General features: G+C 61.9%; 53 protein-coding genes, 1 tRNA gene and 1 pseudogene (1 of these 55 cut by a window edge). 31 read left to right on the top strand and 24 right to left on the bottom strand.

Annotated elements, in window-relative coordinates; translation table 11 throughout:
* Positions 1 to 719, top strand: partial view of a formimidoylglutamate deiminase gene (locus M5C71_RS12470; RefSeq protein ID WP_248767951.1) — the 3' portion only. Its footprint begins 646 nt before the window's first position; only the last 719 of its 1365 coding nucleotides appear in the window; its start codon lies off the left edge, out of view; it ends in the stop codon at positions 717 to 719.
* Between the two features lie 37 nt (positions 720 to 756).
* On the opposite strand, the gene M5C71_RS12465 is transcribed toward M5C71_RS12470, so the two are convergent.
* Both M5C71_RS12465 and M5C71_RS12460 read right to left on the bottom strand, forming a co-directional pair.
* Positions 757 to 1314: a lipocalin family protein gene (locus tag M5C71_RS12465; protein ID WP_103495494.1), complete on the bottom strand. Its 558-nt coding sequence runs from the start codon at positions 1312 to 1314 to the stop codon at positions 757 to 759.
* Positions 1315 to 1344: 30 nt separating this feature from the next.
* Positions 1345 to 1599, bottom strand: coding sequence for a hypothetical protein (locus M5C71_RS12460; RefSeq protein ID WP_103495495.1), 255 nt, complete (start codon positions 1597 to 1599; stop codon positions 1345 to 1347).
* 399 nt (positions 1600 to 1998) lie between these two features.
* Between M5C71_RS12460 and M5C71_RS12455 the strand changes: the two genes are divergently transcribed.
* A complete protein-coding gene (locus M5C71_RS12455) occupies positions 1999 to 3891 on the top strand; it encodes a methyl-accepting chemotaxis protein (RefSeq protein ID WP_248767950.1) in 1893 nt (630 codons plus the stop codon).
* Positions 3892 to 4029: 138 nt separating this feature from the next.
* On the opposite strand, the gene M5C71_RS12450 is transcribed toward M5C71_RS12455, so the two are convergent.
* The 5 genes from M5C71_RS12450 to M5C71_RS12430 all read right to left on the bottom strand — a co-directional run bounded on the left by M5C71_RS12450 (position 4030) and on the right by M5C71_RS12430 (position 13359).
* A complete protein-coding gene (locus tag M5C71_RS12450; protein ID WP_248767949.1) occupies positions 4030 to 4632 on the bottom strand; it encodes a DUF924 family protein in 603 nt (200 codons plus the stop codon).
* Positions 4633 to 4636: 4 nt separating this feature from the next.
* Complete coding sequence (locus M5C71_RS12445; protein WP_103495498.1) at positions 4637 to 5647, bottom strand: class 1 fructose-bisphosphatase; 1011 nt, start codon at positions 5645 to 5647, stop codon at positions 4637 to 4639.
* A 162-nt stretch (positions 5648 to 5809) separates the two neighbouring features.
* Complete coding sequence (locus M5C71_RS12440) at positions 5810 to 7174, bottom strand: DUF3999 domain-containing protein (RefSeq protein WP_248767948.1); 1365 nt, start codon at positions 7172 to 7174, stop codon at positions 5810 to 5812.
* The gene (locus M5C71_RS12435; protein WP_248767947.1) at positions 7171 to 10812 is read right to left on the bottom strand and encodes a DUF2339 domain-containing protein; all 3642 of its coding nucleotides are present in this window, start codon (positions 10810 to 10812) and stop codon (positions 7171 to 7173) included. The genes M5C71_RS12440 and M5C71_RS12435 overlap by 4 nt, the downstream gene beginning before the upstream one ends.
* Before the next feature lie 96 nt (positions 10813 to 10908).
* Positions 10909 to 13359, bottom strand: a complete 2451-nt coding sequence (locus M5C71_RS12430) for a glycogen/starch/alpha-glucan phosphorylase (RefSeq protein ID WP_103495501.1) — start codon at positions 13357 to 13359, stop codon at positions 10909 to 10911.
* Positions 13360 to 13624: 265 nt separating this feature from the next.
* On the opposite strand from M5C71_RS12430, the gene M5C71_RS12425 reads away from it, so the two are divergent.
* Positions 13625 to 14059, top strand: a complete 435-nt coding sequence (locus M5C71_RS12425; protein ID WP_103495502.1) for a YkgJ family cysteine cluster protein — start codon at positions 13625 to 13627, stop codon at positions 14057 to 14059.
* Positions 14060 to 14276: 217 nt separating this feature from the next.
* On the opposite strand, the gene typA is transcribed toward M5C71_RS12425, so the two are convergent.
* A complete protein-coding gene (typA, locus tag M5C71_RS12420) occupies positions 14277 to 16097 on the bottom strand; it encodes a translational GTPase TypA (protein WP_103495503.1) in 1821 nt (606 codons plus the stop codon).
* Between the two features lie 139 nt (positions 16098 to 16236).
* Positions 16237 to 17691 (bottom strand): tRNA uracil 4-sulfurtransferase ThiI, encoded by a 1455-nt coding sequence (thiI, locus tag M5C71_RS12415; RefSeq protein WP_103495504.1) that lies wholly within the window; start codon positions 17689 to 17691, stop codon positions 16237 to 16239.
* A 331-nt stretch (positions 17692 to 18022) separates the two neighbouring features.
* Here thiI and glnA point away from each other — a divergent pair, with 331 nt between their 5' ends.
* Positions 18023 to 19429, top strand: a complete 1407-nt coding sequence (glnA, locus tag M5C71_RS12410; protein WP_100940351.1) for a type I glutamate--ammonia ligase — start codon at positions 18023 to 18025, stop codon at positions 19427 to 19429.
* Positions 19430 to 19634: 205 nt separating this feature from the next.
* Entirely contained in the window at positions 19635 to 20021 is a 387-nt protein-coding gene (locus M5C71_RS12405; RefSeq protein ID WP_103495505.1) for a cupin domain-containing protein, read from the top strand.
* An 8-nt stretch (positions 20022 to 20029) separates the two neighbouring features.
* On the opposite strand, the gene M5C71_RS12400 is transcribed toward M5C71_RS12405, so the two are convergent.
* A complete protein-coding gene (locus M5C71_RS12400) occupies positions 20030 to 20230 on the bottom strand; it encodes a hypothetical protein (RefSeq protein WP_247263114.1) in 201 nt (66 codons plus the stop codon).
* Positions 20231 to 20308: 78 nt separating this feature from the next.
* Between M5C71_RS12400 and M5C71_RS12395 the strand changes: the two genes are divergently transcribed.
* The 5 genes from M5C71_RS12395 (at position 20309) to ntrC (ending at position 24914) form a co-directional block, all read left to right on the top strand.
* Positions 20309 to 20878 carry a chorismate mutase gene (locus M5C71_RS12395; RefSeq protein ID WP_103499149.1) on the top strand — a complete coding sequence of 190 codons (570 nt, stop codon included), beginning with the start codon at positions 20309 to 20311 and terminating at the stop codon, positions 20876 to 20878.
* Positions 20879 to 20961: 83 nt separating this feature from the next.
* On the top strand, positions 20962 to 21501 hold the full coding sequence (locus M5C71_RS12390) for a DUF4124 domain-containing protein (RefSeq protein WP_248767946.1): 540 nt from the start codon (positions 20962 to 20964) through the stop codon (positions 21499 to 21501).
* A 7-nt stretch (positions 21502 to 21508) separates the two neighbouring features.
* Complete coding sequence (locus tag M5C71_RS12385; protein WP_103499147.1) at positions 21509 to 22144, top strand: DUF4124 domain-containing protein; 636 nt, start codon at positions 21509 to 21511, stop codon at positions 22142 to 22144.
* 251 nt (positions 22145 to 22395) lie between these two features.
* The gene (glnL, locus tag M5C71_RS12380) at positions 22396 to 23481 is read left to right on the top strand and encodes a nitrogen regulation protein NR(II) (protein WP_040063506.1); all 1086 of its coding nucleotides are present in this window, start codon (positions 22396 to 22398) and stop codon (positions 23479 to 23481) included.
* Positions 23478 to 24914 (top strand): nitrogen regulation protein NR(I), encoded by a 1437-nt coding sequence (gene ntrC / locus M5C71_RS12375; protein WP_100940345.1) that lies wholly within the window; start codon positions 23478 to 23480, stop codon positions 24912 to 24914. Before glnL ends, ntrC begins: the two co-directional genes overlap by 4 nt.
* 820 nt (positions 24915 to 25734) lie before the next feature.
* On the opposite strand, the gene M5C71_RS12370 is transcribed toward ntrC, so the two are convergent.
* The gene (locus M5C71_RS12370) at positions 25735 to 26175 is read right to left on the bottom strand and encodes a hypothetical protein (RefSeq protein WP_152737795.1); all 441 of its coding nucleotides are present in this window, start codon (positions 26173 to 26175) and stop codon (positions 25735 to 25737) included.
* On the opposite strand from M5C71_RS12370, the gene M5C71_RS12365 reads away from it, so the two are divergent.
* Entirely contained in the window at positions 26174 to 26629 is a 456-nt protein-coding gene (locus M5C71_RS12365) for a tRNA (cytidine(34)-2'-O)-methyltransferase (RefSeq protein WP_248767945.1), read from the top strand. The genes M5C71_RS12370 and M5C71_RS12365 overlap by 2 nt on opposite strands.
* 49 nt (positions 26630 to 26678) lie before the next feature.
* On the opposite strand, the gene secB is transcribed toward M5C71_RS12365, so the two are convergent.
* Genes secB through M5C71_RS12350 form a run of 3 tightly spaced genes read right to left on the bottom strand, consistent with a single transcriptional unit; the run spans position 26679 to position 27878 of the window.
* Positions 26679 to 27161 (bottom strand): protein-export chaperone SecB, encoded by a 483-nt coding sequence (gene secB, locus M5C71_RS12360; RefSeq protein WP_103496807.1) that lies wholly within the window; start codon positions 27159 to 27161, stop codon positions 26679 to 26681.
* Positions 27162 to 27208: 47 nt separating this feature from the next.
* Entirely contained in the window at positions 27209 to 27463 is a 255-nt protein-coding gene (gene grxC, locus M5C71_RS12355; RefSeq protein ID WP_103496806.1) for a glutaredoxin 3, read from the bottom strand.
* A gap of 1 nt (position 27464) precedes the next feature.
* Entirely contained in the window at positions 27465 to 27878 is a 414-nt protein-coding gene (locus tag M5C71_RS12350) for a rhodanese-like domain-containing protein (protein ID WP_100940340.1), read from the bottom strand.
* Positions 27879 to 28026: 148 nt separating this feature from the next.
* Here M5C71_RS12350 and gpmI point away from each other — a divergent pair, with 148 nt between their 5' ends.
* From gpmI to M5C71_RS12330, 4 genes are all read left to right on the top strand, one after another.
* Positions 28027 to 29562 (top strand): 2,3-bisphosphoglycerate-independent phosphoglycerate mutase, encoded by a 1536-nt coding sequence (gene gpmI / locus M5C71_RS12345; protein ID WP_248767944.1) that lies wholly within the window; start codon positions 28027 to 28029, stop codon positions 29560 to 29562.
* Positions 29563 to 29701: 139 nt separating this feature from the next.
* A complete protein-coding gene (locus tag M5C71_RS12340; RefSeq protein WP_103496804.1) occupies positions 29702 to 30988 on the top strand; it encodes a murein hydrolase activator EnvC in 1287 nt (428 codons plus the stop codon).
* Positions 30989 to 31018: 30 nt separating this feature from the next.
* On the top strand, positions 31019 to 32341 hold the full coding sequence (locus M5C71_RS12335) for a S41 family peptidase (protein WP_103496803.1): 1323 nt from the start codon (positions 31019 to 31021) through the stop codon (positions 32339 to 32341).
* 1 nt (position 32342) lies between these two features.
* Entirely contained in the window at positions 32343 to 33119 is a 777-nt protein-coding gene (locus tag M5C71_RS12330) for a divergent polysaccharide deacetylase family protein (protein ID WP_103496802.1), read from the top strand.
* A gap of 13 nt (positions 33120 to 33132) precedes the next feature.
* Here the strand turns inward: M5C71_RS12330 and M5C71_RS12325 are convergent, their stop codons facing one another.
* From M5C71_RS12325 to M5C71_RS12295, 7 genes are all read right to left on the bottom strand, one after another.
* Entirely contained in the window at positions 33133 to 33888 is a 756-nt protein-coding gene (locus M5C71_RS12325; RefSeq protein WP_103496801.1) for an ABC transporter substrate-binding protein, read from the bottom strand.
* A 73-nt stretch (positions 33889 to 33961) separates the two neighbouring features.
* On the bottom strand, positions 33962 to 34732 hold the full coding sequence (hisF, locus tag M5C71_RS12320; RefSeq protein WP_100940334.1) for an imidazole glycerol phosphate synthase subunit HisF: 771 nt from the start codon (positions 34730 to 34732) through the stop codon (positions 33962 to 33964).
* Between the two features lie 9 nt (positions 34733 to 34741).
* Entirely contained in the window at positions 34742 to 35479 is a 738-nt protein-coding gene (gene hisA / locus M5C71_RS12315) for a 1-(5-phosphoribosyl)-5-[(5-phosphoribosylamino)methylideneamino]imidazole-4-carboxamide isomerase (RefSeq protein ID WP_248767943.1), read from the bottom strand.
* 41 nt (positions 35480 to 35520) lie between these two features.
* A complete protein-coding gene (locus M5C71_RS12310; protein ID WP_103496800.1) occupies positions 35521 to 35781 on the bottom strand; it encodes a DUF2164 domain-containing protein in 261 nt (86 codons plus the stop codon).
* Entirely contained in the window at positions 35782 to 36420 is a 639-nt protein-coding gene (gene hisH, locus M5C71_RS12305) for an imidazole glycerol phosphate synthase subunit HisH (RefSeq protein WP_103496799.1), read from the bottom strand. It lies immediately after the preceding gene.
* Positions 36420 to 37013: an imidazoleglycerol-phosphate dehydratase HisB gene (hisB, locus tag M5C71_RS12300; protein WP_100940330.1), complete on the bottom strand. Its 594-nt coding sequence runs from the start codon at positions 37011 to 37013 to the stop codon at positions 36420 to 36422. Before hisB ends, hisH begins: the two co-directional genes overlap by 1 nt.
* Before the next feature lie 191 nt (positions 37014 to 37204).
* The gene (locus tag M5C71_RS12295) at positions 37205 to 38866 is read right to left on the bottom strand and encodes an OFA family MFS transporter (RefSeq protein ID WP_103496798.1); all 1662 of its coding nucleotides are present in this window, start codon (positions 38864 to 38866) and stop codon (positions 37205 to 37207) included.
* Between the two features lie 341 nt (positions 38867 to 39207).
* Between M5C71_RS12295 and M5C71_RS12290 the strand changes: the two genes are divergently transcribed.
* From M5C71_RS12290 to M5C71_RS12250, 9 genes and pseudogenes are all read left to right on the top strand, one after another.
* A complete protein-coding gene (locus M5C71_RS12290) occupies positions 39208 to 39606 on the top strand; it encodes an acetyl-CoA sensor PanZ family protein (protein WP_103496797.1) in 399 nt (132 codons plus the stop codon).
* An 84-nt stretch (positions 39607 to 39690) separates the two neighbouring features.
* Complete coding sequence (locus M5C71_RS12285; RefSeq protein ID WP_248767942.1) at positions 39691 to 41904, top strand: AsmA family protein; 2214 nt, start codon at positions 39691 to 39693, stop codon at positions 41902 to 41904.
* A complete protein-coding gene (gene mutY, locus M5C71_RS12280) occupies positions 41901 to 42965 on the top strand; it encodes an A/G-specific adenine glycosylase (protein ID WP_248767941.1) in 1065 nt (354 codons plus the stop codon). Before M5C71_RS12285 ends, mutY begins: the two co-directional genes overlap by 4 nt.
* Entirely contained in the window at positions 42962 to 43234 is a 273-nt protein-coding gene (locus tag M5C71_RS12275; RefSeq protein ID WP_100940325.1) for an oxidative damage protection protein, read from the top strand. Before mutY ends, M5C71_RS12275 begins: the two co-directional genes overlap by 4 nt.
* Before the next feature lie 103 nt (positions 43235 to 43337).
* A tRNA-Phe gene (locus M5C71_RS12270) sits at positions 43338 to 43413 on the top strand.
* A 212-nt stretch (positions 43414 to 43625) separates the two neighbouring features.
* Positions 43626 to 44471 (top strand): annotated as a pseudogene (locus M5C71_RS12265) (AMP-binding protein); the annotation flags it as partial.
* A gap of 156 nt (positions 44472 to 44627) precedes the next feature.
* On the top strand, positions 44628 to 45527 hold the full coding sequence (locus M5C71_RS12260; protein WP_248767940.1) for a DMT family transporter: 900 nt from the start codon (positions 44628 to 44630) through the stop codon (positions 45525 to 45527).
* A 128-nt stretch (positions 45528 to 45655) separates the two neighbouring features.
* Positions 45656 to 46357: a class I SAM-dependent methyltransferase gene (locus M5C71_RS12255; RefSeq protein WP_248767939.1), complete on the top strand. Its 702-nt coding sequence runs from the start codon at positions 45656 to 45658 to the stop codon at positions 46355 to 46357.
* A 13-nt stretch (positions 46358 to 46370) separates the two neighbouring features.
* Positions 46371 to 46742, top strand: a complete 372-nt coding sequence (locus M5C71_RS12250; RefSeq protein WP_152737805.1) for a hypothetical protein — start codon at positions 46371 to 46373, stop codon at positions 46740 to 46742.
* Positions 46743 to 46759: 17 nt separating this feature from the next.
* Here M5C71_RS12250 and M5C71_RS12245 read toward each other — a convergent pair whose 3' ends face one another.
* A complete protein-coding gene (locus tag M5C71_RS12245) occupies positions 46760 to 48181 on the bottom strand; it encodes a PLP-dependent aminotransferase family protein (RefSeq protein ID WP_152737806.1) in 1422 nt (473 codons plus the stop codon).
* 157 nt (positions 48182 to 48338) lie between these two features.
* Between M5C71_RS12245 and M5C71_RS12240 the strand changes: the two genes are divergently transcribed.
* Positions 48339 to 49292: an alpha/beta fold hydrolase gene (locus M5C71_RS12240; protein ID WP_103498924.1), complete on the top strand. Its 954-nt coding sequence runs from the start codon at positions 48339 to 48341 to the stop codon at positions 49290 to 49292.
* A 36-nt stretch (positions 49293 to 49328) separates the two neighbouring features.
* Positions 49329 to 49736 (top strand): hypothetical protein, encoded by a 408-nt coding sequence (locus tag M5C71_RS12235; RefSeq protein WP_103498930.1) that lies wholly within the window; start codon positions 49329 to 49331, stop codon positions 49734 to 49736.
* Between the two features lie 249 nt (positions 49737 to 49985).
* On the opposite strand, the gene gabP is transcribed toward M5C71_RS12235, so the two are convergent.
* Positions 49986 to 51377, bottom strand: coding sequence for a GABA permease (gene gabP, locus M5C71_RS12230; protein ID WP_152737808.1), 1392 nt, complete (start codon positions 51375 to 51377; stop codon positions 49986 to 49988).
* Positions 51378 to 51904: 527 nt separating this feature from the next.
* Between gabP and M5C71_RS12225 the strand changes: the two genes are divergently transcribed.
* From M5C71_RS12225 to M5C71_RS12210, 4 genes are all read left to right on the top strand, one after another.
* Positions 51905 to 52678, top strand: a complete 774-nt coding sequence (locus tag M5C71_RS12225) for an ABC transporter ATP-binding protein (RefSeq protein WP_103498926.1) — start codon at positions 51905 to 51907, stop codon at positions 52676 to 52678.
* Between the two features lie 13 nt (positions 52679 to 52691).
* Positions 52692 to 53447: an ABC transporter substrate-binding protein gene (locus tag M5C71_RS12220; protein WP_103498927.1), complete on the top strand. Its 756-nt coding sequence runs from the start codon at positions 52692 to 52694 to the stop codon at positions 53445 to 53447.
* Between the two features lie 66 nt (positions 53448 to 53513).
* Positions 53514 to 54206 carry an ABC transporter permease subunit gene (locus M5C71_RS12215; RefSeq protein ID WP_248767938.1) on the top strand — a complete coding sequence of 231 codons (693 nt, stop codon included), beginning with the start codon at positions 53514 to 53516 and terminating at the stop codon, positions 54204 to 54206.
* A complete protein-coding gene (locus M5C71_RS12210; protein WP_103498929.1) occupies positions 54206 to 54895 on the top strand; it encodes an ABC transporter permease in 690 nt (229 codons plus the stop codon). Before M5C71_RS12215 ends, M5C71_RS12210 begins: the two co-directional genes overlap by 1 nt.
* Before the next feature lie 72 nt (positions 54896 to 54967).
* Here the strand turns inward: M5C71_RS12210 and M5C71_RS12205 are convergent, their stop codons facing one another.
* A complete protein-coding gene (locus tag M5C71_RS12205; RefSeq protein ID WP_247263115.1) occupies positions 54968 to 55381 on the bottom strand; it encodes a helix-turn-helix domain-containing protein in 414 nt (137 codons plus the stop codon).
* 86 nt (positions 55382 to 55467) lie between these two features.
* On the opposite strand from M5C71_RS12205, the gene M5C71_RS12200 reads away from it, so the two are divergent.
* Positions 55468 to 56322 (top strand): SDR family oxidoreductase, encoded by an 855-nt coding sequence (locus M5C71_RS12200; protein ID WP_248767937.1) that lies wholly within the window; start codon positions 55468 to 55470, stop codon positions 56320 to 56322.
* The last annotated feature ends 73 nt before the right edge of the window (positions 56323 to 56395 follow it).

Raw genomic sequence — 56395 nt, 5'->3', positions numbered from 1 at the left:
AGATCAATGAAGTGCTGGCCGCCAGCGACAAGCACTGCCCGGTGCATATCCATATCGCCGAGCAGCAGAAGGAAGTCGACGACTGCCTGAGCTGGAGCGGCAAGCGTCCGCTGCAATGGCTGTATGACAATGTCGAGGTGGATGAGCGCTGGTGCCTGGTGCACGCGACCCACGCCGACACCGAGGAAGTCACGCGCATGGCGAAGAGCCGGGCGATTGCCGGCCTGTGCCTGACCACCGAGGCCAACCTCGGCGACGGGATTTTCCCGGCGGTGAACTTCCTCGCCCAGGGCGGGCGGATGGGTATCGGTTCCGACAGCCATGTGTCATTGAGCGTGGTGGAAGAGCTGCGCTGGCTGGAATATGGCCAGCGCCTGCGCGACCAGCGGCGTAACCGCCTGTACCGCGCCGACCAGCCGATGGTCGGACGCACGCTGTATGACGCGGCACTGGACGGCGGTGCCCAGGCCCTGGGGCAGGCGATCGGCCAGCTGGAAGTCGGCAAGCGCGCCGACTGGCTGGTGCTCGACGGCAGCGACCCATACCTGGCCACGGCCCGGGACGACGGCATTCTCAACCGCTGGTTGTTCGCCGGCGGCGACCGCCAGGTGCGCGACGTGATGGTCAACGGCCAGTGGGCAGTGCGCGGTGGTCGGCATGCGGGCGAAGAAGAAAGCGCCCGGGCGTTCACCCAGGTGCTGCGTGATCTGCTGAACTGAACCCACGGTTCCTGAAGGGGGCGCATACGCCCCCGACTCAGTTGGGCATCTTCGAATCCGGCGTGCGCCAGATCAGCCGGGTGGTGTCGTAACCCTGCTGGCGCGCGCGGCTCAGCAGGTCCTCGCGGGTCTCCGCGCTGACCTTGGTGGTACGCGACAACAACCACAGGTAACGACGATTCGGATTGCCGACCAGCGCCGTCTTGTAGTCGTCGCTGACATACAGAATCCAGTAGTCGGCCTTGGCCACGCCCGGCAACAGCGACGTGAACCAGTTATCGAACTTCACCCACAGCTTGTCGGTCTGCCCCGGGACCTGCGGCGTCGCCGTGCCCTTGGCTTCCTCCCAGGTCCACTGCTCGGTCAGGCAACGGTTGAACACCGCGACCTTGCCGTCCGCCATCAGACTGTAGCGGGCCTCCGACTGCGCGCAATTGCGCTGGAAATACATCGGCATCCGTGCCAACTCGTACCAGGTACCCTGGTAACGGTTCAGGTCCACGTGACCTGCGGTCTTGGGCGCCAAATCGTCGCCGGACGTAGCGCAACCAGCCAGCAACAAGCCAGCCAAAAGAGTGACCACTAAACGCAACATTGTTCTTCTCCCGTGGGCGATCGCCCCGGTTTACTTCAGGCCTTGCCCGGAAAACATCAGGACTTTGTCACCGGCGTACTGCACGCTGATAAAGCTGTTCTTGTTACCCCAGGTGCAACTGGACATGCCCAGTGCGCCGGAACAGTCCGAAGGCGAGCCGAGCAATTTCTCGACATCGGCCTTGGCCATGCCCGCGGAGATTTTCGAGTAGTTTTCCTGATTGACCTTGCTGCACGCGACCAACAGCACGCAGAACGACAAAAGGGCGAGAGAGCGCAACGACATGGGGAACTCCTGGGGCTCAAAGGTGGGCACGGCTGCCTACCGCAAGCTTAGAAGAGAAAAGGGCCATCTGGTTCCCGAGCACGGGTGCTTTTCTTACAGCAACTTCCTTCAAGAATTTTCAGGGGCTTTTTCAGCGAAAAAGGTATTTCGTCGGTTTTGTCGTTCGAAAATTAATATTCGGGGCAATGGTGTCGACATATTCAGGTAATACCATTTTGCCTGTATGGAAGGCCCGCACGCCGATGTTCACGGCGCAACGCCCCAATATGGCGAGCAATGGAAAAGCAGGACAAGGACTTCCGACGCCGACGTTGATCAAGAGAAATTGCCCCACAGGTGCAGACCTGTGGCAAATTGACGCCCCCCCGGTGACCAGCCCCCCTGTGGACAGCCCATTTCATGACCAAAAATTTCAAGTTCAGCCATAAGATTCTGTTGGCGGCGGCCCTGGTGGTCGCGGTGGCGTTCGCCTGCTTCATCCTGTTCAACGACTACCGCCAACGCGAGGCCCTGCGCCACAGCACCGAGGACTCGATGCAGGCCTTGGGCAGCCTGACCACCAGCAATATCCAGACCTGGCTGGAAAGTCGCATTCAGCTTCTGCAATCGCTGTCCCAGCAGATCGCCGCGGACGGCAGCTCCGCCGACAGCCTGAAACACGCCATCGGCCTGCCTGCCTACGGCAGCAACTTCCAGCTCAGCTATTTCGGCAGCGCGGAGGGCGTGATGACCTCGGTTCCGGTGGGCAACCGCCCCGCCGACTACGACCCACGCTCACGCGGCTGGTACAAGGCGGCCACCGCCGCCCAACAGACCATCGTCACCGAACCCTACATCGCCGCCTCCTCCGGCAAGCTGGTGATCACCCTGGCCACCCCGGTACAGCATCAGGGCCAATTCATCGGCGTGGCCGGCGCCGATATAGACCTGGGCAGCATCAGCGCCATTATCAACTCGTTGAACTTCGGTGGTCACGGGCACGCGTTCATCGTCAGCGCCGAAGGCAAGATCCTGATTCACCCGGACAGCAAGCTGATCCTGAAAAACCTCTCTGACGCCTACCCCAGCGGCGCACCGAAAATCAGTGCCGGGCTCAAGGAAGTCGAGGTCGACGGCAAGCAACAGTTCATCTCCTTCACCCATGTCAGCGGCGTATCCTCGGTGGACTGGTACGTCGCCCTGGTGCTCGACCAGGAAACCGCGTTCTCCATGCTCAGCGAGTTCCGCACCTCGGCGATCATCGCCACGGTGATCGCCGTGATCATTATCATCGCCCTGCTGAGCATGCTGATCCGCGTGTTGATGCAGCCGTTGCACCTGATGGGTCGCGCCATGCACGACATCGCCGAGGGTGAAGGCGACCTGACCAAACGCCTGGTCATCCACGGCCACGATGAGTTCGGCACCCTGGGCATGTCCTTCAACCGCTTCGTCGAGCGTATCCACACCTCGATCCGCGAAGTGGCTTCGGCCACCGGCCAGGTCAACGAAGTGGCCTTGCGGGTGGTCAGCGCCTCCAATTCGTCGATGATCAATTCCGACCAGCAGGCCAGCCGTACCAGCAGCGTGGCGGCGGCAATCAACGAACTCGGCGCCGCGGCCCAGGAGATCGCGCAGAACGCCGCCCTCGCCTCGCAGCATTCCAGCGAAGCCCGCAGCCTGGCGGAAGACGGCCAGCAGGTGGTGGAAAAGACCATCACCGCGATGCAGCAACTGTCGGCCAAGATCAGCGATTCGTGCGGCAATATCGAGACCCTGAACAGCAACACGGTGAATATCGGGCAGATCCTCGAAGTGATCACCGGCATTTCCCAGCAGACCAACCTGCTGGCGCTCAACGCGGCCATCGAGGCGGCGCGGGCCGGTGAGGCCGGGCGTGGGTTTGCGGTGGTGGCCGATGAGGTGCGCAACCTGGCGCACCGCACCCAGGATTCGGCGCAGCAAGTGCAGAAGATGATCGAGGAGTTGCAGGTCGGTGCCCGGGAAGCGGTAAGTGTCATGACCGACAGCCAGCGTCAGAGCGAAAGCAGCGTCGGCATCGCCAACCAGGCGGGCGAGCGGCTGGGCAGCGTGACCCAGCGGATCGGCGAGATCGACGGCATGAACCAGTCGGTGGCGACCGCGACCGAGGAACAGACGGCGGTGGTGGAGTCGATCAACGTCGATATTACCGAGATCAATACGCTGAACCAGGAAGGCGTGGAAAACCTGCAATCGACCTTACGCGCGTGTGCGGACCTGGAACAGCAGGCGGCGCGGTTGAAGCAGTTGGTGGGGAGTTTCCGGATCTGAGATCTGCGGGGGGGCTTTTGGCCTCTTCGCGGGCAAGCCCTGCTCCTACAGGTTTGTGTCGCGCACAAAATCTGTGATCGACGCCATACTGTAGGAGCAGGGCTTGCCCGCGAAAGGGCCATCCGCCACACAGCCGATCTAGAACCGTGAACCCGGTTCCCGCAAAAACACCACTTCCTCAGCCGTAGACTCACGCCCAAGAATGGCATTGCGATGGGGAAAACGCCCGAACCGGGCAATAACGTCACGATGCCGCTCGGCATAGTCCAGATAATCGGCAAATATCCCCCGATCCACCTCCACCTGCTCCGCCAACAACGCCGCAAAACGCGACACCGCCTCGTTCTGCACCGCCAGGTGTTCGCAATGCTCGAACACCAGGTAGACAAACACCCGCTCTATCGCCGACAACCGCCGATCAAAATCCGCAGCCATCCCTTGCGCCACCAGCGCCTGGGCGCGGGCATCACCGGAGAAAGCCTTGGGGGTGTCACGGAAGATCATCCGCGGCAGTTGATCGAGCAACAGCACCAGCGCCAGCCAGCCTTCGGGACATTGCGTCCACTCAGCCAGATCGCCAGCCAGTGCCTGCTCGACCTGGCCCCCGAAACGCTCACGCGCTTCAAGGTCCTGGCTGTCGCGCTTGCCGAACCACAACCGGCCCTTGTCGGCCACCTGCCCGGCGGTCGTCCCGGCTGAACCGAACCACCACTCAAGCAAGGGCTGCCAGGGCGCGGACATGGGTTCAGTCCTTGTGGTAGCCGGTGATCCGTGCCACTTCTTCCTTGGAGCCGAGGAACACCGCAACGCGCTGGTGCAGGCCGTCCGGCTTGATATCGAGAATACGCTGGTGACCGTCGCTGGACGCACCGCCCGCCTGCTCCACCAGGAACGACATCGGGTTGGCTTCGTACATCAGGCGCAGCTTGCCCGGCTTGGACGGCTCGCGGCTGTCGCGCGGGTACATGAACAGACCACCACGGGTCAGGATGCGGTGCACGTCCGCCACCATCGCGGCGACCCAGCGCATGTTGTAGTTCTTTTTCAGCGGGCCTTCTTCGCCGGCCAGCAGTTCGCCGACGTAACGTTGGACCGGCGCTTCCCAGTGACGCTGGTTGGACATGTTGATCGCGAACTCCTGGGTAGAGGCCGGGATCGTGATGTCTTCATGGGTCAGCACGAAGCTGCCCATTTCACGGTCAAGGGTAAAGCCTTTCACGCCATCGCCCAGGGTCAGCACCAGCATGGTCTGTGGGCCATAGATGGCATAACCAGCGGCGACCTGCTCGGTACCTGGCTGCAGAAAGGCCTTTTCGTTCAGGGCTTCGTTCTGGCTCAGGTACTCGTTCGGGCAACGCAGCACCGAGAAGATGGTCCCGACCGGGGCGTTGATATCGATGTTCGACGAACCGTCCAGCGGGTCGAATACCAGCAGGTAGGCGCCTTTCGGGTATTTGCCGGGGATCTGGTAGGCATTGTCCATTTCTTCGGACGCCATGCCGGCCAGGTGACCGCCCCATTCGTTGGCTTCGAGGAGGATTTCGTTGGAAAGCACGTCGAGTTTCTTCTGTACTTCACCCTGCACGTTTTCTGTGCCCATGCTGCCCAGAACCCCACCCAGCGCGCCTTTGGAGACGGCATGGCTGATTTCCTTGCACGCACGCGCGACCACTTCGATCAGGAAACGCAGATCGGCAGGCGTGTTATTGCTGCGGGTCTGCTCAATCAAATAGCGACTCAGGGTAACGCGGGACATGGATGGCTCCGGAGATGGGGGGCTGAAAACCCGCGCAGTTTAACGCGAGTCGACATGTATTGCCTCCTGTCAGACCGAGTTCCGACAGGGAGAGTTCATGAACCGGGTTGAGCGTAGTCCAAAAGAGCGGGAAATCCCCTGCCCCCGGTCATTGCCAGGCGTCTAGACCTGAGGCTTGCGCAACAGGCTGAAGGCCATCCCGGCCAAGGCCGCCACCCCCAGCAACAGCACCGCCCACAAACCGATCTTCTTCCAATCGGTGCCCACCGCAACCGGCACCGCTGGCGGCTGCACCGTGGTCACGGCCGCACCGGTCGCCGTGGCCTTGCCCAATCCGGCCAGACGCTGCGGGCTGTAATCGGGGATCAAGGTCGATAGCGACAGGTTCGCCGCCTTGACCGTCGGATTGCCCAGGGCCAGGGAAAACGGTGGCTCGCCACGGGCCAGGAACACCAACTGCGTGCTGCGTACCGCGAAACGCAAGGTCGGCGCCTGGGCGCCCAAACCACCGCCGCGCTCGTCGACCACCAGCTTCAATTGTGCAACCGCACGGCCGGGCAACTGCAACTGGTCCTGGACCACGTCCTGGCCATTCTGGGTCAGGCGATAGAGCAAGCCGCTGCTCAGCGTCTGCCAGGGCGCATTGCCGTCCTGACGCCCGTACAGGTTTACCGGCGCCAGGCTGTTGGCCTGCGCCAGCTCAACCCGCACCTGCTCAAGGGGCAGGCCGAGGGGCAATTGCCAGGTGTATTCCCCGGCCTTGGCGCTGCTGCCGGCCAACGGCTGCGACCACACCAGCGGCAACGGCAGGCTGCTGGTGGTGGAACTGGCCAACTGCGCCGAACTGAGCATCGGCGCCGCCTGCGGCGACTGCCACAGCAAGCGCAAGTAACGCGCCGACAACCCCGGCAAGGCGACTTCATGCTGTTCCACCCGCTCGTCGGCAAACGACAAGCGCGCCACCTGCCCGTCGCCCCAGGCCTGCCAGTGTTGCAGGTCGTCGCTGGCCTCGATGCTGAAACGCTGGAAGCCGTCGCGCTCGCTGCTCCAATCCAGAACAAGCTGCTGCAATGGCGTCTTGATCGCGCTGGCATCCAGCAGCCAGCCGCGCAGCACTTTTTCACCCGTTTGCAACTTACCCGAAGGACTCACCTCGACCAGGGTACCGTTGGCCGACGACTGGACCCGCACGCTCGGCGTGGCCTCGGGCGCATCCGCCGAGTTGTACAACGGGAACCACTTCACATCCGTCAGGCTGTTGCTCTGCGTCGCCTGCGCCTGTTCCCGCGCCAGGGCATAGGCCTGGGGTTCACCGGCGCCATTGAACACCCGCACATCGCTGAGATCGGACTGGCGTGCGCTCAGTTGCAGCGTCAGAGGCAGTTCCAGGCGATACCAGGGCCCCTCACCACTCAGGGTCAGGGGCACCTGGGTGCTGTAGTCGCTCGGTTTTTCCTGGGCGAACGCCGACAGCGCCGCACACAACCCCAGGATGCCCAGCCAGCACGGGCTCAGTTTGTGAATCAAGACGACACTCCTTCAGTTTCTTCGGTCACAGGCGTTGGCTCCGGACGCTTGGGCGGCAGCGGTGCAAAGTAACCGACCACCAGCAACAGCACGCCCACGCCGATGAACGAGACGATCCGCGCCAACCCGCCACGGTTGCTCAACTCGACGAAGAACAGCTTGGCGACCACCACGGCGATCAGCGCCGCGCCCACCAGCCAGACCTCGCGACGATGGCGCAGATGCCCACCGATCATCAGGCCCAGGGCAATCAGGGTCCAGGCAATCGACAAGCCCGCCTGCACCTGCATCGACGCCAGCAGGTCATCCAGATTGAACGGCACCCCGCCCCAATGGTGCGCGGTGCGCATCACCAGCGCGCTGACAAAGGCGAACAACGAAAGCCCGGCCACGGCCTGGGTGACCAGTTGCGCATAGTCGCGGCGCAACGCCCATTGCGCCACGGCGCTCCGGGACCAGAGGTAGATCCCCAGCAGGGCGAACATCAGGCCCAGATCCAACGGGTTGAGCAGTGGCACATAAGGCAGCGGCTCGGCCTGGCCGTCGCTGAAGGTGTTCGCCAGCCAGAACCAGGCCAGCATCAGCACGGCCAGGGGCAGCGCGGCGTAGAGGCGATATTCGCGCGGGTAAGCCGCCACCGGCCATGGCCATTGGCGTGACGCGGCCATCAGCACCAGATAGAGGCTCGGCAGGATCGCCCAGCCCAGCCAGCGCCAGGCGTTGTAATGCTCCGACAGGCTCATCAGGCCAAAGCGCAGCTCCAGCGCCAGCACGCCAAGGATCAGCCAGCAACCCAGCACATGGGCATAACTCAGCGCCTTGGCGGGCAGGATCGACGCCAGGCGGCGCAACGACAGCAGATGCACGACAAACACCGCCGCCCAGGCCAGCCAGCCGTAATCGGCCGCCGGGTGATAAGCCGGGTACCAGGCGCCGAAGAGCACCAGCACCGCCACCGGTGTCAGCAAGGTGCAGAGGCGGCCCAGGGTCGGCCAGTTCAAGCGCGACGCCAGCAGCGTCCAGAGCACCACGCTGAGCGCCGCCAACCCCAGCAACGCCTGAGGCTGCAGATGCGTCGGGACAAAGCGCAGGATTTCGCTGACCCAGGCCAACCCCCACCACAGCGCGCCCCAGACCAGCAGGACATTGGACAGGCCGCCCAGGCTCAGGGCATCGAAAGCCGCGGCCTGGGTACCCCGTTGCAAACGCCAGGCGCCGATCATGGCGGCCAGGCTCAGCACCATCGGCGTCCAGAAACCGCTGTGGGCCAATGGTCGCAAGCCTTCGGCGGACAACGCGCGGAACAGTTCCGGCTCGGCCATCAGGAATGCCGCGCCGCCGATCACCTGCAACAGCAGGCCGAAGACGAAACTCACCCGTTGCTGCAAATACAGGCTCAGCCAGATGATCAACAAACCGCTGGCGGCCCAGACCCCACTGGCGGTTTCCCACGGCAGAACGAACAGCACGGCGAGGTTGATCAGCACCAGACCTGCCAGCAACACCACCGACAAGCCACGGAGCAGACGCACATCGTTGCGCACCATCTCGTCCCGGGCCGCCAGCAGCATCCCGGCGATCAGTGACAGACCGATCAGCGAAGCGCTCATCAAACCGCTCCAGCCGGCGTTGAAGACCGCCGTCGAATCGCCCTGGGCACCTTGCAGGCGCAGCAGGAACAGCGCGCCGCCGAGCAGTTGCACGGCAAAGGCGCAGAACAGGAAACTCCGTGATTGCAGGCGCAGGCCGATAAACAAGGTCGCCAACCCGGCCAGCGCCCAGCTGATGGCCGTGCCCTGGGTGAAGAAGAACAACGGCGCCAGCAGATAGAGGAAAGTCAGGCCGCTGCAGGCCAGCACCGGCGCCAGGCTGCGCTCCCAGGACGAGAGCTGTTCAGGCAGCGCCTTGCGCACTTGCTGGAAGCTGAACAGCAAGGACCCGCCCAGCAGCAAGGCGCCCAGCGGCGCGCCATCCAGCAGACTGGTTTCACCGAGCTGCAGCTTGCCGAGAAACGCCAGCGCCGAACCGATCTGCAGCAACAGGGCAAACGCCCGGGCGAACGGCCGTTGCTGCCGCAGGCCGAGCCAGAAGATCCCGGCGCCCTCCACCGCCCAGGCCGCCGATGTCCAACGGGCATCCAGGCCCAGCGGGATCGCCAGGCTGGCGAAGATCACGCCCAGGGCCAGGCAGGTTTCCCCCAGCAGCAAGGCGCGTCCGCCGGCGAGCATCCGCGCCAGGCCCATATAGATAATGCCCAGGCCCAGGGCACTGAAGGCCGCGGCGAACTCCAGGTGCCGGACCACCGCGAATTGCAGGCCGAAGCCCACCAGCGGCGGACCGAACAGCATGGCGCCATCGACATAGTCGCCCTGGCGGGCCGACCAGCGCAGCAAGGCTTCACGGCTGTCGTCCTCGGGACCGACGGCCATCTCGCGTAATTTACGCCGGGTGAACAGCAGGCCGATCGCCAGGTACATCAGGAAGAACAGCACCAAGAAGGGTTCAGTGCTCCAGAGCAATTCCGGTTTATACGAACGCAGGCCCCAGGCGAAGCCGATGCCGAAGGTGCCGACAAAGCCGATCAGGTTGAGCAAGCGCCAGGTCTTGAACCAGGCAATGGCCAGGATGCCGGCGTTGAGCAAGGCGAAATAGCTGAACAGCGCCACATGGTTGCCGCTGCCGGTGGAGGTCAGGATCGGCGCGGCGAAGCCACCCAGGGCCGCGGCGGCAGCCAGGCCGAGGGCATCCTGGGTGATAGCGAGAATCGCCGAAAACACCGTGACCGCCACCAGCAGGCCAAGGGCGGCCGAGGGATCAAGCAGCGGATGCAGGCGCATCGCCGCAAACACCGTCAGGTACAGCACCGCGATCCCGGTGCCTTGCAGCATCAACGCGTAGTTGCTGTTGCGCAGGCGCAGCCACCAACCGAGTCCGAGCAGGCCGATGGCGCAGGCGGCGACCCCGGCATAACGCGCCTCGATCGGCACCACCATGCCTTCGGTGGCATAGCGCAGCAGGAAGGCCAGGCCGAGAAACAGCAGGAGCACACCGACGCGCAACACCGTGTTGCCGCCGAACAGCCAGTTGCGCGCGCCGGCCAGGGCACGTTCGATCAGATTGGGTTCGCGTGGGGCACGCGGCGCTTGTGGCTCGCGGGATTCGGCCATGACCGGTTCCGGCGCCCAGGCATCGACCTCGGGGTGCAGGCTTTCGGGTTGCGGGGCTGCATGCTGGGGTTGCTGGAGTTCGTCCGGCAGTTCCCAGACCAGCTCGGGAGTGGCGCGCAGGGCTTCAGGAATGGGTGCGTGGGGTTGTTCCGCTGGAGCTTGTTCGGCAACAACTTGCGGCACGTGCCCGGCAACTTCGGGCGTCGTTTCAGTGACCTGCGGGGCAACTGACGGTTCGGGCGCCCTGCCCGAGGTGATTTCGAGTTGGCGTACGCGCAGTTCGATGGTCGCCAGGGCTTTTCGCGCCTGTTCCAGTTCGACCACCTGCTCGGCGGCTCGCCGGCCCAGGCTCATCAGCCGGAAACTCTGGCCGATGCCCAGGCCCAACAAGGCACCGATCAGGGCGTCGGTGAACACCGAGTCCACCAGCCAGCCCAGTGCCAGGCCCACCAGCATCAGAATCCATTGCATGCACGATATCCCTATGCGGCGTCCGAAAAGATGCCGCGTAGTATATCGATCCGGCCCCCGGAAAGTGGGGCCGGCCGCACAACTTGTCGCAAAAAGTTAATCCAGTGCTTTCCAGATTTCCGTGGCGTATTCCCGAATGGTCCGGTCCGAGGAAAACCAGCCCATTCGCGCACTGTTAAGTACGGCAGAACGCCACCATTCCTTGGAGTCGTGCCAATGGGCTTCGACCCGGGCCTGGGCACTCCAGTAGGAGTCGAAATCGGCGCAGACCAGAAAGCGGTCGTAGTCGATCAGCGAATCCACCAGCCCGACATAACGGGACGGATCATCCGGTGAAAACACCCCGCCACGAATGGCTTGCAGCACATCGTTGAGCCGATGGGAGGCGGCCACATCGGCCGCCGCGCTGAACTCGCCGTTTTGTTTGCGCGACTCCACCTGCTGGGCACTGAGGCCGAAGATGAACATGTGCTCTTCGCCGATCCGCTCGCACATCTCGACGTTGGCGCCATCCATGGTGCCGATGGTCAGCGCGCCGTTGAGGCCGAACTTCATGTTGCTGGTGCCCGAGGCCTCGAAGCCGGCGGTGGAAATCTGCTCCGACAGGTCCGCCGCCGGAATGATGCTTTCCGCCAGGCTGACGTTGTAGTTGGGCAGGAACACCACCTTGAGCAGACCGCGTACGGTCGGGTCGTTGTTCACCGTGCGGGCGATGTCGTTGGCCAGCTTGATGATCAGCTTGGCCTGGTGATAACTGGCCGCCGCCTTGCCGGCGAAGATCTTCACCCGTGGTACCCAGTCGGTTTCCGGCTCGGCACGGATCGCCTGGTACAACGCCACGGTGTGCAGCAGGTTGAGCAACTGGCGCTTGTATTCGTGGATGCGCTTGACCTGCACGTCGAACATCGCCGCCGGGTTGATCGCGATCCCCAGGCGCTCATGGATCAAGGCCGCCAGGGCGCGCTTGCTGTGCAGGCGCTGTTCGGCGAACTGTTTGCGAAAACCGGCCTTCTCGGCAAAAGGCTCCAGGCCCAGCAGCAGTTCCTCGGGGTTGTCGAGCAGCTCCGGCCCCACGGCGTCGACCATCATCGCCGTGAGCTTCGGGTTGGCCTGGTAGAGCCAGCGGCGGAAGGTGATGCCGTTGGTCTTGTTGTTGATCCGCTCCGGATAGAGCTTGTGCAGTTCGGAGAACACCGTGCTGCGCATCAGTTGGGTGTGCAGGCCGGAAACGCCGTTGACGCTGTGGGAGCCGAGGAACGCCAGGTTGCCCATGCGCACCCGCCGACCGTTATCCTCCTCGATCAGCGAGACCGCGCGCAGCACGTCGAAATCGTGGATGCCCTTGGCCCGCAGCGAATCGATGTGCTGGGCGTTGATCAGGTAGATGATCTGCATATGCCGCGGCAGCATGCGCTCCATCAGGCCCACCGGCCAGGTTTCCAGGGCTTCGGGGAGCAAGGTGTGGTTGGTGTAGGAAAGGGTTTCCACGGTGACCTGCCAGGCCGCATCCCAGGCGATATCGTGCAGGTCGACCAGTTGGCGCATCAACTCGGCCACGGCAATCGAGGGGTGCGTGTCATTGAGCTGGATCGCCGCGTGCTCGCCGAGGCTGAGCACCGAGTCGTGCATGTTCTTGTGCCGGCGCAGCAGGTCCTGCAAGGAAGCGGAGACAAAGAAGTACTCCTGGCGCAGCCGCAGCTCCTGGCCGGCCTCGGTGCTGTCGGCCGGGTACAGGACCCGGGAAATGCTTTCGGCCCGGGCCACTTCGGCTACCGCGCCGAGGTGGTCGCCGGCGTTGAAACGTTCCAGGTGCAGCTCTTCGGTCGCCCGCGCCCGCCACAGCCGCAGGGTGTTCACACTGGCGCCGCGCCAACCCACCACCGGCGTGTCATAAGCCACCGCGCGCACGGTTTCCGATGCCGTCCAGACCTGGTGGGTCGCGCCATTTTCGTCGGTGATGGTTTGCACCTGGCCGCCGAAGCCCACGGGATAGATCACTTCGGCGCGCTCGAACTCCCAGGGGTTGCCGAAGTCCAGCCAGTTCTCGGTCTGCTCCTGCTGCCAGCCATCGACGATGGCCTGGCGGAACAGACCGTGCTCGTAGCGAATGCCATAACCATGGCCGGCGATGCCGAGGGTCGACATGCTTTCCATGAAGCAGGCCGCCAGGCGCCCCAGGCCACCGTTGCCGAGGGCCGCATCGGGCTCCAGCAGGCGAATACGCTCCAGGTCCACCCCGAGCTCCACCATCGCCTCACGAACGATCTCCAGGAGGCCGAGGTTGCTCAGGCTGTCGTACAGCAGCCGCCCGATCAGGAATTCCAGGGACAGGTAATACACCCGTTTCTGGCCCTTGCGATAGATATGCCGCGTGTGGTCCATCCAGTGCTCGACCATATGGTCGCGGGCGGCCAGGGCAATGGCTTCAAACCAGTCATGATCAAACGCGTGGTCCGGGTCCTTGCCCACCGCGTATGTAAGTTTGGCGAGGACAGCGTCGCGAAAGGCAGCGACCTCGGCTTCACGGACAAGCGGTTCCTGAGACATCGGTACAACCTCTAGCGAGATGGACGATTTGAAAGACGAGTTTTCTGAGCCTAGACGGTTCGACACAGGGTGGCGCTGCAGGTTCGGCGTTTTTTGCAGATCGCCTCGGGAAAACCCGACGAGCCGGGATTGCCCCAAAAGCATGCACTCATGTGGAAATCTCCCTGCAACGGCGCGTTTGTACGAAAAACCGTCAAAAGGTTGTTCACAAATCCACCAGCCCCGGTATCATCGCGCGCCCTGATACACCCTGGACAACAGCCGGATGAAACCTACCCTGATCGCCGCCGCGGAACTCGACCGCCTCGAAACCTGGCAGAAATACGCCAGCCATATGTGCGGGGGCTGCATGTCCAGTTGCTGCACCTTGCCGGTGGAAGTGAAGATCAAGGACCTGATCCGCATCGGCATCGTCGACGAATTCGAGCGTGGCGACCCGCCGAAGAACATCGCCAAGCGCCTGCAGAAGGAGGGGATCGTCGAGCGCTACAACCAGAAGTCCGAGATCTTCACCTTGCAGCGCATGAGCAACAACGATTGCCTGTACCTGGATCGCAAGTCACGGCTGTGCACCATCTACGAAAAACGTCCGGACACCTGCCGTAACCATCCAAAAATCGGGCCACGCCCGGGTTACTGCGCCTACAAGCCCAAGACCCCGGAACGCCCTGCGCCGGACAAGATGCTGTACAACTTCTGACACCCTCTATACCAGGGGCCCCTTGTAGGAGCCAGCTTGCTGGCGATGAGGCCCGCGAGCCTTGCATCGCTTGATCGGCCGTCATCGCCAGCAAGCCGGCTCCTACAGGTTTTGCGGCAGTCTTGAGCCAGGGGCTGCATCAGCATTTCAGCCAGACAAACAAAAACGCCCCCGACCTTGCGGTCGGGGGCGTTTTTTTGCCAGCTAACTAAATGACTTAGTTACCGGACTTCTTGGCAGCGCGGGTACGCTCGCTTTCGCCCAGGATCTTCTTGCGAAGACGGATGGACTTAGGCGTGACTTCACACAGTTCGTCTTCTTGTACGAACTCCAGAGCCTGCTCCAGGGTGAACTTGACCGGCGGAACCAGGGCGATGGTTTCGTCTTTGCCCGAAGCACGCATGTTGTCGAGCTTCTTGCCTTTGGTTGGGTTCACACCCAGGTCGTTGTCGCGGCTGTTCAAGCCAACGATTTGACCTTCGTAGATGTCCTGGCCGTGTTCAACGAACAGTTTGCCACGCGCCTGCAGGGTTTCCAGCGAGTAGGTCAGCGCCTTACCGGTAGCGACCGAAACCAGCACGCCGTTCTGACGGCCGGACATGTCGCCGGACTTCATCACGTCGTAACGGTCGAAGATCGAGGTCAGGATGCCGCCACCGGAGGTCAGGGTCAGGAACTCGTTACGGAAACCGATCAGGCCACGAGCCGGGATGTTGTACTCAAGGCGCACACGGCCCTTGCCATCCGGAACCATGTTGGTCAGGTCGCCCTTACGCAGGCCCATTTGCTCCATGATCGCGCCCTGGGATTCTTCCGGCAGGTCGATGGTCACGTTTTCGTACGGTTCGTGCTTCACGCCGTCAACCATACGGATGATCACTTCCGGACGACCTACACCCATTTCGAAGCCTTCGCGACGCATGGTTTCGATCAGTACCGAGAGGTGCAACTCACCACGGCCGGAGACCTTGAACTTGTCAGCCGAGTCGCCTTCTTCAACGCGCAGAGCAACGTTGTACAGCAGCTCTTTGTCCAGACGTTCCTTGATGTTACGGCTGGTGACGAACTTGCCTTCACGACCGCAGAACGGCGAGTCGTTGACCTGGAAGGTCATCGAAACGGTAGGTTCGTCAACGGTCAGCGGCTTCATCGCTTCGACGTTCAGTGGGTCGCACAGAGTGTCGGAGATGAACAGCTGCTCGAAGCCGCTGATGCAGACGATGTCGCCGGCAGCCGCTTCTTCAACGTCGATACGGTGCAGGCCGTGGTGACCCATCAGCTTCAGGATACGACCGGTACGCTTCTTGCCGTCGGCGTCGATAGCGACAACCGGGGTGTTCGGCTTGATGCGGCCACGAGCGATACGACCAACGCCGATAACACCCAGGAAGCTGTTGTAGTCCAGTGCCGAGATTTGCATCTGGAACGGACCGTCACGGTCGACTTTCGGCGCCGGTACGTCGTCGACGATCGACTGGTACAGCGGGGTCATGTCTTCAGCCATGGCAGTGTGGTCCAGACCGGCAATACCGTTCAGGGCCGAGGCGTAGACGACTTTGAAGTCCAGCTGTTCTTCGGTGGCACCGAGGTTGTCGAACAGGTCGAAGATCTGGTCCAGAACCCAGTCCGGACGCGCGCCTGGACGGTCGACCTTGTTGATCACCACGATTGGACGCAGGCCGGCTTCGAACGCCTTCTTGGTCACGAAACGGGTTTGCGGCATAGGGCCGTCTTGAGCGTCAACCAGCAGCAGAACGGAGTCGACCATCGACATTACACGTTCAACTTCGCCGCCGAAGTCGGCGTGGCCCGGGGTGTCCACGATGTTGATGTGGTAGCCGTTCCAGTTGATGGCGGTGTTTTTCGCCAGAATGGTAATACCGCGCTCTTTCTCCTGGTCGTTGGAGTCCATCACGCGCTCGTCGTTGAGCTCGTTGCGCTCCAGGGTGCCGGATTGACGCAAGAGTTTGTCTACCAGGGTGGTCTTACCATGGTCAACGTGAGCAATGATGGCGATGTTGCGTAGATTTTCGATCACTTGTGTATCTCGATCAGAGGATTCGGTGTGCTGACAGGTCGTGGCAGCGATTAACAGTAGAGTCAGGCCTAGCCGTTACAGCTTGACGGCAGAGTCGGGGGGCCGGTGACGCAGGCCACAGGCAAACAGCCCCGGGCTCTTAGCTCGGTCGATAAACGCGCACATTGGCATGCCCCTCACTGAGCAAATGGTGGGCATGCAGGCGACTCATCACGCCTTTGTCGCAATACAACAGGTACTGGCGAGTAGGGTCCAGTTCCTTGAAACGAGCGTTCAAAGCATAAAACGGCATCGCTTGTACCTCGATGCCAGCGATCGCCAGCGGATCATCTTCCTGAGCATCCGGGTGACGGATGTCGATCACGATATGACCGGCCAGCGCCTCGCTGACTTCTTCAATCTGCAAATCCTGGCCCAATTCGTCGATCACCCGATCGATCGGCACCAGTTTGGCCCGCTCGAGCGCCCGCTCGAGAATCGCCATGTCGAACTGTTGTTCTTCGTACTCCACGCGGTTGCGCTTGGCGTGGGTCTTGGGGTTCACCGAAATGACCCCGCAATATTCCGGCATGTGCTTGGCGAAATCCGCCGTGCCGATCTCGGTCGCCAGGTCGATGATGTCCTGCTTGTGGCTGGCGATCAGCGGGCGAATCACCAGCTTCTCGGTCACACAGTCGATCACCGACAGGTTCGGCAGCGTCTGGCTGGATACCTGGGAGATCGCCTCGCCGGTGACCAGCGCGCCGATCTCCAGGCGATCGGCCATGACGGTAGCAGCGCGCAACATCATACGCTTCAATACTACGCCCATATGACTGTTATCGACTTTGCCGAGAATTTCTCCCAGCACTTCCTCGAACGGCACGCTGACAAACAGCACCCGCTGGGAGCTGCCGTACTTCTTCCAGAGGAAGTGAGCGACTTCCATCACCCCCAGCTCGTGGGCGCGGCCACCGAGATTGAAGAAGCAGAAATGGCTCATCAGGCCGCGGCGCATCATCTGGTAGGCGGCCACGGTGGAGTCGAAACCGCCGGACATCAGCACCAGGGTCTGTTCGATGGAACCCAGCGGGTAGCCGCCCAGGCCATTGTGCTGACTATGGATAACAAACAACCGTTGGTCGCGAATTTCCATCCGCACTTCGATTTCCGGCTCTTTGAGGGAAATCCCGGCGGCATTGCACTGTCGGCGCAACTGGCTGCCGACGTATTTCTCCACATCCATGGAGCTGAAACTGTGCTTGCCGGCGCGCTTGCAACGCACCGAAAAAATCTTCCCGGGCAGGGCCTCGCCGAAGTGCTGTTTGCACTGGGCGGTGATCTCGTCGAAGTCACCCAGCGGGTATTCGTCGACCTGCAGGAAATGCGCGATGCCCGGCATGCAGCACAGGCGCTCGGTCAGTTCCTGCAGGGCCTTGGGCTCGCTCAGCGCGGTTTCCAGCTCGAGATTGTCCCACACGCCGTTCACCACCACGTTCGGGTCCAGGTCACGGAGCACGGTACGGATGTTCTTGGCCAGCTGGCGGATGAATTTCATCCGGACAGGGCGGCTTTTAATGGTGATTTCGGGGAAGACTTTTACGATAAGTTTCATGAAAACAGCGCGCGAAGGGCCGGCCGAAAAAGGGGGGCGCGGATTATAGCGGAAATTGCTCAAGGTTTAACCAGTTATTGTGCAGATGGTTTTGCGCGCACCAAAACAGGTCGCCGTCGATTATTTTAGATCTAAAATGGTGCGACAAACGCCCGAAAATTCTCCTATGCTCGCTGCAACGCGTGAGATTGGGGCAAAAAACCCATCACGGGGCACTGGCATGCAATTTGCTCTCTTGTGAGGCAGGTTGCCTTGGCCGATATTCGCGCCGGCATCACCACTCTTTCAGGGCTAACTCCACTACCCAGCCCGAAGCCACCCGGAGGACACCATGTCGAAGTCGGTTCAACTCATCAAAGATCATGACGTTAAATGGATTGATCTGCGCTTCACTGACACCAAAGGCACTCAGCACCACGTGACCATGCCGGCCCGTGATGCACTGGATGACGAATTCTTCGAAATCGGCAAAATGTTCGACGGCTCCTCCATCTCCGGGTGGAAAGGCATCGAAGCCTCCGACATGATCCTGATGCCGGACGACAGCACCGCCGTACTCGACCCGTTCACCGAAGAGCCGACCCTGATCCTGGTCTGCGACGTGATCGAGCCTTCGACCATGCAGGGCTATGACCGCGACCCACGTGCGATCGCCCGTCGCGCCGAGGAATACCTGAAGTCGACCGGTATCGGCGACACCGCTTTCTTCGGCCCCGAGCCTGAGTTCTTCATCTTCGATTCGGTCAAGTTCAAGTCCGACATCTCCGGCTCCATGTTCAAGATCTTCTCCGAACAAGGTTCGTGGATGTCCGACCAGGACGTGGAAGGCGGTAACAAAGGCCACCGTCCAGGTATCAAAGGCGGCTACTTCCCGGTTCCACCGTTCGACCACGACCACGAAATCCGTACCTCCATGTGCAACGCACTGGAAGAGATGGGCCAGACCGTCGAAGTTCACCACCACGAAGTGGCAACTGCCGGCCAGAACGAAATCGGTGTGAAGTTCAACACCCTGGTCAACAAGGCTGACGAAGTCCAGACCCTGAAGTACTGCGTACACAACGTGGCAGACGCCTACGGCCGTACCGCGACCTTCATGCCAAAACCGCTGTACGGCGATAACGGCTCGGGTATGCACGTTCACATGTCCATCTCCAAAGATGGCAAGAACACCTTCGCTGGCGAAGGTTATGCCGGCCTGTCCGACACCGCCCTGTACTTCATCGGCGGCATCATCAAGCACGGTAAGGCCCTGAACGGCTTCACCAACCCGTCGACCAACTCCTACAAGCGTCTGGTCCCAGGCTTCGAAGCGCCGGTAATGCTGGCCTACTCGGCACGCAACCGTTCCGCCTCGATCCGTATTCCTTACGTCAACAGCCCCAAGGCTCGTCGTATCGAAGCACGCTTCCCGGATCCGGCTGCCAACCCTTACCTGGCCTTCGCCGCACTGATGATGGCCGGCCTGGACGGTATCCAGAACAAGATCCACCCTGGCGACGCTGCTGACAAAAACCTGTATGACCTGCCGCCTGAAGAGGCCAAAGAGATTCCACAGGTGTGCGGTAGCCTGAAAGAAGCCCTGGAAGAGCTGGACAAAGGCCGTGCGTTCCTGACCAAAGGCGGCGTTTTCAGCGACGACTTCATCGATGCCTACATCGAGCTGAAAAGCGAAGAAGAAATCAAAGTACGCACCTTCGTACACCCACTGGAATACGAGCTGTACTACAGCTGCTGATCCGGTAGCGCTCGCGCAAGCGGCGTAACGAAAGGCCACCTTCGGGTGGCCTTTTTCATGGGCAGAAATCGAGAATTCTTGAAACGTTTCCAGACTGGCAGGACGCTGTGGAGCGGCGTTAACTAGGGGCTCCCGACCTTGTGACGGGAACCACAGGCACCGCGCGTGGCGCGCGGTACAAGGACGTTAACCTGGAAGCCAGCACATGACCCCGATCTCCACATCCAATGCACAAACCCCACCCCAACCCAGCGCCCAAGTGCTGCTGCGCAGCACCAGCTCCTGGGATGGCACGCCCTACGAACGCTATCCCGAAGGACCACCGGAACTGACCTTGTTGCAGGTCAATATTCCGGCCGATACCGAGTTGGGCTGGCACCTCCACCCGATTCCCAGCGCCGCCTACATCCTCTCGGGCGAAGTGTGGGTCGAGACCCGGGAAGGGGGCCACAACACCCACCTGAAACAGGGCGACACAATAGCCGCCCTGGTCAACATCCAGCACCGCGCCAAGACCGGCGCGGTTCCGGTGGACCTGTTGGTGTTCTACGCCGGCACCGAGGGCGTGCCGCTCTCGGTATCGGACCTCTGACATAGCTCCTACAGATTTTTGCCGAACACAAAATGTGCATTAAACACTGAACTGTAGGAGCAAGGCTTGTCGGGACGCCGCACCGCCGCGAAGGGGGCCTCAAGATCGCTAAAAGCTTCGCGGGCAAGCCCTGCTCCTACAGGTATTGTGGTGTTTTCAAGATCCCACGCCACGAATGGCATCCCGAGACACACCGACATCTTTTTCATGAAAAGAAACTGGCGCCTGGCCGCGCTTGTGACGTTTACTCAGGGCCCTGTGCCCACCCTCTGGACGAAGCCCGCTCCATGTACCTGACAAAACGCCTTGCCAGCCCGCTGCTGCTTATTCTCCTCAGCACCGGTGCCTTCGCCGAAACCCCGAAGCCCACACCCGCCCCCGCGTCCCTGGCACCCTTGCTCCAGGCCGTGAGCGAACGCCTGGAGATCGCCGATCAGGTCGCGTTGACCAAATGGGACAGCGGCAAGCCGATCCAGGACAGCCCGCGCGAGCAGCAAGTCATCGCCAATGCCGCGCAGGAAGCCGCCACCTACCAGCTCAAGCCTGAAGACGTCAGCCAGTTCCTCGCCGCCCAGATCGAAGCCAACAAGCTGGTGCAATACGCCCTGCTGGCCAAGTGGCACGCCGCGGGCAAGGCCCCGACCATCGCCCGCCCCGACCTGGTCAAGCAGATCCGCCCGGCCCTTGATCAACTGCAAGTGCGCCTTCTGCAGCATTACGCCGCCTTCGCCGCCTCCCGGCAGGACCCGCAATGCCCGACCTGGCTGGCCCAGGAGCGCCAGGTCCTGAGCACCGACGAGATCCATGACCTGGCGCTGATTCGCGCCGTGGGCGAGTTGTGCCTCAGCGGGCGCTGAAGCCGTTGAAGGTTGTGCTCTATGCTGACACCCTGAAGCACCTGGGCGGGATGTCAGCGCCAGGACCACTATCGGGAGCGCCCATGGGTCGAAGCCTTCTTTTGCTGCTAATGGCGGTCGCCTTGCCAGCCGCCGCACAGATCTACAAGTACACCGATGCCAACGGCAACACGGCCTACAGCAACCAGCCGCCCGACGGCACCGCCGCACAGGCCGTGGAGCTGCCGCCGCTCAACAGCGTGGGCCTGCAGCAGTCGTACACGCTGCCGCTGCCCACACCGGCGACACCCGCACCGGCGACTTCGGCGGCGACACCCACCAATGCCGGCGCGGCCTACAGCACCCTGGAACTGACGGACATCCCGACCCAGGAAGCCCTGCGTGCCAACAACGGCACCTTCACCGTCGGCGTGAAGATGGAGCCGCGCCTGCAACGCCAGCACCTGCTGCGCCTGGTGCTCGACGGTGCGCCCTACGGCCAGCCAAGCAATGTGCCACGCCTGCAACTGGTGAATATCGACCGCGGTGACCATACCCTCGGCGTCCAGGTGCTGGCCGGCGAACAGGTGGTGCAGCAAAGCGCCCTCGTACCCTTTACCGTCCAACGGGTACACAAGCCTTGAGCCACTTATGATCCGCGTTTTCGTCCGCCTGCTGCCGCTGCTCCTGACGCTTTGCGCCGGCTCGGCACTGGCCGAGATCTACACCTACATCGACAGCCAGGGCAACCGGGTCTTCACCGATCAACACCGGGCCGGTGCCAAGGCGGTGCCGTTGCCGCCGGTCAATCGCCTGTCGCTGACCCCGACGGCGCCCCTGCCCACGCCGGCCACCGCGCAAAAACCCAAGGTCCAGCCGATTGTCCATTACCAGATGCTACGCATCCTGGTGCCGGACCCCGATGCCACCATCCGTAGCACCGAAGGCAACCTGATCGTCAGCGTCACCAGTGAACCCGGCCTGATGCCCGGGCACACCTACCAATTGCTGCTGGACGGCAAACCCACCGCCGCGCCCGGCCCCAGCCCGGTGTTCGCCTTGAACAATATCGACCGCGGCAGCCACCAGCTCGCGGTGGAGATCCTCGACGAACAGGGGCGGATCGCCGAACGCACGGCCAACCAACCCTTCCATATGGTGCGTATCTCGCTGGCGCAGAAACGCCAGGCCAACCCCTGCCAACTGGCTGATTACGGACAACGGCCGGAATGCCCGCTGGCAGACAAGCCCGAGGAAGAAAGCAGCAGCATTTTGCCGTTTCTCTGACCCACGCCAAGCATGGCACCAGATTGGTGCACTAAACTGCACACCTACCCGAACCAAATCCCATTTTGGTTCGAAAGTACCCGTCGTTTCTGGCAGAACGCCACTCAATCGAGCCTGAAACGCCCATTTCAGGCAATTCGCGCTTCTTTTCGGAGCCTTGGTTTGGTTTTTGCATTTTCCTTGTATCGACGCCTTGTTCGCGCGCGCAAATCGGGACCGGCCCCGTTTGCCATGCTCCAAAAGAGGTCCCCATGACCATCAGTGACGCCCTGCACAGACTGTTACTCGACAACCTGACCACCGCGACCATCCTGCTCAACGCCGAATTGCGCCTGGAGTACATGAACCCGGCGGCGGAAATGCTCCTGGCCATCAGTGGCCAGCGCAGCCATGGCCAGTTCATCAGCGAACTGTTCACCGAGTCGGTCGAGGCCTTGAACTCCCTGCGCCAGGCCGTGGAACAGGCGCACCCGTTCACCAAGCGCGAAGCCATGCTCACGGCGCTGACCGGCCAGACCCTGACCGTCGACTACGCCGTGACGCCGATTCTCAGCCAGGGCGAAACCCTCCTGCTGCTGGAAGTCCATCCCCGCGACCGCCTGTTGCGGATCACCAAGGAAGAGGCCCAGCTGTCCAAGCAGGAAACCACCAAGATGCTGGTGCGCGGCCTGGCCCACGAAATCAAGAATCCCCTGGGCGGGATTCGCGGCGCCGCACAGTTGCTGGCTCGCGAGCTGCCGGAAGAAAGCCTCAAGGACTACACCAACGTCATCATCGAAGAGGCCGACCGCCTGCGCAACCTGGTGGACCGCATGCTCGGCTCGAACAAGCTGCCGTCCCTGGCGCTGACCAATGTCCATGAAGTCCTGGAACACGTCAGCAGCCTGGTGGAAGCCGAGAGCCAGGGCTGCATCAATCTGGTGCGCGACTATGACCCCAGTATTCCCGATGTACTGATCGACCGTGAACAGATGATCCAGGCCGTGCTCAATATCGTGCGCAACGCCATGCAGGCCATCAGCAGCCAGAACGAGCTGCGCCTGGGTCGCATCAGCCTGCGCACCCGGGCGATCCGCCAGTTCACCATCGGCCACGTGCGCCATCGCCTGGTGACCAAGATCGAGATCATCGACAACGGCCCGGGGATTCCCGCCGAGCTGCAGGAAACCATCTTCTATCCCATGGTCAGCGGCCGCCCGGACGGTACCGGGCTCGGCCTGGCCATTACCCAGAACATCATCAGCCAGCACCAGGGCCTGATCGAATGTGAGAGCCACCCCGGCCACACCACATTCTCGATCTTTCTGCCACTGGAACAAGGAGCCACATCGACATGAGCCGTAGTGAAACCGTGTGGATCGTCGATGACGACCGTTCTATCCGATGGGTCCTGGAAAAAGCCCTGCAACAGGAAGGGATGACCACCCAGAGCTTCGACAGTGCCGATGGCGTAATGAGCCGCCTGGTCCGTCAGCAGCCGGATGTGATCATCTCCGACATCCGCATGCCCGGCGCCAGTGGCCTGGACCTGCTCGCGCGGATTCGCGAGCAGCACCCGCGCCTGCCGGTGATCATCATGACCGCCCATTCCGACCTCGACAGCGCGGTGGCCTCCTACCAGGGCGGGGCGTTCGAATACCTGCCCAAGCCGTTTGACGTCGATGAAGCGGTGTCGCTGGTCAAGCGCGCCAACCAGCATGCCCAGGAACAACAAGGCATGGCCGTGGCGCCGACCCTGACCCGGACCCCGGAAATCATCGGCGAAGCGCCGGCGATGCAGGAAGTGTTTCGCGCCATCGGTCGCCTCAGCCACTCCAACATCACCGTATTGATCAATGGCGAGTCCGGCACCGGCAAAGAGCTGGTGGCCCACGCCCTGCACCGCCACAGCCCACGGGCGGCGCAACCGTTCATCGCCTTGAACATGGCGGCGATTCCCAAGGACCTGATGGAATCCGAGCTGTTCGGCCATGAAAAAGGTGCCTTTACCGGCGCGGCCAACCTGCGGCGCGGGCGTTTCGAACAGGCCGACGGCGGCACCCTGTTCCTCGACGAAATCGGCGACATGCCGGCCGACACCCAGACCCGTCTGCTGCGGGTACTGGCGGACGGCGAGTTCTACCGGGTCGGCGGGCATACGCCGGTCAAGGTCGACGTGCGCATCATCGCCGCGACCCACCAGAACCTGGAAACCCTGGTTCACGCGGGCAAATTCCGTGAGGACCTGTTCCATCGCCTGAACGTGATCCGCATCCATATTCCACGGATGTCGGACCGTCGCGAAGACATCCCGACCCTGGCCAAGCACTTCCTCGCCCGCGCCGCCCAGGAACTGTCGGTGGAGCCGAAGCTGCTGAAGTCGGAAACCGAGGAATACCTGAAGAACCTGCCGTGGCCGGGCAACGTGCGCCAGCTGGAGAATACCTGCCGCTGGATCACAGTGATGGCTTCCGGGCGCGAGGTGCATATCAGCGACCTGCCGCCGGAGCTGCTGAACCTGCCGCAGGATTCGGCACCGGTGACCAACTGGGAACAGGCACTGCGCCAGTGGGCCGACCAGGCGCTGGCACGCGGCCAATCGAGCCTGCTGGACAGCGCCGTGCCGAGTTTCGAGCGGATCATGATCGAGACCGCCCTCAAGCACACCGCCGGCCGCCGTCGCGACGCCGCCGTGCTGCTGGGCTGGGGCCGCAACACCTTGACCCGCAAGATCAAGGAACTGGGCATGAAGGTCGATGGCGGCGATGAGGACGACAGCGACGAGGGTTGATCCGTCGCTTCAAGCCAAACCCTCTACAGCCTGGCTGTAGAGGGTTTTTTATTGCCCTGCAAATGGGGCGGCGTGCACCACGGCAATGCGCCTTGAACCGCGATCGAGCAGAGAATCAGGCCGCGCAGGCGCCATCGCCGTTTTTACGCTCGAGCAGAAAGGCCCCGTATTCCGGGACCTTCAGACACATTTTGAAAATTATCAGGGCAATCATTGGCGTTTTTTCAAAAGCTGGCACGCGCCCTGCAACAACCCCAGTACAACCCAGTTTTGGGGACCCTGATACAGGCAGGTCAGGGACTCCCCTTCTTTACACCGGGACTCACACCGCTCACAGCGACGAGTCCCAAGACGCTTTTGGGAACCCTGGTACAGGCAGGCCGGGACTTCCCTTCTTTACACCAGGACTCATACCGCTCACAGCGACGAGTCCAGATGCTTTCGGGGACCTTGATACAGGCAGGTCAAGACTCCCCTTCTTTACACTGGGACTCACACCGCTCACAGCGACGAGTCCCAAAACGCTTTTGGGAACCCTGATACAGGCAGGTCAGGAATTCCCTTCTTTACACCGGGACTCATACCGCACACAGAGATGAGTCCAGACGTTTTCGGGGACCCTGGTACAGGCAGGCCGGGACTCCCCCTCTTTACACCGGGACTCACACCGCTCACCGCGACGAGTCCAAACGCTTTTGGGAACCCTGATACAGGCAGGTCAGGAATTCCCTCTTTAACACCCGGACTCACACCGCTCACCGCGACGAGCCCGATAGCCGTTCTGGGAGCTCCGGTACAGGCAGGCCGGAGATTCCCTCTTTTATTCCTCACGGAGATTGATCGCCAATCTCCAGCGCCCGTCCACCTTCGCCCCGGCCCATTCGCCGTGCAGCGGACGCGCCGCCAGCAACGTCAGCAACAACCCCTTGTCACTCAAGCGCACACGCCAGTTGGCGTCCTTGCCGGCCACCTGCAAGTGGCCGTTCTGCGCCTTGCCCTCGGCGTCGAACAGCAACGCCACCGTGCCGTCGACCTGCTCGCCATGCACCTTGGGCTCGGCACTGAACCAGACCACCACCCCCTCGGGCACCACCTCGACCTGTTGCAAAACCAGGGGCTCGGGCGCGGTCAGGCGACCGATCATCATCCCGACCATCAAGCCGACAATCGCCAGCGATCCCAACACCCGCGGCAATAGCTTCGATCGCGGGTCCTCTTCGGGGGTAGAATGCAGCCCATCTTCATCTTCGGAGCCGTGCATGTTTCACGTCATCCTTTTTCAACCAGAAATTCCGCCGAACACCGGCAACATTATCAGGCTGTGCGCCAACAGCGGCTGCCACCTGCATTTGATCGAGCCCATCGGTTTTGAAATGGACGACAAGCGCTTGCGCCGCGCCGGCCTCGACTATCACGAGTACGCCACGCTCAAGACCCACGCCGACCTCGCCAGTTGCCTGGAAAGCCTCGGCCACCCGCGCCTGTTCGCTTTTACCACCAAGGGTTCGCGAGTGTTCCACGAGGCGCGCTTCGCCGAGGGTGATGCGTTTCTCTTCGGCCCGGAAAGCCGTGGCCTGCCGGCCGAGGTGCTCGACGTCCTGCCCGGCGAACAACGCCTGCGCCTGCCGATGCGCGAAGGCTGCCGCAGCCTGAACCTGTCCAACACCGTGGCGGTGGCGGTCTACGAAGGTTGGCGCCAGTTGGGCTTTGCCTGAACAAAAAAAGCGCCGGAAAAAGGCGCTTTTTTGTGGGCAGGCAATCCGTTTATTGAACGGTTTGCGCGCCGTCTTCCTGCAGACGCTGCAGCTCTTGCGCGTACAGGGCATCGAAGTTCACCGGGGCCAGCATCAACGCCGGGAACGAACCACGGGTGACCAGGCTGTCCAGGGTTTCACGGGCGTACGGGAACAGGATGTTCGGGCAGAATGCGCCCAGGGTGTGGCTCATGGAAGCCGCATCGAGGTTCTTGATCAGGAAGATACCGGCCTGCTGCACTTCAGCGATGAAAGCCACTTCTTCACCGTTCTTCACGGTCACCGACAGGGTCAGCACCACCTCGTGGAAGTCGCCTTCCAGGGCTTTCTGACGAGTGTTGAGGTCCAGGCCGACGCTCGGCTCCCACTGCTGGCGGAAGATCGCCGGGCTTTTCGGGGCTTCGAAGGACAGGTCGCGCACGTAGATACGCTGCAAGGAGAATTGCGGTTGGCTATCTTCTTCAGTGGCAGCAGTGTTCTGTTGGTCAGTCATCGCAGCAGATCCTTCTTGATCTTCAGGTCTTTAAAGGGTTGGGGGAATCAAGCTTCCAGCAACGCGTCCAGCTTACCGGCGCGCTCGAGGGCGAACAGGTCGTCGCAACCACCGATGTGCCGGTCGCCGATCCAGATTTGCGGCACGGACGTGCGCCCGGCCTTCTGGGACATCTCGGCCCGCAACTGCGGCTTGCCATCGACCTTGATCTCGTCGAAAGCAACGTTCTTGCTGCCGAGCAACGACTTGGCGCGCATGCAGTAAGGGCAGTAATCACTGGAGTAGACAACGACCTGGCTCATATCACTTCACCAGCGGCAGATTGTCGGCTTTCCAGCTGGAAATACCACCGGACAGCTTGGCGGCAGTGAAACCGGACTTGAGCAGCTCGCGGGCGTGAGTCCCGGAGTGCTGGCCCTGGGCGTCGACCAGAATCAGGGTCTTGGCCTTGTGCTTCTCCAGTTCACCGATGCGAGCCATCAGTTTGTCCTGGGGAATGTTCAGCGCGCCGACAATATGACCGGCGGCAAAGTCCTTGCTCGGGCGCAGGTCGATGACCACGCCCTGGTCCTGGTTGACCAATGCGGTCAACTGGCCAGTACTGAGGCTGGCGCCGCCGCGGCTCATTTCATGGGCAATCAGCAAGGCCAGCAGGAGCACGAAGGCGCCGGCTAACAGGTAGTGGCTAGTGGCAAATGCAATCAGGTGATCGACCATCAGGAGGTTCCAGGGCGTTAAAATGTGGGCCAGTATACACAGCCGTCAAGGTCGGCCAAACCCCGCCCGGCGGTGACTGCATTTGAACTTGGCTTTAAACTGCGACTCTTTTTTCCATGACCTTTCAATCCAGCCGCGAGTGCCGTCCATGACTACCACGCCTAAACCTTTGGTCCTGATCATCCTGGATGGCTTCGGTCACAGTGAGAGCCATGACTACAACGCCGTCTATTCGGCGAAAAAACCGGTGCTCGACCGCCTGGTCGCGACCCAGCCCAACGGCCTGATCTCCGGCTCCGGCATGGATGTCGGCCTGCCGGATGGGCAGATGGGCAACTCCGAAGTCGGCCACATGAACCTCGGCGCCGGCCGGGTGGTGTACCAGGACTTCACCCGCGTGACCAAGTCGATCCGCGACGGCGAGTTCTTCGAGAACCCGACCATCTGCGCAGCGGTGGACAAGGCCGTGGCCGCGGGCAAGGCGGTGCACATCCTCGGCCTGCTGTCCGAAGGTGGCGTGCACAGCCATCAGGACCACCTGGTGGCCATGGCCGAGCTGGCGTTCAAGCGCGGCGCCGAGAAAATCTACCTGCACGCCTTCCTCGATGGCCGCGACACCCCGCCGAAAAGCGCCCAGTCTTCCATCGAGTTGCTCGACGAAACCTTCCGTACCCTGGGCAAGGGCCGTATCGCCAGCCTGATCGGGCGCTATTTCGCCATGGACCGCGACAACCGCTGGGACCGTGTGGCCCAGGCCTACAACCTGATTGTCGACGGCCAGGCCGAGTTCCACGCCGCCAATGCCCAGGAAGGCCTGCAAGCCGCCTATGAGCGCGGCGAGAGCGACGAATTCGTCAAGGCCACCCGCATTGGCGAGAAAGTCACCGTCGAAGACGGCGATGCCGTGGTATTCATGAACTTCCGCGCCGACCGTGCCCGTGAACTGACCCGGGTGTTCGTCGAAGACGACTTCAAGGACTTCGAGCGCCCCCGCCAGCCGAAAACCGCCGGCTTCATCATGCTGACCCAGTACGCCGCCAGCATTCACACGCCGTCGGCCTTCGCCCCGGGCAGCCTGGAAAACGTGCTGGGCGACTACCTGGCGAAAAACGGCAAGACCCAGCTGCGGATAGCCGAAACCGAGAAGTACGCCCACGTCACCTTTTTCTTTTCCGGCGGTCGTGAAGAACCTTTCCCGGGTGAGGAACGTATCCTGATCCCGTCGCCGAAAGTCGCCACCTACGACTTGCAACCGGAAATGAGCGCGCCGGAAGTCACCGACCGCATCGTCGATGCCATCGAACACCAGCGTTACGACGTGATCGTGGTCAACTACGCCAACGGCGACATGGTCGGCCACAGCGGCGTGTTCGATGCGGCCGTTAAAGCAGTGGAATGTCTGGATTTGTGTGTAGGACGTATCGTCGAGGCCCTGGACAAGGTCGGCGGCGAAGCGCTGATCACCGCCGACCACGGCAACGTCGAACAAATGGAAGACGAATCCACCGGCCAGGCCCACACCGCCCACACCACCGAGCCGGTACCTTTCATCTATGTCGGCAAGCGTCCGCTGAAGGTCCGTGAAGGCGGCGTGTTGGCAGATGTCGCACCGACCATGCTCAAGCTTCTGGGCCTGGAACAGCCGAAAGAGATGACCGGTACGTCGATCCTGACTGACCTCTAAACGCCACAAATCAGGTAGGCCGCAGGCCTGCGGCCTACCTCTTTATCGGAAACGCCTGAAAGCAACCGCTTTTGGGCGTTTTTTTTGCAGCCCGCGGCGGGCATACTAGGGCGTCTCGTTCCCAGGTGTCGCCCGCCCCATGCTTCGCGCCCTTATCGCCCTAGCCCTGATCTGCCTGCTCCAACCGGCCTTTGCCGACGAGCGCGCACAAACCCAGCAGCAATTGGACGCCACGCGTCAGGATATCGCTGAGCTGAAAAAGCTCCTGGGCAAGCTGCAGGAAGAAAAATCCGGGGTGCAGAAAGAACTGCGCGGCACCGAAACCGAGATGGGCAAGCTGGAGAAGCAGGTCGATGCCCTGCAGAAAGAGCTGAAAAAGAGCGAAAGCGAACTGCAGCGGCTCGACGCAGAGAAAAAAAAACTCCAGAGCGCGCGCATTGAACAGCAGCGACTGATCGCCATCCAGGCCCGCGCCGCCTACCAGGGTGGCCGCCAGGAATACCTCAAGCTGTTGCTCAACCAGCAAAACCCGGAAAAATTCGCCCGTACCCTGACCTATTACGATTACCTGAGCCAGGCGCGCATGGAGCAGTTGAAGAACTTCAACGAAACCCTGCGCCAACTGGCCAATGTCGAAAACGACATCAATCTGCAGCAAGCCCAGTTGCTGGTGCAGAAAAGCAGCCTGGACAGCCAGCGCGACGAACTGGACAAGGTCCGCAAGGAACGCCAGGCGGCCCTGGCCAAGCTCAGTGACGACGTGAAAGCCCGCGACCAGAAGCTCGCCGCTCGCGAACAGGACCAGGCCGACCTGTCGAAAGTCCTCAAGACAATCGAAGAAACCCTGGCTCGCCAGGCCCGCGAGGCGGAAGAAGCGCGTCAGAAAGCGCTGCTCGCCCAGCAGGAAGCCGAAAAAAAGCGCCAGCGTGAGGCGGCGGTCGCCACCGACGACAGCCCACGCCCACCGCGTAAAACCACGCCTGGAGCCTTGGTATCGAGTGCAGGAGAATCCTTCGGCGGCCCTTTTGCTTCAGCACGCGGCAAACTTCCATGGCCAGTTGATGGTCGACTGCTTGCGCGCTTTGGTGAAACCCGTGGCGATGACGCCCGGACCAAGTGGGACGGGGTAATGATCAGCGCCGCCGCCGGTAGCCAGGTGCACGCCGTGCACGGTGGCCGCGTGGTGTTCGCCGATTGGTTGCGGGGCGCCGGTTTGCTGGTCATTCTGGACCACGGCAACGGTTACCTGAGCCTCTACGGGCACAACCAGACGCTGCTCAAGTCCGCAGGCGATGTGGTAAAAGCCGGTGAGTCGATCTCTACTGTAGGCAACAGTGGCGGTCAGGACGCACCCGCGTTGTATTTCGCTATACGTCAGCAGGGTCACCCGAGTGATCCGGCCCAATGGTGCCGCGCCCAAGGATAGGCCCGCATCTTAATCAGGAGTTCGTTCGACATGTTGCATTTGTCCCGCCTCACCTCGCTGGCCCTGACGATCGCCCTGGTGATCGGTGCGCCCCACGCGTTCGCTGCGCAACCTGCCCAGCCCGCGCCGGCTGCCGCTGCTCCGGCCGTCACCGCCAAGGCCCCGCTGCCGCTCGACGAGCTGCGCACCTTTGCCGAGGTCATGGACCGGATCAAGGCCGCCTATGTCGAACCGGTGGACGACAAGACCCTGCTGGAGAATGCCATCAAGGGCATGCTCAGCAACCTTGACCCGCACTCCGCCTACCTCGGGCCGGACGACTTCGCCCAGCTGCAGGAAGACACCAGCGGCGAATTCGGCGGCCTGGGCATCGAAGTCGGCATGGAAGACAACTTCGTCAAGGTGGTCTCGCCGATCGACGACACCCCGGCGTCCAAGGCCGGCGTGCAGGCCGGCGACCTGATCGTCAAGATCAACGGCCAGCCGACCCGCGGCCAGACCATGACCGAAGCCGTCGACAAGATGCGCGGCAAGGTCGGCCAGAAAATCACCCTGACCCTGGTGCGCGGCGGCGGTGCGCCGTTCGACGTGACCCTGACCCGGGCGATCATCCGCACCAAGAGCGTGCGCAGCCAGTTGCTGGAAAACGGCTACGGCTATATCCGCATCACCCAGTTCCAGGTCAAGACCGGCGAAGAGGTCTCCAAGGCCCTCGCGGCCCTGCACAAGGAAAACGGCAAGAAGCTCAACGGCATCGTCCTCGACCTGCGCAACAACCCGGGCGGCGTGCTGCAGGCGGCGGTGGAAGTGGTCGACCACTTCATCACCAAGGGCCTGATCGTCTACACCAAAGGTCGCATCGCCAACTCCGAACTGCGCTTCTCGGCCACCGGCCACGACGAAAGCGAAGCGGTGCCGATGGTGGTGCTGATCAACGGCGGCAGCGCCTCGGCTTCGGAAATCGTTGCCGGTGCCCTGCAAGACCAGAAACGCGCCGTGTTGATGGGCACCACCAGCTTCGGCAAGGGCTCGGTACAAACCGTGCTGCCGCTGAGCAATGACCGCGCGCTGAAGATCACCACCGCGTTGTACTTCACGCCTAACGGTCGCTCGATCCAGGCCCAGGGCATCATCCCCGATGTTGAAGTCCGCCAGGCCAAGGTCACCGGTGCCCAGGACGACGACACCTTCAAGGAAGCCGATCTCCAGGGTCACCTGGGCAACGGCAACGGCGGCGCGGACAAGCCAAGCGTCAAGGCGCCCAAGGCCAAGCCACGCCTGCAGGACGACGACTACCAACTGGGTCAGGCCCTGAGCCTGCTCAAAGGCCTGAGCGTGACACGCGGCAACTGAGATGCGCCGCTGGCTGCTGCTCCTTATCGGCTGCTTGATCGGCGTTGCCCAGGCGGCGCCGGTCGAGCCGCCGGCACCGACCAAGGCCTACCTCACCCTGATTATCGATGACCTGGGGCAGAACCTGCCCCGGGATCGTCGGGTGCTGGCCCTGCCCGGGCCGGTCACTCCATCGATCATGCCCGACACCCTGCACGCCGCCGAATTCGCCCGCGAGGCCCATGCCGCCGGCAAGATCGTCATGCTGCACATGCCCATGGACCCGGCCACCGGGCCTTTCGCCTGGCATCCCGACCTGTCCCTCGATGAATTGCAAACGCGCCTGGCCGCCGCCTTCAAGGCCGTGCCCTTTACCAGCGGGATCAACAACCATGAAGGCAGCCGCATGACCGCCGAACCGGTGGCCATGGCCTGGCTGATGGGCGAATTGCAGCGGCGCAACAAGTTCTTCGTCGACAGCCGCACCAGCGCCAAGACCGTCGCCGCGGCCCAAGCGCAGAAGATCGGCCTGCCCAGCGTGTCGCGGGATGTCTTCCTCGACAACGAACGCACCGAACCGGCCATCACCGCACAACTGGAAGAAGCGATCAGGCTGGCGCGCAAGCACGGCTCGGCGGTGGTGATCGGCCACCCCTACCCGCAGACCCTGGCGGTCCTCGAACGCGAACTGCCTAAACTCAAGGAGCAGGGCATCGACTGGATCGATATCAAATCGATGATCGCCCTACGCGGCAACCAGGCGACCGAGGCTCACGGCAAGCAGGGCGTCTATCACTGAGTGGACGACACCCTTACAGGTAACGCCCGAAGGCCTGATCCACCACACCTTCACGGCGTAGCTGATCGAGTGCCGACTGCAACTTGGCAACGACGGTATCGGGCACCTCTTTGTTGAGGGCCAGGTAAAGGGACGCACTGTTGAAGCGCAAGACCGTCTTGAGCCCGGCAATGCCCTCCTGCCGCGCCAGATAGCGTCCGGCGGGATCGCCCGAGGCCCACAGGTCGATCTGACCGTCGACCAGCTTGCGCGCATTATCCTGGTCGCGCAGGGCCAACACCGGGTTGAATCCGTGCTGCGCCAGGTATTGGGCGATAGCGTCGCCCTTGTAGGCGCCGATCCGGTAGCGATGGGCCTGCTCCAGGCCCGACAAGGCAATCGGGCTGTCCGTCTTGCCCAGCAGCACCCAATCGTCAGGACCGATCGGCCCGACCCATTTGAACAGTCTCTCGCGCTCCGGCAGCCTGGCCATGACAAACACCCCGTAGCCGGGGTTTTCCAGGGCGAGCTTGTAGATACGTTCCCAGGGGAAACGCAGGGTCAGGCTGTAGGAAATACCGGCGCGCTTGAAGGTTTCCCGCACGATATCGGCGGCAATGCCTTCGATATTCTCGTCCTTGGCGAAGTTCTTGCCGTTTTTCGCCATGTTGTAGGGCGGGAAATTCTCCGTCAGCAGGACAATGCCGTCATCGGTAGCGTCCGCCGCAGCCACCGTGCCCGACAACAGTCCGATCAGGCAAAACAGCGCGAGGAAAAAGCGTTTAGACATAGTAGGCAACCGGAATCCGTGGCGGACTCAAGAGTGACTTGAGGCCGCCATACTGTCCAGTGGACTGTTGCCCTCAGCGCACCACGATACCGCGCGCGGCCATATAGGCCTTGGCTTCCGGCACCGTGTACTCGCCGAAGTGGAAGATGCTCGCCGCCAGTACCGCACTGGCGTGGCCTTCCAGAATCCCGTCGGCCAGGTGCTGGAGATTGCCGACCCCGCCCGAGGCGATCACCGGAATCCCCAGGGCATCGCTGATGGCCCGGGTCACGCCGAGGTCGAAACCGCTTTTCATGCCGTCCTGGTCCATGCTGGTGAGCAGGATCTCGCCGGCACCGAGGCCTTCCATCCTCGAAGCCCACTCCACCGCATCGAGCCCGGTGGGCTTGCGCCCACCGTGGGTGAAGATTTCCCAGCGCGGGGTTTCGCCCGGCAGCGAGACCTTCTTCGCATCGATGGCGACGACAATGCACTGCGAGCCGAAATGCTGCGCCGCTTCGCCGACGAACTCGGGGTTGAACACCGCCGCCGTGTTGATCGAGACCTTGTCGGCCCCGGCATTGAGCAGGTTGCGGATGTCCTGCACGGTGCGCACGCCGCCGCCGACCGTCAGCGGGATAAACACCTGGCTGGCCATGCGCTCGACGGTATGCAGCGTGGTGTCACGGCCGTCGACGCTGGCGGTGATGTCGAGAAAGGTGATCTCATCCGCGCCCTGCTCGTCGTAACGCCGGGCGATTTCCACCGGGTCACCGGCATCACGGATGTTCTCGAACTTGACGCCCTTGACCACGCGACCGTTGTCGACGTCCAGGCAAGGGATGATGCGTTTGGCCAGCGCCATGGTGAGTCCTCAGCCTTTGTACGAATCGCAGAAGGCTTGCGCCTCGGTGACATCGAGGGTGCCTTCGTAGATCGCCCGGCCGGTAATCGCGCCGATGATGCCCGGCGCCTTGGCGTCCAGCAGGCTCTTGATATCGCCCAGGTTGTGGATGCCGCCGGAAGCGATCACCGGAATTTTCGTGGCCGCGGCCAGGGCTGCGGTGAAGGGCACGTTGCAGCCCTGCATCATGCCGTCTTTGGCGATATCGGTGTAGACGATGGCGGAGACGCCGTCGGCTTCAAACTGTTTGGCCAGGTCGATGACCTGCACGGTGCTGATTTCAGCCCAGCCGTCGGTGGCGACAAAACCGTCCTTGGCATCCAGGCCGACGATGACCTTGCCCGGGAACGCGCGGCAGGCTTCGGCAACGAACGCAGGGTCTTTCACCGCCTTGGTGCCGATGATCACGTAGCTCACGCCGGCCTTGACGTAGTGCTCGATGGTTTCCAGGGAACGGATACCGCCGCCGATCTGGATCGGCAGGTTCGGGTAACGCTTGGCGATGGCGGTGACCACCTCGCCATTGACCGGTTGGCCTTCGAAGGCGCCGTTCAGGTCGACCAGATGCAGACGGCGGCAGCCGCCCTCCACCCACTTGGCAGCCATGCTCACCGGGTCATCGGAGAACACCGTGGAATCTTCCATGCGGCCCTGGCGCAGACGAACGCAGGCACCGTCTTTGAGATCGATAGCGGGGATAATCAGCATCTGGCAAACCTTAGAGTCGTTTTTTCAGCTTCACTCGGAAATCAGTTTTTCTCGAGTGCCCACAGGTCGCTTTCGATGCTTTCGAACCTTTCTTTAAGGTGCGTCTGCACATCGAAAATCGCCCTGTTGTAATAGTGCGGAGCAATTTCACGGGTAAACAGGTCGAGGATTTCAGCCGCTTCGAACGAACCCAGGTCCAGTTCGAAGCGCTCTTCCATGAAGCGCTTGATCTTCTGATTGGCCTCGTTCTCCTGTTCCGGAGCGAGGGTCAGGATCGGCGGCTTGGTCTTCTTCGCGGCCATTTACCAGCGTCCGTCCCAGGCGGCGAAGTTCTGCAGCAATTGCAGGCCATGGGTATGGCTTTTCTCCGGGTGGAACTGCACGGCGAAACGCGAGCCCTCGGCCAGCGCCGCGGCGAAGTCGACGCCGTAGTGCCCGCGGCCCACCACCTGCCGCGGGTTACCGGCGGCGATGTAGTAGCTGTGCACGAAGTAGAAGCGCGCCAGGTCCGGGATGTTGTGCCACAGGGGGTGATCCACTACCTGCGTCACCTCGTTCCAGCCCATATGCGGCACTTTCAGATGCTCGCCGTCCTCGTGCTGGTCCTTGGCGAACAGCTTCACCTGGCCAGGAAACAGGCCGATGCAGTCGACGCCGGCGTTCTCTTCGCTATGGTCGAGCAAGGCCTGCATGCCAACACAGATGCCAAGGAACGGACGATCCTGGCTGACTTCACGCACCAGGGCGTCGAAACCCAGGCGACGGATCTCGGCCATGCAGTCGCGAATCGCGCCGACGCCGGGGAAAACCACCCGGTCGGCTTCGCGAATCACAGCCGCATCGCTGGTGATCAGCACCTTGCCGGCACCCACATGCTCGAGGGCCTTGGCCACCGAGTGCAGGTTACCCATGCCGTAATCGATAACCGCGACCGTCTGCATTACAGGACGCCCTTGGTCGAAGGCATTTGCCCGGCCATGCGGTCGTCGAGTTCGACGGCCATGCGCAGGGCGCGACCGAAGGCCTTGAACACGGTTTCGATCTGGTGGTGGGTGTTGGTGCCACGCAGGTTGTCGATGTGCAGGCTGACCAGGGCGTGGTTGACGAAGCCCTGGAAGAATTCCTGGAACAGATCGACGTCGAAGCCGCCCACGGTGGCGCGGGTGTAGGGCACGTGCATCTGCAAGCCGGGACGGCCGGAGAAGTCGATGACCACTCGCGACAGCGCTTCGTCCAGCGGCACATAGGCGTGACCGTAGCGACGGATGCCTTTTTTGTCGCCGATGGCTTTGGCAAAGGCCTGACCCAGGGTGATACCGACGTCTTCCACGGTGTGGTGGTCGTCGATATGAAGGTCGCCCTTGCACTCGATATCCAGGTCGATCAGCCCGTGACGGGCGATCTGGTCGAGCATGTGTTCAAGAAAAGGCACACCGATATCAAATCGGGCCTTTCCGGTGCCATCCAGGTTGATCGAGGCTTTGATCTGGGTTTCCAGAGTGTCGCGCTCGACGGACGCCTTACGTTCGGCCATCACCAGCTCCGCAAAATCATTGGGCGAAAAAGGCAGCCATTATAGGGGCGCGGGCGGCAAACAGAAACACGCAAGGTGAACTCCCGGACGGGCTGAATCCAGGCGTGTCGGGGATATACCTGTCAGGACAACTACGAAAGGAGGGCGTGATCACTCCCACGCGCTACGCGGGAATGATCACGATGTACAACTTAGTGGAACAGCACCGCCGTCTTCTGCAGGGTGACCCACACGCCCCACGCCAACGGAATGCCCACCACCAGCCAGGCGGCAACCGCCATCGGCTTGCTGCCCGCAGCGGCTTTCCACTCCAGCACGGTAGTGCTGTCGGCGCCCTTGTCATGACCCAGCGCCTGCTCGGCGGCCAGTTCCGCGTCGGTCATGAAGTACTTGTCGGCCACCGGACGCACCAGCAGGTTGCAGATGAACCCCAGCACCAGCAGGCCGGCGAGGATGTACAAGGTGATGTCGTAGGCCGCGGCGCGCTCGACGCCGATGCTCAACTGATACTCACGCAGGTAGTTCACCAGCACCGGCCCCAGCACCCCGGCTGCCGCCCAGGCGGTCAGCAGGCGACCGTGGATCGCACCGACCATCTGGGTGCCGAACAGGTCCGCCAGGTAAGCCGGCACCGTGGCGAAACCACCGCCGTACATCGACAGGATCACGCAGAACGCCGCCACGAACAGCGCGACGCTGCCCAGATGACCAAGGCTCGGCACCGACGCATAGAGCGCGAAACCCAGGGCGAAGAACACGAAGTAGGTCGCCTTGCGGCCGATATAGTCCGAGAACGACGCCCAGAAGAACCGGCCGCCGATATTGAACAGGCTGAGCAAACCGGTGAAGCCAGCTGCGATGGCTGCGATCAGGCCCAGTTGCGCGGCGTCCAACTGGCCGAAGGTCAGGCCGTTGCCGAGCAATTTACCGGCGAAGACTTCCTGCAACAGCGGCGAAGCCATGCCGAGGATGCCGATACCGGCGGACACGTTCAGGCACAGCACCAGCCACACCAGACGGAACTGCGGGGTCTTCCAGGCCACGTTCACATGCACGTGACGGTGGGTGATCATCGCGTTGCTGCTCTTCTTCACCGGTGCGGTCCAGCCCTCGGGCTTCCAACCGGTAGGCGGCACGCGGTACGACAATGCGCCGCCGATCATGAAGACGAAGTAGATCGCCGCCATCACCGCGAAGCTCTGCCACACGCCGACACTGGTAGGCGAAGCGAAGTGGCCCATCAAGGCCGCCGCCAACGGTGCACCGACCATCGCGCCGCCGCCGAAGCCCATGATTGCCATGCCGGTGGCCATGCCGCGCTTGTCCGGGAACCACTTGATCAGGGTCGAGACCGGCGAGATATAGCCCAGCCCCAGACCGATACCGCCAATCACCCCGGAACCGATCCACATCAGCCAGATCTGGTGGGTATAGACCCCCAACGCGGAAATCAGCAAGCCACCACACCAGCACAGTGCGGACACCACACCGGCCTTGCGCGGACCGGCACGTTCCAGCCAGCCGCCCCAGATCGCGGCCGAGCAGCCGAGGAAAATGAAGAACAGGGTGTAGATCCAGCCGAGCATGGAAATCGGCCAATCACACTGCGACGAGAACACTTGTGAGATAAAGCTCATGTCCGGCGCGCAAGCGACCGGTGCGGTGATGCCCAAGGCCTTGGACAGTGGCAACCAGAACACCGAGAAGCCGTAGGCCATGCCGATGCACAGGTGGATGGCCAGGGCGGCCGGTGGAACCAGCCAGCGGTTGAAGCCGGGCTTGGCGATAATGCGCTCTTTTGACAGGAACGCAGGTTCGGCGGCTTGAATGCGCGCCGTCATGCTGCTGCTCATTTGAAGTGTTTCCCCCAATTGAAATGATGGTTCACCGGCCACACATCACTCCCGACCTTGGTGCACGCAGGCATGGCCGTGTTATCGAGTGATGCTTGTTACGCGACAATAGGTCGCAGAAAGACTGACCAACTGCGAGAGGTTACCATTTACGCATGACAGCACAACCAGACTGATACGCTCTTTATGTAATGCAACTGCTCTGCTTTCCTGTAGGAGCAAGCTTGCTCGCGATCCGCCGCAGGCGGCCATCAGCCGCGAATGCAGATGGCGCCCGAAAGATCGCTATCGCGAGCAAGCCTGCTCCTACGAAACGCCAACCCCGGACGTTCGAGGAATCTATGCCCATCGTTGTCGAGTCCCTCACCGAAGCCTCTTACCAGGACCAGCAGGACCTGCAGAAAATCTACCTGGACGCCCCCGCCTGGCTTTTCGCACCGCAAGCCGACGGCCAGCAACTGATCGAGACCGCCCTGGCCGACGGCAGCCTGATCGCCGGGCGTTTCAATGACCGCCTGCTGGGCGCGGCGCGCTTGGAGCGGCGGGCGGATCTCTGGCTTTTATCCCAACTTTGCGTCAGAAAAGTCACCAGGCGCCGTGGGGTAGCCGAACGACTGGTGACGGAAGCCGCACGGATGGCCAGGCTGGCCGGCGCGGAACTGCGGCTCCTGGCCCCCGCCGGGCATCTCGAAGCCCAGGCGCTGGCGGCCAAGCTGCGGATTCCCCTGGATCCGCTCTAGGGATCATCCCTGCCCTGTCGCCAGCCCCGTGACGCTATACTCGCGGGCTGAATTTCAAATTCCACTGACTACAAGGACTCGCCCATGAAAGCGTTCGGCAAAATCCTGGGTCTGGGGCTTCTCGGGTTGTTGCTGATCATCGTGGCGGCAGGCTTTGCCCTGACCCACCTGTTCAATCCCAACGACTATAAAAACGAGATTCGCCAGATTGCCCGCGACAAGGCCCACATTGAGCTGACCCTCAATGGCGACATCGGTTGGAGCCTTTTCCCCTGGCTGGGCCTGGAGCTGCACGATGCCAGCGTGGCGACCCTGGTCACCCCGACCCAGCCGTTTGCCGACCTGCAGATGCTCGGCCTGTCGGTGCGCGTCCTGCCGCTGCTGCGTCGTGAAGTGCAGATGAGCGATGTCCGCGTCGAAGGCCTGAACCTGCGGCTCAATCGCGACAAGGACGGCCACGGCAACTGGCAGGACATCGGCCGCCCGGCCCCCGGCGCCAGCATCACCGCGCAGGCCGACAAGGTCGCCGAACCGGCCGGCGCCGAGGCGGAAGAAAAACCCTCGCAGCCGATCCGCCTGGATATCGACAGCCTGACCGTGAACAACGCCCGGATCGAATTCAACGATGAAAAGACCGGCCGCCAGATCACCTCGGAAAGCATCCAGCTGAGCACCGGCGCGGTGCATGACGGCAAGGAAATTCCGGTCAAGTTGACCGCCTTCTTCGGCACAAACCAGCCGGTCCTGCGGGCCCGTACCGAACTCAGCGGCAACCTGCGTTTCGACCGCGTACTCAAGCGCTACCAGTTCGAAGACATGCGCCTCGGCGGCGAACTGACGGGCGATCCGCTGCAAGGCAAGCCGCTGACGTTCTCGGCCCAGGGCCAATTGCTGGTGGATATGCAGGCGAACGTCGCCGAATGGACCAGCCTGAAATTGTCGGCCAACCAACTGCGCGCCCTCGGCGAGCTGAAGGCCAACGACCTGAACAAGACCCCGCAACTCAACGGCACGCTGTCGATTGCCCAACTGGACCTGATGAAGTTTCTCGACAGTATCGGCCAGCCCCTGCCGACCGTCGCCGACGGCAGCCTGAGCAAGGTCGAGCTGGTCACCCACCTCACCGGCACGCCCACCAGCCTGGTGCTGGATGGCCTCAACCTGAAACTCGATGACAGCAACTTCACCGGTCGCATCGCCATCGAGGATTTCGCCAAGCAATCCTTGCGCGTACAGCTCAAGGGCGACAAATTCGACGCCGATCGCTACCTGCCGCCGAAATCGGCCGACGCCAACAGCGCCTCGAAGGTCCGCCAGGCCGATGTGCTGAATAGCGAAGCCAACGCCATCGCCAGTAGCTCGCCATTGCCGGAATCCCCGACCAAGGGTGCCTGGAGCAGCGACAAGTTGCTGCCCATCGAACGCCTGCGCAGCGCCGATGTGGACGCCGACCTGAGTTTCGACCAACTGACCCTGAAGAAGCTGCCGATCGGCAACGCCGCCCTCAAGGCCACCGGCCTGGGTGGCGTGCTGACCCTCGGCGACCTACGCGGCGAGCTCTACAGCGGCAGCTTCAGCGCCAAGGGCAGCCTCGATGTGCGCCCCGACGTGCCGCGCCTGACCCTGCAAACGCGGCTGAACCGGGTGCCGGTCGAACGCGTCCTGCAAGCCCAGGGAGAGAAACCGCCGGTCAAGGGCGCCCTGACCCTCAACAGCGACTTCACTGCCAGCGGCAACAGCCAGAAAGCCCTGATCGACAGCCTCAACGGCACCGCCAGCTTTGTCCTCAACGACGGCCTGCTGCTCAACGCCAACCTCGAACAGCAACTGTGCACCGGCATCGCCACCCTCAACCGCAAGACCCTGAGCGGCGAACCGCGGGGCAAGGACACACCGTTCCAGGACCTCAAGGGCAGCCTGAACCTGCACAACGGCGTGGCCAGCAACCCGGACCTGAAAGTCAACATCCCGGGCCTGAGCGTCAATGGCAACGGCGATATCGACTTGCGCGTGCTGGGCATGGACTACCGCATCGGCATCATCGTCGAAGGCGACAAGAGCGACATGCCGGACCCGGCCTGCCAGGTCAGCGAACGTTTCGCCGGGATCGAATGGCCGCTGCGTTGCCGTGGCCCGCTGGAGCTGGGTGCCAAGGCCTGCCGCATCGACAAGGACGGCCTCGGCCAAGTCGCCGCGCGGCTAGCCGGCAACAAACTGAGCGAGAAAGTTGAAGAAAAGCTCGGCGACAAGGTCAGTCCCGAACTCAAGGACGCACTCAAGGGGCTGTTCAAGCGATGAGAGCCGAGCAGTTTTCCAGCGCCGTGCTGGACTGGTACGACCGTCACGGCCGCCACGACCTGCCCTGGCAACAGGGCATCACGCCCTATCGGGTGTGGGTGTCGGAGATCATGTTGCAGCAGACCCAGGTCAGCACCGTGCTGAACTACTTCGACCGCTTCATGGCCTCGCTGCCGACGGTCGAGGCCCTGGCCGCCGCGCCGGAAGATGAAGTGCTGCACCTGTGGACGGGCCTGGGCTACTACACCCGGGCGCGCAACCTGCAGAAGACCGCGAAGATCGTCGTTGCCGAGCATGGCGGGGAGTTTCCCCGCGACGTCGAGAAACTCACCGAGCTGCCGGGCATCGGCCTGTCCACCGCCGGCGCCATCGCCAGCATCAGCATGGGCCTGCGCGCGGCGATCCTCGACGGCAACGTCAAGCGCGTGCTGGCGCGCTACACCGCCCAGGAGGGTTACCCGGGCGAACCCAAGGTGGCCAAACAGCTCTGGGCCAACGCCGAGCGCTTTACCCCCGACACCCGGGTGAACCACTACACCCAGGCGATGATGGACCTGGGCGCGACCTTGTGCACCCGCAGCAAGCCCAGCTGCCTGCTCTGCCCGCTGAAAGTCGGCTGTGAAGCCCACATGCTCGGCCTGGAGACCCGCTACCCGATTCCCAAGCCGCGCAAGAGCGTGCCGCAGAAGCGCACCCTGATGCCAATGCTCGCCCGCGAGGGCGCCATTCTGCTTTACCGGCGCCCTTCCAGCGGCCTCTGGGGCGGTTTGTGGAGCTTGCCGGAGCTGGACGACCTCGACGACCTGCAACACCTGGCGGCGCAGCACTCGCTGGAACTGGGCGCGCAACAGGCGTTGCCGAACCTGACCCACACCTTCAGCCACTTCCAGTTGGCCATCGAGCCGTGGCTGGTGCAGGTCGAGGAGAGCGCCCATCACGTGGCCGAGGCCGACTGGCTCTGGTATAACCTCGCCACCCCGCCGCGCCTGGGCCTTGCCGCCCCGGTGAAAAAGCTGCTCAAACGGGCAGCCGACGTTTTGAATGCAGGAGAGTCGTCATGACCCGCACCGTAATGTGCCGCAAGTACCACGAAGAACTGCCCGGCCTTGAGCGCCCTCCGTACCCGGGTGCCAAGGGCCAGGATATTTTCGAACATATTTCGCAGAAAGCCTGGGGCGACTGGTTGAAGCACCAGACCCTGCTGATCAACGAAAAACGCCTGAACATGATGAACGGCGAAGACCGCAAATACATCCAGGGCGAGATGGACAAGTTCTTTTCCGGCGAGGAATACGCCCAGGCCGAAGGCTACGTTCCGCCGGCCGAATAATCAGGGCTGGAACAGCTTTGGGTCGTAAGCGACGGTAATAATTAAATATTTTTTGAAATCGCGCTTGACGACCCCTCGAAAAACCAGTTTAATGCGCCCCGTTGCCCAGATAGCTCAGTCGGTAGAGCAGGGGATTGAAAATCCCCGTGTCGGCGGTTCGATTCCGTCTCTGGGCACCACTAATTAGTTTTAGGTGGTGTCAACATCATCTGAAAGCCCACAAGAAACCCGCCTAGTGCGGGTTTTTTGTTGTCCGGATTTTCTTCTCCGTCCGACAACTGTCATGGTCGGCAAACAATACAGTTCGTTGCGCTCACTCCCAACCGTACCGGTACTGGGCCCGCCTGGCTGACTAGTGTGCACCTGTCCTTCAGGCACGCAGGAGCCGAGCATGAATATCGCCAACTGGCTGGATGAAGCCGGCCTTCGATACCCGAAGCGTCCGGCCTTGTTCGAAGGGCAGCAGCTAGTCGCCAACTACGGAGCCTTTGTCGCCCTGGTCCGACACCGGGCCGCTTATCTGATCGACGAGCACGGCATCGCCCCCGGCGATCGGGTCGTGCTGTTCATGAAGAACTGTTGCGAATACCTCGAACTGCTCTACGCCATCTGGTGGGCCGGTGCCGTGGCAGTGCCGATCAACTGCAAGCTGCACCCCGTCGAGGCCGGCTGGATCGTCGGCAACGCCGACGCTCGGCTGATTTTCACCGACGGCGGCCAGGTATTCGCCCCCGAGAGACTCCCCCTGGGGTGCCACGAACTGGACCGGGAGGACATGGGCGCACTCACCTCGATCACTTCGCCGCCGGACACACCTTATCCGCGGCATGCCGACGACCTGGCCTGGCTGTTCTACACCCCCAGCAGCACAGGCGACGCACAGGCGGTGATGCTCAGCCACGGCAACTTGACGGCCATGTCGCAGGACTGTTCGCCCGATCTCGATCCGATCGACGCCGATGAGGTCGCGGTCTATGCCGCGCCGATGTCTCACTGCGCCGGGCTCTACAACCTGATCCATGTGCGTCGGGCCGCCCGCCATGTCGTCCCGCAGTCCCGCGACTTCAAGGCCGATGAACTGTTCGAACTGGCGAGCGGGTTCGGCAATATCACGCTATTCATGGCCCCCACCATGTTCACGTATATGGTCGAGCAGGCGCGCCTCCAAGGCTACGACGGCAAGGGCATCAGGACCATCATCTACGGCGACGCGCCCATCTACCCGACAGACCTGCGCAACGTAGTGCTCAGGAACAACTACGGCGAACTCCTCAAGACGGAGCTGCGCCTGTGGTTGAAGGCCAGTGCAAATGACCCCTCCACGCCCTGAAGAACATGTTCACGGATACCCGGCCGCCCCGGATCCCTCCCACCACCAAAAGGAGCCGTCAGCATGACGCAAGCCAACGCAGCCAGTTTTCCAGAGACCAAGAGTCAAGACCTGCAAGCCTACTTCCTGGGTCTGATCTCAGTAGCAGCCTTTGCCATGACCCTGCCCGCGGCCAAGATGCTCGCGGGCGATCTGAGCGCCGTCCAGGTCGGGATCTTTCGCTCGGTGATCGCGGCCCTCGCCGCGATTCCCTTTTTGCTCATTGGTCGCGCCAGGCTTCCGAACCGCTCGCAGATCAAGCGCATGCTGCTGACCTCCACCGGGATCGTCTACGGTTTCCCGATCCTCACGGCACTGGGCATGCAGTATGTGCCCGTCAGCCACGGCGGCGTAGTCCTGGCCGCGTTGCCGCTGTCGACCGCGATCTTCGGCACCCTGATCACCGGCACACGGCCGTCCAAGGCGTTCTGGGCAGTCTCCAGCCTGGGCTTCCTGGTGGTCATGTCGTACACGGTGATGAAGTCGAATGTTTCCGACATCTACATCGGTGACCTCGCCTTGCTCGGCGCCGTTGCCCTGGCCGGCTTCGGTTATGCCCAGGGCGGCGCGCTGTCCAAGGAACTGCCGGGCTGGCAGGTGATGTGCTGGACCCTGGTCATCAGCCTGCCGGTGCTGCTGCCGGCCAGCCTGTGGCTCTTCGACAGCAACACCATCGCCCACCTGCCGGGCACCGGCGTCGCCGCCCTGCTGTTCCTGGCGCTGGTCAACTCGCTGCTGGGCTTCTTTTCCTGGAACCGTGCCCTCGCACTCGGTGGTATCCAGCGGATCAGCCAGCTGCAGTTGCTGCAACCGTTCTTCACCTTCGGCTTCTCGATCTGGTTGATGGGGGAAACCTGGAACTGGCTGACACCATTAGTCTGCGCTATTGTCATCATCTTGGTCTGGGTGTCCAAACGTACCTGACTCCTCGCCCGGTGGCCGCGCCGCCCTCGCCCTAGAATGGAATCTTGAGCATGACTTCTTCGACATCTTTTTGTCAGAGCGGTGAATCGCAGCAAAGGGGGGCAACGCGGGATGAACGTGACATCCATTTGACAGACCATACTGCCAGGGCAATCCTTGAACTGCTGGCACCCAAGCCCGGCGAACTGCTCCTCGATATCGGCTGCGGCGACGGCTACCTGAGCGAACAACTCCAACGCGACGGGCATCAGGTGGTGGGGTTCGACAACGACCCAGGACTGGTCTCGGCAGCCCGGTCCAGAGGGCTGGAGGTACGCCATGGCAATGCCGAACAGTTGTACTTCTACCAGGAGTTCGACGCGGTCCTGAGCTATGACGCACTGCACTGGATGCAGCGCTCGGACCAGGTGGCCATCGGGATCTATGAAGCCCTGAAACCAGGGGGACGTTTTGTCGGCGAATTCGCCGGGGCCGGACACCAGAAAATTCTGCGGCGCGCGCTACGCGACTCACTGGCGCGCAGATCCCTTGACTTCGAAGTCGCCGATCAGCTTTATCTGCCTACCGCCGGGGCTTATCAGCGGGTGCTGGAAAACGCGGGATTCCATGTCAATTCCATTCATTGGTTCGAACGCCCGGCGCCCCTGGATAGTTCGATTGCCCAATGGCTGCAAAAGTTCGGTGCCCGCTACCTGGCCTTGCTGCCCGTCGAATCGCAAGATGCGTTTTTGAATGAAGTGACCGAAGAGTTGGCTGCCGATTTGCTGGACAGCAATGGCCAATGGACACTGGACTGCACATGCCTGCGGTTCAAGGCCGAGAAAAAGTGAACAGGAGCTGTCCATGTCGACGAAAACCACTGGGGCTGCACTGAAATCCTTTTATGCCGAGCCCGCCGTGTGGCTGAGCCATGACGGCAGGCCACTGCACTGGATCGAGAACATCAGACTGACCATCAACAACTCGGAAGTGGATGACGAGCTGTGCATTCAGAATCTGCAGGACAGTGATGAGGTCATCATCCTTGAAGGCACCATCTTCTCCTATCAGAACCTGAGCGAAGTCATGAGCCTGGAGCGCTACTTCAAACTCTGGCAGCGCAGCCTCGGCTCGGTCTTCCTCGGCGCCTTCATCCCCCAAGCCCAATATGAAAAGCTCAGCTCGATAATCGAAGCGGCAGGCGGACAGATACTACGCAGCACGACCAACGCCTGAGCTCGCGTGCGACGTTCTCAGGCACCGTGTTCGATGGACAGCACCGACGTGATATGCGCCTGGAGAAAACGCTTGAATCCAGGATGATTGCAGTGGCTGACATTGAAACGGATGTACTGATCATAATCGCCGGTATTGCTGAACAAGGAACCTGGCGCCAGCAGGATGCCGGCGTGATGGGCCTGTTCGACCAGGTTCGAGATATTCACATACCCCGGCAGACGCCCCCAGAGAAACAGGCCATCGGCGCCGTGCTCGTCAAACACCACCCCACAAGCCCCCAACCACTCCCGCGCCCTTGAGCGCTCCTGCATGACCCGCTGACCCAGCGCATCCAGATGATGCTGATAGCGACCGGACTCCAGGGTGTAGGTGACGATGGTTTCGTCGATAGCCGAGCCGCAGAGCAGATTGTACATTTTCTGCTCGACCAGCCGCTCGACAAAAGCCGGTGGCGCCGCCACATACCCCAGGCGTAGCGCCGGGCTCAGCATCTTGCTGAAACCACTGATATAGAAAGTCCTTTCGCAGCCATCCAGGCTGGCGAGCCGAAGCGTCTGTCGGGACGACAGTACACCGAAAATATCGTCCTCGATGATATGGAAATCATACTGGCGGGCCAGCGACAGCAGCTTGAACCCTTTCTCCGGAGACGTACTGCCGCCGGTGGGGTTGTGCACCAGGGTCTGGGTCAGGAACAGCTTCGGCCGATACTTGATCAGCATCGCTTCCATCGCCGCCAGGTCAGGCCCGTCATCCAGGCGCGGCACTGTGATGATCTTGAAGTCGCGATCCTTGATCAGTTTGAGTTGCAGCAGCAGGTAGCTGGGGTCTTCCACCAGCAGGTAATCCCCGGGTTTCAGGAGAATACTGCGCAGCAGGGAAAACGCATGGGTGGCGCCCATGGTGACCACGATCTGGCTGCTGGAGGCGTTGATATGGACCTCGCGCAATTTGCGCGCAATCACTGCCCGCAGGTCCTGGCTGCCGGCCGCGGGCGCTGGAGTGCTGCAGGAAAGTGTGTTACGAATCAGCCGTCCGGTCACGGAAGCCGGGACCGCGTCGGCCAGCCAGGCCGGTGGCAGGTAGCCTGAGCTGACGGGAATATCGTATTGCGTCGGATCCAGTGCACGAAAGAGAAAACTCGAGTGCTCACTGGAAGGTGGCACCAGCGTGTCAACGTCCTTGAGCGGACCGACCGAATGGCAGGCCAGGATGAAATAGCCCGCCCCCGGACGCGACTCGATGATGTGCTGCGCCACCAGGTCTTCGTAGGCACTGCTCACCGTGAAGATGCTGACGCCCAATTGCTTGGCCAGCGCACGCACAGACGGGAGTCGCCCGCCCTGGACCCACTGGAAGGATTCGATACGGGCAATGATCGCGTTTCTGATCTGGTCCACCAACAGCGTCTTGCTGTTACGGTCTATCTGGAACATGGCATTCCCTTGTTGAAACAGCCGCAGCCAGCAGGCCAGCGCCTCGTGCACCGATAGAAGCCGCAGTATCAGCCATCAATTTGCCCAGCTGCAAGCACTGTATTGGGGCACCAATAGCGTTCAAGAACAGACACATTCCATGCCTGGAAGCCGTTCAATGACTTCGATCAACTGCCAACCCTGTCTCTCGCCCGACGCCTTGTGCGCCGAGCCCTTTATTGAGCGGGCCGCCGACGGCTTCGCATTGGGCGGATTCGCCTGGCGTCACGGTGACAGCGCTCTCGTCCGTCCCGTGGTGATCATCAATGCCGCGACCTCGGTGCGCTGCCGCCATTACTCGCGCTTTGCCGACTACCTGTTTGCCAACGGCATGGATGTCATCACCTACGACTATCGCGGCATCGGCGAATCGCGGCCGGCGACCCTGCGCGGGCTCAAGGCTTCCTGGACCGACTGGGGCGCGCTGGATTTCGAAGCCATGCTGCAACGGGCGGCGCGCGAATATCCCGGCCAGCCCATCGATGTGGTCGCCCACAGCTTCGGCGGCTGCGCGGTCGGGCTGGCAGCCTCGGGCCAGTTGATTCGCCGGGTGGTCACCGTCGGCGCGCAATTCGCCTACTGGCGCGACTATGCGCCCGCCACCCGCTGGAAGATGTTCGGCAAATGGCACCTGGTCATGCCGCTCCTGACCGGCCTCTACGGCTACTTCCCCGGCAAGCGCCTCGGCTGGCTGGAAGATACCCCGGCCGGGGTGGTGCGGGACTGGAGTACGCCGACCGCCCGCTACGAAAAGCGCCCCAGCGGACGCAAGCTGGCGGCGCTGCCCTTTGCCCGGGTCAAGGCGCAGATCCTCGCGATCAGCCTGACCGACGACCCGTTCGGCACCGTCGCCGCCATCGAACGGCTGCTGGCGTATTTCAGCGCCAGCAGCCGGACTCACCTGCGCATTGCACCGGAAGATATCGATGAATCAGAGGTGGGGCATTTCGCTTTTTTCCGCAGCCAGTACCAGGAAAAGCTCTGGCCGATTGCGTTGAACTGGCTGGAGAAGGGGGAGTTGCAGGCGGGAGCGCCGGGGAAGATTGGAATTGCGGCGGCTCACGGAGGATAATTGCCTGCTTACCTCTTTGTGAAAGCACCCGAGTCCATGGCATCCCAGAACAAGCAAGACAAACGCGCGCAACGGGCGAAAGCCAAGGCCAAGCAGAACCGCACCCGCCGCGCCAGCGAACCGGTCGAGACGCTGCCGGTGGATGACGACCGGATCGACTTCGCTTCCGTCGACCTGACGGATCTGTTCAAGAGAATGCGTGACGCCGAGCACGGCGGCCAGTTGGCCATGTGCAGCGTGTTCCTGGAGGACCCGCTACTGGAGCTGGTATTGGAGCAGGAAGGTGAGGAAGAAGCGACGGACTTTATCCTTTCGGCACTGATCGAATACCGCCAGTGGTCCACCGAGGCCACCGAGGAAGCGGCCCTGGCCTGGATCGAAAGCCCGGCCTTCCAGGCCGACTATGTGGCGGCTTCGCAGGCGCTACAGAAAGCCGCCGGCTAATCCATACGGCGGCGTCTCTGATTCTTCGCGTAATCGTTCACGACCTTCGCGGGCAAGCCCTGCTCCTACAGGTTCGCGTCGTACACACCCCCTGTGTACGACACCGAACCGCACGCCATGCGCCAAACCTGCGCACGACACCGAACCGCATACCATGCGCCAAACCTGCGCACGACACAGAACTGTAGGTGCCCGCGAAGAGGCCGTCACTATCACCCAAAGCCCCGCAGACAAACCACCGTCAATCCATCAGCTCAACACCACCCGCCCGGCTTTCTCATGCCGACGACGGCGTGCCACCAGCAGCCCGGCGGCCACCACCAGCACACTGAGCAAGCCCGTGGCGAGAATCTCGACGCGATGGGCTTCTTGGCACAACATCACCGCCAATACCGCCACGATGAACACAATCACCGCCCAGGTCAGCCCCGGGAACAGCCACATCTTGAAGTCGATTTTCTCGCCCTTGGCCATGCGCTGACGGCGCATGCGCAGCTGCGACACCGCAATCACCAGGTACACCAGCAACGCAATGGCGCCGGAACTGGCCAACAGGAACTCGAACACCGCTGCCGGCGCGACATAGTTGGCGAACACCGCCAGGAAGGCCGCCGCCGTCGACAGCATCACCGCCCAATAAGGCGTGCCGCTGGCATTGGTGCGCTTGGACACGGCCGGCGCATCACCGCGCTTGCCGAGGGAAAAGAGCATCCGCGACGCGGTATACAGCGCCGAGTTCAGGCAACTGGTCACCGCCACCAGCACCACCAGGTCAACGATCAGCTTGGCATTCGGGATGCCCATGCGATCCAGCACCACCTGATAGGAACCGACCGCCGCCAGGCTCGGGTCATTCCACGGCACCAGCGCAACCACGATAAAGATCGACACCAGGTAGAACAGGCCGATCCGCCAGATCACCGAGTTGGTGGCCTTGGAGATCTGCTTGCCCGGGTCTTTCGATTCAGCCGCGGCAATGGTGACGATTTCCGTGCCCATGAACGAGAACATGGTGGTCAGCATGGCCGCCAATACCGCGCCCAGGCCATTGGGCATAAAGCCCACGGTATCCACCAGATGCGACACGCCACTGACCTGGCTGGTCGGCAGCAAGCCAAAGATCGCCAGCACGCCCAACACGATGAACGCGATGATCGCAATCACCTTGATCAGCGCGAACCAGAACTCGAACTCACCGTAGTTCTTCACGCTGAACAGGTTGGTCGCGGTCAGCAACAAGGTAATGATCAGGGTAAAGGCCCAGATCGCCACATTGGGGAACCAGGCATGGAGGATGGTCGCGGCGGCGTTGGCCTCCAGCGGGATCACCAACACCCAGAACCACCAGTACAACCAGCCGATGGTGAAACCGGCCCAGTGCCCGATGGCACGGTCGGCGTAGGTCGAAAAGGAACCGGTATCCGGCGAGGCCACGGCCATTTCGGCGAGCATGCGCATCACCAGCACCACCAGGGTCCCGGCCGCGGCGTAAGCCATCAGTACGGCAGGACCGGCTTCGGCGATCGCGTGCCCGGAACCGACAAACAGACCGGCCCCGATCACCCCGGCAATCGATAGCATGGTCACATGCCGCGACTTGAGCCCTTGCTCCAGGTTATTGGAATTATGCGTACTGCTCATTGAGGCTACCTTTGCAATGAAGAGCTCGCCCTACACATCGGAAGACCTTGTTGAAGGAATCCAACGGGGGCGTATTTTATTTTTTACGCAAGATTTGCGCCAAAATGTTACAGGACTCCGGTTTCCGTGGCCTGCACGCCCGACCGAAGGACATTCGTAACCTGTTGAGATTAATGGCTATTTGCCAAGACGTTACCGAGGCACCCAAATCTAGACCTGCCGGTCGCACCAGAAACACTCAAAAAATAGCGTAACGCCCCATTTCAGGGCGAGCCTATGCCCACTCAGCGGGTTTACCCTTCCCACCCTTGGCCAAAGCTGGCACCATCGCGCCCTTTTTTAAGCGACTGCCGAGTCAGGAAGACGGATCAAAGGCTCTTTGGTTGTTGCCGTGGCGACAGACTGCTGTGCCGATGCGACAACCTGTCACCCATCCGTCCTGCACCGGCTTTTCCCTATGCTAGCTTGGCGCTCGCCAGGAAGGCCGCCAATAGCAGGAGCACGACAGAACACAATGAGGACCGCACATGGCTGAGGCCACGCCCGCGCTTGAAATCCGCAACTTGCACAAACGCTACGGTGAGCTGGAGGTACTCAAAGGTATCTCGCTGACCGCCCGCGACGGTGATGTGATCTCGATCCTGGGTTCCTCCGGTTCCGGCAAGTCGACCTTCCTGCGCTGCATCAACCTGCTGGAGAACCCGCACCAGGGCCAGATCCTGGTCAATGGCGAGGAACTCAAGCTCAAGGCCGCGAAAAACGGTGAACTGGTGGCCGCCGACGGCAAGCAGATCAACCGCCTGCGCAGCGAAATCGGCTTTGTGTTCCAGAACTTCAACCTCTGGCCGCACATGAGCATCCTCGACAACATCATCGAGGCCCCGCGCCGGGTGCTTGGCCAGAGCAAGGCCGAGGCCATCGACGTGGCCGAAGCGCTGCTGGCCAAGGTCGGCATCGCCGACAAGCGCCACGCCTACCCCTCGCAACTGTCCGGCGGCCAGCAACAGCGCGCGGCCATCGCCCGCACCCTGGCCATGCAGCCCAAGGTCATCCTGTTCGACGAGCCGACCTCGGCCCTCGACCCGGAAATGGTCCAGGAAGTCCTCGCTGTAATCCGTGCCCTGGCCGAAGAAGGCCGCACCATGCTGCTGGTCACCCACGAAATGGGCTTTGCCCGCCAGGTGTCCAGTGAAGTGGTGTTCCTGCACCAGGGCCTGGTGGAAGAACAAGGAACCCCGCAGCAGGTTTTCGACAACCCGCTGTCGGCGCGCTGCAAACAATTCATGTCCAGCAACCGCTAACGGAGCAACACGTATGCAGACCTACAAAAAATTCCTCCTGGCCGCTGCCGTCTCCATGGCCTTCAGCGCCAGTGCCTTTGCCGAAACCCTGAAAATGGGTATCGAGGCCGCCTACCCGCCGTTCAACAACAAGGATGCCAGCGGCCAGGTCGTCGGCTTCGACAAGGACATCGGCGACGCCCTGTGCGCCAAGATGAAGGTCGAGTGCACGGTCGTGACCTCCGACTGGGACGGGATCATTCCGGCCCTGCAGACCAAGAAGTTCGACTTCCTGATCTCCTCGATGTCGATCACCGAAGAACGCAAGCAGGCGGTCGACTTCACCGACCCCTACTACTCCAACAAGCTGCAATTCATCGCGGCCAAGAAAGACGCCGATTTCAAGACCGACAAGGATTCGCTCAAGGGCAAGATCATCGGTGCCCAGCGCGCGACCCTGGCCGGCAGCTGGCTGGATGACCACCTGGGCGACGACGTCACCATCAAGCTCTACGACACCCAGGAAAACGCCTACCTCGACCTGCAGGCCGGGCGCCTGGATGCCATCCTGGCGGACAAATACGTCAACTATGAATGGCTGAAGAGCGAAGCCGGCAAGCCTTACGAGTTCAAGGGCAACCCGGTCGAAGAGAGCGACAAGATCGGCATCGCCGTGCGCAAGAAGGACGACGAACTGCGTGAGAAGCTGAACGCCGCGCTGAAAGAAATCATCGCCGACGGTACTTACAAGAAGATCAACGACAAGTACTTCCCGTTCAGCATCCTCTGACCTGCCCCGATGGCCGGCACCTCAACGCAAGGTGTCGGCTGTCCCTGGTAAAGCCTGCCTCTGCCCATGAATATCGACCTCTATGGATTCGGCCCGGCGCTCGCCGCCGGCGCGCTGATGACCGTCAAGCTTGCGCTCTGTGCCCTGTGCCTGGGACTGGTCCTCGGGCTGCTCGGCGCCTTGGCCAAGACTTCACCGTACAAACCGCTGCAATGGCTGGGGGGCGCCTATTCGACCCTGGTTCGCGGCATACCGGAACTGCTCTGGGTGCTGCTGATGTACTACGGCACCGTCACATTAATGAGCGCATTGGGCGAGGTGTTCGGTAATCCCGAACTGGCCTTGAACCCGTTCGCCGCCGGGGTGATCGCCCTGGGCCTGTGCTTTGGCGCCTACGCCACGGAAGTGTTTCGTGGCGCAATTTTGGCGATCCCCAAGGGGCATCGGGAAGCGGGGGTCGCACTGGGCATGTCCAGGGTGCGGATCTTCACCCGGCTGATCATGCCGCAGATGTGGCGCATCGCCCTGCCGGGTCTGGGTAACCTGTTCATGATCCTGATGAAGGATACCGCGCTGGTGTCGGTGATCAGCCTGGAAGAAATCATGCGCCAGGCGCAGAACGCGGTGCTGTTCAGCAAGTTACCGTTCACCTTCTACCTGGTGGTGGCCTTTATGTACCTGGGGCTGACCGTCCTGGCCATGACCGGCATGCATTTCCTGGAAAAACGTGCCGCTCGCGGTTTTGTGAGGACCACATAATGGAATGGGAAGTCATCTTCAAATGGCTGCCGAAGTTCTTCCAGGGCGCGGTACTGACCCTGGAACTGGTGGGTATCGCCGTGGTGCTGGGGTTGATCCTGGCCGTGCCGCTGGGCATCGCCCGGGCGTCGAAGCTCTGGTATGTGCGGTCCCTGCCCTACGCCTACATCTTCTTTTTCCGCGGGACGCCACTGCTGGTGCAGCTGTTCCTGGTGTATTACGGCCTGGCGCAGTTCGACGCGATTCGCGAGAGCTTTATGTGGCCTTACCTGCGCAACCCGTTCTGGTGTGCGACGGCGACCATGACGCTGCACACCACCGCGTATATCGCTGAGATCCTGCGCGGTGCGATCCAGGCCATTCCGCCGGGGGAGATCGAAGCGGCGCGGGCGCTGGGGATGTCGCGGGCCAAGGCGATGGTCTACATCATCCTGCCGCGCGCGGCGCGGATCGGCCTGCCGGCGTACAGCAACGAAGTGATCCTGATGCTCAAGGCCAGCTCGCTGGCGAGCACCGTGACGCTGCTGGAACTGACCGGCATGACCCGGACCATCATTGCGCGCAACTACCTGACGGTGGATATGTTCTTCACCGCGGGGGTGTTCTACCTGGTGATCTCGTTCCTGCTGGTGCAGGCGTTCAAGCAGGTGGAGCGCTGGATGCGGGTGGATGCCTGTCAGGGGCGGTGAGGGTGTTTGCTGTTGATGATCGAACCGCTACCACGCCTCACCATGCGGCCGATTGAGTAGCGAGAATGATCCTCAGGTCAGCTCTTTGTCCGCGATCATGCTTTCTCTCCTGAACTGCATGATCTCGGGCAGGCTGTCTTCGATCCAATCGACCATTGCTTCCACCTTGGCGGCGGCGGCTTTTCCCAGGGGCGTTAACCTGTATTCCACATAGGGTGGCACTACCGGACGAGAGAGCCGATGGACCAGCCCATCCCCCTCCAGTCCCTGAAGTGTCTGTGAAAGCATTTTCTCGCTTACTCCACCGATTTTTCGGCGCAGTTCACTGAAACGATGAGTCCCCCCCAACAGAACCACCAGCACCAGCACGCCCCACCGGCTGGTCATATGTTTCAGGACCTCTCGTGATGGACAATCGGCTTGCAGGAGTTCGCCGCGACGTACTTTTGCGGAAAAGGTGTGAGGAGGGTTTTCGGGGTAGCTCATGACACTTACCTTTTTGTACGTACTTACTATTGGTTAGTCCGAATCGTAAGATGACCGTTCCTCCCATTGGAATCAAGGTACTTCTCATGATTGCTGTCACGGGCGCTACAGGCCAGTTGGGCCGCCTTGTTATTGACGAGTTGCTTAAAAGCGTCTCCCCGGACGAATTGGTCGCATTGGTACGCGACCCGCTCAAGGCGCAAGATCTCGGCGCCAAAGGCATCAATGTTCGTCAGGCAGAATATGGCCAACCCGAATCGCTCAATAGCGCTCTGGTCGGTGTAGATCGGCTGCTGCTTATTTCGTCCAGCGAAGTCGGACAACGCAGCGCACAGCATCGTGCGGTCATTCAGGCGGCTAAATCAGCAGGTTTGCATCTGTTGGCGTACACCAGCCTGCTACACGCAGACCGGTCGACGCTGGGCTTGGCGGTCGAGCATCGGGACACCGAGCAAGCGCTGGCAGAGTCCGGACTGGGTTACGTATTGCTGCGCAATGGTTGGTACAGCGAGAATTACACAGCGGGTCTGGCGCCGGCAGTCGAGCATGGAGCCATTCTGGGAAGTGCCCAAGAGGGTCGAATCTCATCCGCTTCTCGAGCAGATTATGCCAAGGCGGCAGCCATAGTGCTGACCCGTGAAGGACAAGCAGGCAAGGTTTACGAGTTGGCAGGTGACGAGAGCTACTCGTTATCGGAACTGGCCACGGAAGTCGCCAAACAATCGGGTAAAGCCGTTGTCTACAACGATCTTCCCCAGGAGCAATACAAGTCAGCGCTCATTGGCATGGGCCTGCCGGAAGGGTTGGCCGCCTTGCTTGCCGATTCTGATGCCGCGGCAGCTAAAGGCGACCTGTTTGATGACTCCCGCCAACTGAGTCGCCTGCTGGGGCGTCCAACCACTCCGATCGCTGAATCGGTTAGCACGGCGCTTAAGCACTAACCGTCGTTTTAGGCCGCCGCATTGAGCGGCGCCGTCGATACCCAGTTATCGAGGAGCCTGGTTTCGCCAACAA

Origin of the sequence: Pseudomonas sp. MWU12-2345 (assembly GCF_023242385.1) — a bacterium.
Taxonomy (GTDB): Bacteria; Pseudomonadota; Gammaproteobacteria; order Pseudomonadales; family Pseudomonadaceae; genus Aquipseudomonas; species Aquipseudomonas gingeri_D.
Note: the sequence above shows the minus strand (reverse complement) of the source record. Positions and strands in the feature narration are given on the sequence as shown.

Excerpts from the sequence above, each read along its gene's own strand:
- M5C71_RS12465 (WP_103495494.1), bottom strand. The coding sequence starts at position 1,314 with ATGTTGCGTTTAGTGGTCACTCTTTTGGCTGGCTTGTTGCTGGCTGGT.
- M5C71_RS12460 (WP_103495495.1), bottom strand. The coding sequence starts at position 1,599 with ATGTCGTTGCGCTCTCTCGCCCTTTTGTCGTTCTGCGTGCTGTTGGTC.
- M5C71_RS12455 (WP_248767950.1), top strand. The coding sequence starts at position 1,999 with ATGACCAAAAATTTCAAGTTCAGCCATAAGATTCTGTTGGCGGCGGCC.
- M5C71_RS12450 (WP_248767949.1), bottom strand. The coding sequence starts at position 4,632 with ATGTCCGCGCCCTGGCAGCCCTTGCTTGAGTGGTGGTTCGGTTCAGCC.
- M5C71_RS12445 (WP_103495498.1), bottom strand. The coding sequence starts at position 5,647 with ATGTCCCGCGTTACCCTGAGTCGCTATTTGATTGAGCAGACCCGCAGC.
- M5C71_RS12435 (WP_248767947.1), bottom strand. The coding sequence starts at position 10,812 with ATGCAATGGATTCTGATGCTGGTGGGCCTGGCACTGGGCTGGCTGGTG.
- M5C71_RS12430 (WP_103495501.1), bottom strand. The coding sequence starts at position 13,359 with ATGTCTCAGGAACCGCTTGTCCGTGAAGCCGAGGTCGCTGCCTTTCGC.
- M5C71_RS12425 (WP_103495502.1), top strand. The coding sequence starts at position 13,625 with ATGAAACCTACCCTGATCGCCGCCGCGGAACTCGACCGCCTCGAAACC.
- thiI (WP_103495504.1), bottom strand. The coding sequence starts at position 17,691 with ATGAAACTTATCGTAAAAGTCTTCCCCGAAATCACCATTAAAAGCCGC.
- glnA (WP_100940351.1), top strand. The coding sequence starts at position 18,023 with ATGTCGAAGTCGGTTCAACTCATCAAAGATCATGACGTTAAATGGATT.
- M5C71_RS12405 (WP_103495505.1), top strand. The coding sequence starts at position 19,635 with ATGACCCCGATCTCCACATCCAATGCACAAACCCCACCCCAACCCAGC.
- M5C71_RS12400 (WP_247263114.1), bottom strand. The coding sequence starts at position 20,230 with ATGAAAAAGATGTCGGTGTGTCTCGGGATGCCATTCGTGGCGTGGGAT.
- M5C71_RS12395 (WP_103499149.1), top strand. The coding sequence starts at position 20,309 with ATGTACCTGACAAAACGCCTTGCCAGCCCGCTGCTGCTTATTCTCCTC.
- M5C71_RS12390 (WP_248767946.1), top strand. The coding sequence starts at position 20,962 with ATGGGTCGAAGCCTTCTTTTGCTGCTAATGGCGGTCGCCTTGCCAGCC.
- M5C71_RS12385 (WP_103499147.1), top strand. The coding sequence starts at position 21,509 with ATGATCCGCGTTTTCGTCCGCCTGCTGCCGCTGCTCCTGACGCTTTGC.
- glnL (WP_040063506.1), top strand. The coding sequence starts at position 22,396 with ATGACCATCAGTGACGCCCTGCACAGACTGTTACTCGACAACCTGACC.
- ntrC (WP_100940345.1), top strand. The coding sequence starts at position 23,478 with ATGAGCCGTAGTGAAACCGTGTGGATCGTCGATGACGACCGTTCTATC.
- M5C71_RS12365 (WP_248767945.1), top strand. The coding sequence starts at position 26,174 with ATGTTTCACGTCATCCTTTTTCAACCAGAAATTCCGCCGAACACCGGC.
- M5C71_RS12370 (WP_152737795.1), bottom strand. The coding sequence starts at position 26,175 with ATGCACGGCTCCGAAGATGAAGATGGGCTGCATTCTACCCCCGAAGAG.
- secB (WP_103496807.1), bottom strand. The coding sequence starts at position 27,161 with ATGACTGACCAACAGAACACTGCTGCCACTGAAGAAGATAGCCAACCG.
- grxC (WP_103496806.1), bottom strand. The coding sequence starts at position 27,463 with ATGAGCCAGGTCGTTGTCTACTCCAGTGATTACTGCCCTTACTGCATG.
- M5C71_RS12350 (WP_100940340.1), bottom strand. The coding sequence starts at position 27,878 with ATGGTCGATCACCTGATTGCATTTGCCACTAGCCACTACCTGTTAGCC.
- gpmI (WP_248767944.1), top strand. The coding sequence starts at position 28,027 with ATGACTACCACGCCTAAACCTTTGGTCCTGATCATCCTGGATGGCTTC.
- M5C71_RS12340 (WP_103496804.1), top strand. The coding sequence starts at position 29,702 with ATGCTTCGCGCCCTTATCGCCCTAGCCCTGATCTGCCTGCTCCAACCG.
- M5C71_RS12335 (WP_103496803.1), top strand. The coding sequence starts at position 31,019 with ATGTTGCATTTGTCCCGCCTCACCTCGCTGGCCCTGACGATCGCCCTG.
- M5C71_RS12330 (WP_103496802.1), top strand. The coding sequence starts at position 32,343 with ATGCGCCGCTGGCTGCTGCTCCTTATCGGCTGCTTGATCGGCGTTGCC.
- M5C71_RS12325 (WP_103496801.1), bottom strand. The coding sequence starts at position 33,888 with ATGTCTAAACGCTTTTTCCTCGCGCTGTTTTGCCTGATCGGACTGTTG.
- hisF (WP_100940334.1), bottom strand. The coding sequence starts at position 34,732 with ATGGCGCTGGCCAAACGCATCATCCCTTGCCTGGACGTCGACAACGGT.
- hisA (WP_248767943.1), bottom strand. The coding sequence starts at position 35,479 with ATGCTGATTATCCCCGCTATCGATCTCAAAGACGGTGCCTGCGTTCGT.
- M5C71_RS12310 (WP_103496800.1), bottom strand. The coding sequence starts at position 35,781 with ATGGCCGCGAAGAAGACCAAGCCGCCGATCCTGACCCTCGCTCCGGAA.
- hisH (WP_103496799.1), bottom strand. The coding sequence starts at position 36,420 with ATGCAGACGGTCGCGGTTATCGATTACGGCATGGGTAACCTGCACTCG.
- hisB (WP_100940330.1), bottom strand. The coding sequence starts at position 37,013 with ATGGCCGAACGTAAGGCGTCCGTCGAGCGCGACACTCTGGAAACCCAG.
- M5C71_RS12295 (WP_103496798.1), bottom strand. The coding sequence starts at position 38,866 with ATGAGCAGCAGCATGACGGCGCGCATTCAAGCCGCCGAACCTGCGTTC.
- M5C71_RS12290 (WP_103496797.1), top strand. The coding sequence starts at position 39,208 with ATGCCCATCGTTGTCGAGTCCCTCACCGAAGCCTCTTACCAGGACCAG.
- M5C71_RS12285 (WP_248767942.1), top strand. The coding sequence starts at position 39,691 with ATGAAAGCGTTCGGCAAAATCCTGGGTCTGGGGCTTCTCGGGTTGTTG.
- mutY (WP_248767941.1), top strand. The coding sequence starts at position 41,901 with ATGAGAGCCGAGCAGTTTTCCAGCGCCGTGCTGGACTGGTACGACCGT.
- M5C71_RS12275 (WP_100940325.1), top strand. The coding sequence starts at position 42,962 with ATGACCCGCACCGTAATGTGCCGCAAGTACCACGAAGAACTGCCCGGC.
- M5C71_RS12260 (WP_248767940.1), top strand. The coding sequence starts at position 44,628 with ATGACGCAAGCCAACGCAGCCAGTTTTCCAGAGACCAAGAGTCAAGAC.
- M5C71_RS12250 (WP_152737805.1), top strand. The coding sequence starts at position 46,371 with ATGTCGACGAAAACCACTGGGGCTGCACTGAAATCCTTTTATGCCGAG.
- M5C71_RS12245 (WP_152737806.1), bottom strand. The coding sequence starts at position 48,181 with ATGTTCCAGATAGACCGTAACAGCAAGACGCTGTTGGTGGACCAGATC.
- M5C71_RS12240 (WP_103498924.1), top strand. The coding sequence starts at position 48,339 with ATGACTTCGATCAACTGCCAACCCTGTCTCTCGCCCGACGCCTTGTGC.
- M5C71_RS12235 (WP_103498930.1), top strand. The coding sequence starts at position 49,329 with ATGGCATCCCAGAACAAGCAAGACAAACGCGCGCAACGGGCGAAAGCC.
- gabP (WP_152737808.1), bottom strand. The coding sequence starts at position 51,377 with ATGAGCAGTACGCATAATTCCAATAACCTGGAGCAAGGGCTCAAGTCG.
- M5C71_RS12225 (WP_103498926.1), top strand. The coding sequence starts at position 51,905 with ATGGCTGAGGCCACGCCCGCGCTTGAAATCCGCAACTTGCACAAACGC.
- M5C71_RS12220 (WP_103498927.1), top strand. The coding sequence starts at position 52,692 with ATGCAGACCTACAAAAAATTCCTCCTGGCCGCTGCCGTCTCCATGGCC.
- M5C71_RS12215 (WP_248767938.1), top strand. The coding sequence starts at position 53,514 with ATGAATATCGACCTCTATGGATTCGGCCCGGCGCTCGCCGCCGGCGCG.
- M5C71_RS12210 (WP_103498929.1), top strand. The coding sequence starts at position 54,206 with ATGGAATGGGAAGTCATCTTCAAATGGCTGCCGAAGTTCTTCCAGGGC.
- M5C71_RS12205 (WP_247263115.1), bottom strand. The coding sequence starts at position 55,381 with ATGAGCTACCCCGAAAACCCTCCTCACACCTTTTCCGCAAAAGTACGT.
- M5C71_RS12200 (WP_248767937.1), top strand. The coding sequence starts at position 55,468 with ATGATTGCTGTCACGGGCGCTACAGGCCAGTTGGGCCGCCTTGTTATT.